This is a genomic window from Candidatus Chloroploca sp. Khr17, assembly GCF_004138165.1.
Classification (GTDB): domain Bacteria; phylum Chloroflexota; class Chloroflexia; order Chloroflexales; family Chloroflexaceae; genus Chloroploca.
Genome location: NZ_RYFF01000007.1, coordinates 115,344 through 169,185, shown reverse-complemented (window position 1 = coordinate 169,185; position 53,842 = coordinate 115,344). Strand labels below are relative to the sequence as shown.

42 protein-coding genes (1 of these 42 running past the window's edge) are annotated in these 53,842 nt (G+C 59.2%); 15 read left to right on the top strand and 27 right to left on the bottom strand.

Features of this window, described 5'->3' with window-relative positions:
• Positions 1–135 precede the first annotated feature (135 nt).
• Both EKD05_RS06740 and EKD05_RS06735 read left to right on the top strand, forming a co-directional pair.
• The gene (locus EKD05_RS06740; protein ID WP_129671673.1) at positions 136–660 is read left to right on the top strand and encodes a glycine/sarcosine/betaine reductase selenoprotein B family protein; all 525 of its coding nucleotides are present in this window, start codon (positions 136–138) and stop codon (positions 658–660) included.
• An 18-nt stretch (positions 661–678) separates the two neighbouring features.
• Positions 679–960 (top strand): hypothetical protein, encoded by a 282-nt coding sequence (locus EKD05_RS06735; RefSeq protein ID WP_129671672.1) that lies wholly within the window; start codon positions 679–681, stop codon positions 958–960.
• A gap of 62 nt (positions 961–1,022) precedes the next feature.
• On the opposite strand, the gene EKD05_RS06730 is transcribed toward EKD05_RS06735, so the two are convergent.
• Together EKD05_RS06730 and EKD05_RS06725 are read right to left on the bottom strand one after the other, a co-directional pair.
• The gene (locus EKD05_RS06730) at positions 1,023–1,754 is read right to left on the bottom strand and encodes an ABC transporter ATP-binding protein (RefSeq protein ID WP_129671671.1); all 732 of its coding nucleotides are present in this window, start codon (positions 1,752–1,754) and stop codon (positions 1,023–1,025) included.
• Positions 1,755–1,825: 71 nt separating this feature from the next.
• Positions 1,826–2,962, bottom strand: a complete 1,137-nt coding sequence (locus EKD05_RS06725) for a DUF4367 domain-containing protein (RefSeq protein WP_129671670.1) — start codon at positions 2,960–2,962, stop codon at positions 1,826–1,828.
• Positions 2,963–3,088: 126 nt separating this feature from the next.
• Here EKD05_RS06725 and EKD05_RS06720 point away from each other — a divergent pair, with 126 nt between their 5' ends.
• The 6 genes from EKD05_RS06720 (at position 3,089) to EKD05_RS06695 (ending at position 13,369) form a co-directional block, all read left to right on the top strand.
• Positions 3,089–5,188: an NAD(+) synthase gene (locus tag EKD05_RS06720; RefSeq protein WP_129671681.1), complete on the top strand. Its 2,100-nt coding sequence runs from the start codon at positions 3,089–3,091 to the stop codon at positions 5,186–5,188.
• Positions 5,189–5,205: 17 nt separating this feature from the next.
• Complete coding sequence (locus EKD05_RS06715) at positions 5,206–6,273, top strand: homoserine dehydrogenase (RefSeq protein WP_129671669.1); 1,068 nt, start codon at positions 5,206–5,208, stop codon at positions 6,271–6,273.
• Between the two features lie 527 nt (positions 6,274–6,800).
• On the top strand, positions 6,801–8,348 hold the full coding sequence (locus EKD05_RS06710; RefSeq protein WP_129671668.1) for an aldehyde dehydrogenase: 1,548 nt from the start codon (positions 6,801–6,803) through the stop codon (positions 8,346–8,348).
• Positions 8,349–8,537: 189 nt separating this feature from the next.
• Entirely contained in the window at positions 8,538–9,317 is a 780-nt protein-coding gene (locus tag EKD05_RS06705; RefSeq protein ID WP_129671667.1) for a family 16 glycoside hydrolase, read from the top strand.
• 75 nt (positions 9,318–9,392) lie between these two features.
• Positions 9,393–11,639 (top strand): hypothetical protein, encoded by a 2,247-nt coding sequence (locus EKD05_RS06700; RefSeq protein ID WP_129671666.1) that lies wholly within the window; start codon positions 9,393–9,395, stop codon positions 11,637–11,639.
• A gap of 290 nt (positions 11,640–11,929) precedes the next feature.
• Positions 11,930–13,369, top strand: a complete 1,440-nt coding sequence (locus tag EKD05_RS06695; RefSeq protein WP_240695664.1) for a glycosyltransferase family 39 protein — start codon at positions 11,930–11,932, stop codon at positions 13,367–13,369.
• Positions 13,370–13,441: 72 nt separating this feature from the next.
• Here EKD05_RS06695 and EKD05_RS06690 read toward each other — a convergent pair whose 3' ends face one another.
• Positions 13,442–14,083, bottom strand: a complete 642-nt coding sequence (locus EKD05_RS06690; protein ID WP_129671664.1) for a histidine phosphatase family protein — start codon at positions 14,081–14,083, stop codon at positions 13,442–13,444.
• A 104-nt stretch (positions 14,084–14,187) separates the two neighbouring features.
• On the opposite strand from EKD05_RS06690, the gene EKD05_RS06685 reads away from it, so the two are divergent.
• A complete protein-coding gene (locus EKD05_RS06685; RefSeq protein ID WP_240695663.1) occupies positions 14,188–14,604 on the top strand; it encodes a diacylglycerol kinase family protein in 417 nt (138 codons plus the stop codon).
• Positions 14,605–14,619: 15 nt separating this feature from the next.
• Positions 14,620–16,296 (top strand): AarF/ABC1/UbiB kinase family protein, encoded by a 1,677-nt coding sequence (locus EKD05_RS06680; RefSeq protein WP_129671663.1) that lies wholly within the window; start codon positions 14,620–14,622, stop codon positions 16,294–16,296.
• 66 nt (positions 16,297–16,362) lie between these two features.
• Here the strand turns inward: EKD05_RS06680 and EKD05_RS06675 are convergent, their stop codons facing one another.
• On the bottom strand, positions 16,363–17,760 hold the full coding sequence (locus tag EKD05_RS06675) for an MATE family efflux transporter (RefSeq protein ID WP_129671662.1): 1,398 nt from the start codon (positions 17,758–17,760) through the stop codon (positions 16,363–16,365).
• Between the two features lie 19 nt (positions 17,761–17,779).
• Complete coding sequence (locus tag EKD05_RS06670) at positions 17,780–18,499, bottom strand: NUDIX domain-containing protein (protein ID WP_129671661.1); 720 nt, start codon at positions 18,497–18,499, stop codon at positions 17,780–17,782.
• Between the two features lie 102 nt (positions 18,500–18,601).
• On the opposite strand from EKD05_RS06670, the gene EKD05_RS06665 reads away from it, so the two are divergent.
• The 3 genes from EKD05_RS06665 to EKD05_RS06655 all read left to right on the top strand — a co-directional run bounded on the left by EKD05_RS06665 (position 18,602) and on the right by EKD05_RS06655 (position 22,977).
• Positions 18,602–19,240, top strand: a complete 639-nt coding sequence (locus EKD05_RS06665) for a thiamine diphosphokinase (protein WP_129671660.1) — start codon at positions 18,602–18,604, stop codon at positions 19,238–19,240.
• Between the two features lie 505 nt (positions 19,241–19,745).
• Entirely contained in the window at positions 19,746–21,386 is a 1,641-nt protein-coding gene (locus tag EKD05_RS06660) for a S1C family serine protease (RefSeq protein ID WP_129671659.1), read from the top strand.
• A gap of 175 nt (positions 21,387–21,561) precedes the next feature.
• Positions 21,562–22,977 carry an aspartate ammonia-lyase gene (locus EKD05_RS06655; protein WP_165360620.1) on the top strand — a complete coding sequence of 472 codons (1,416 nt, stop codon included), beginning with the start codon at positions 21,562–21,564 and terminating at the stop codon, positions 22,975–22,977.
• 20 nt (positions 22,978–22,997) lie between these two features.
• On the opposite strand, the gene EKD05_RS06650 is transcribed toward EKD05_RS06655, so the two are convergent.
• The 5 genes from EKD05_RS06650 to gltB all read right to left on the bottom strand — a co-directional run bounded on the left by EKD05_RS06650 (position 22,998) and on the right by gltB (position 33,201).
• The gene (locus EKD05_RS06650) at positions 22,998–24,068 is read right to left on the bottom strand and encodes a lysylphosphatidylglycerol synthase transmembrane domain-containing protein (RefSeq protein ID WP_129671657.1); all 1,071 of its coding nucleotides are present in this window, start codon (positions 24,066–24,068) and stop codon (positions 22,998–23,000) included.
• 65 nt (positions 24,069–24,133) lie between these two features.
• Positions 24,134–25,684, bottom strand: a complete 1,551-nt coding sequence (locus EKD05_RS06645; protein ID WP_129671656.1) for an O-antigen ligase — start codon at positions 25,682–25,684, stop codon at positions 24,134–24,136.
• A 27-nt stretch (positions 25,685–25,711) separates the two neighbouring features.
• Positions 25,712–26,662 (bottom strand): UDP-glucuronic acid decarboxylase family protein, encoded by a 951-nt coding sequence (locus EKD05_RS06640; RefSeq protein WP_129671655.1) that lies wholly within the window; start codon positions 26,660–26,662, stop codon positions 25,712–25,714.
• 16 nt (positions 26,663–26,678) lie between these two features.
• Entirely contained in the window at positions 26,679–28,190 is a 1,512-nt protein-coding gene (locus EKD05_RS06635; protein WP_129671654.1) for a sugar transferase, read from the bottom strand.
• A gap of 361 nt (positions 28,191–28,551) precedes the next feature.
• Complete coding sequence (gltB, locus tag EKD05_RS06630) at positions 28,552–33,201, bottom strand: glutamate synthase large subunit (protein WP_129671653.1); 4,650 nt, start codon at positions 33,199–33,201, stop codon at positions 28,552–28,554.
• A 360-nt stretch (positions 33,202–33,561) separates the two neighbouring features.
• On the opposite strand from gltB, the gene EKD05_RS06625 reads away from it, so the two are divergent.
• Positions 33,562–34,977, top strand: coding sequence for a glycosyltransferase family 4 protein (locus tag EKD05_RS06625; protein WP_165360619.1), 1,416 nt, complete (start codon positions 33,562–33,564; stop codon positions 34,975–34,977).
• Positions 34,978–35,124: 147 nt separating this feature from the next.
• A complete protein-coding gene (locus EKD05_RS06620; RefSeq protein WP_129671652.1) occupies positions 35,125–35,613 on the top strand; it encodes a hypothetical protein in 489 nt (162 codons plus the stop codon).
• A gap of 70 nt (positions 35,614–35,683) precedes the next feature.
• Here EKD05_RS06620 and EKD05_RS06615 read toward each other — a convergent pair whose 3' ends face one another.
• From EKD05_RS06615 to nuoI, 17 genes are all read right to left on the bottom strand, one after another.
• Positions 35,684–36,220 carry a 2-oxoacid:acceptor oxidoreductase family protein gene (locus tag EKD05_RS06615; RefSeq protein ID WP_129671651.1) on the bottom strand — a complete coding sequence of 179 codons (537 nt, stop codon included), beginning with the start codon at positions 36,218–36,220 and terminating at the stop codon, positions 35,684–35,686.
• Positions 36,217–37,077: a thiamine pyrophosphate-dependent enzyme gene (locus EKD05_RS06610; RefSeq protein ID WP_129671650.1), complete on the bottom strand. Its 861-nt coding sequence runs from the start codon at positions 37,075–37,077 to the stop codon at positions 36,217–36,219. The genes EKD05_RS06615 and EKD05_RS06610 overlap by 4 nt, the downstream gene beginning before the upstream one ends.
• The gene (locus EKD05_RS06605) at positions 37,062–38,240 is read right to left on the bottom strand and encodes a 2-oxoacid:acceptor oxidoreductase subunit alpha (protein ID WP_205703868.1); all 1,179 of its coding nucleotides are present in this window, start codon (positions 38,238–38,240) and stop codon (positions 37,062–37,064) included. Before EKD05_RS06605 ends, EKD05_RS06610 begins: the two co-directional genes overlap by 16 nt.
• Positions 38,227–38,442, bottom strand: coding sequence for a 4Fe-4S binding protein (locus EKD05_RS06600; RefSeq protein ID WP_165360618.1), 216 nt, complete (start codon positions 38,440–38,442; stop codon positions 38,227–38,229). Before EKD05_RS06600 ends, EKD05_RS06605 begins: the two co-directional genes overlap by 14 nt.
• 245 nt (positions 38,443–38,687) lie before the next feature.
• The gene (locus EKD05_RS06595; protein WP_129671648.1) at positions 38,688–40,337 is read right to left on the bottom strand and encodes an FAD-binding protein; all 1,650 of its coding nucleotides are present in this window, start codon (positions 40,335–40,337) and stop codon (positions 38,688–38,690) included.
• Positions 40,338–40,497: 160 nt separating this feature from the next.
• Positions 40,498–41,274, bottom strand: a complete 777-nt coding sequence (locus EKD05_RS06590; RefSeq protein WP_129671647.1) for a 4Fe-4S dicluster domain-containing protein — start codon at positions 41,272–41,274, stop codon at positions 40,498–40,500.
• Complete coding sequence (locus EKD05_RS06585; RefSeq protein ID WP_129671646.1) at positions 41,274–42,164, bottom strand: CoB--CoM heterodisulfide reductase iron-sulfur subunit B family protein; 891 nt, start codon at positions 42,162–42,164, stop codon at positions 41,274–41,276. Before EKD05_RS06585 ends, EKD05_RS06590 begins: the two co-directional genes overlap by 1 nt.
• A gap of 242 nt (positions 42,165–42,406) precedes the next feature.
• Positions 42,407–42,811: a 4Fe-4S dicluster domain-containing protein gene (locus tag EKD05_RS06580; protein WP_129671645.1), complete on the bottom strand. Its 405-nt coding sequence runs from the start codon at positions 42,809–42,811 to the stop codon at positions 42,407–42,409.
• On the bottom strand, positions 42,808–43,683 hold the full coding sequence (locus tag EKD05_RS06575) for a 4Fe-4S dicluster domain-containing protein (RefSeq protein WP_129671644.1): 876 nt from the start codon (positions 43,681–43,683) through the stop codon (positions 42,808–42,810). Before EKD05_RS06575 ends, EKD05_RS06580 begins: the two co-directional genes overlap by 4 nt.
• Complete coding sequence (locus EKD05_RS06570; protein WP_129671643.1) at positions 43,683–44,099, bottom strand: hydrogenase iron-sulfur subunit; 417 nt, start codon at positions 44,097–44,099, stop codon at positions 43,683–43,685. Before EKD05_RS06570 ends, EKD05_RS06575 begins: the two co-directional genes overlap by 1 nt.
• A complete protein-coding gene (locus tag EKD05_RS06565; protein WP_129671642.1) occupies positions 44,096–47,125 on the bottom strand; it encodes an FAD-dependent oxidoreductase in 3,030 nt (1,009 codons plus the stop codon). Before EKD05_RS06565 ends, EKD05_RS06570 begins: the two co-directional genes overlap by 4 nt.
• A gap of 271 nt (positions 47,126–47,396) precedes the next feature.
• Positions 47,397–48,860 carry an NADH-quinone oxidoreductase subunit N gene (locus EKD05_RS06560; RefSeq protein WP_129671641.1) on the bottom strand — a complete coding sequence of 488 codons (1,464 nt, stop codon included), beginning with the start codon at positions 48,858–48,860 and terminating at the stop codon, positions 47,397–47,399.
• A gap of 67 nt (positions 48,861–48,927) precedes the next feature.
• Positions 48,928–50,484, bottom strand: a complete 1,557-nt coding sequence (locus tag EKD05_RS06555; RefSeq protein WP_129671640.1) for a NuoM family protein — start codon at positions 50,482–50,484, stop codon at positions 48,928–48,930.
• 16 nt (positions 50,485–50,500) lie between these two features.
• Positions 50,501–52,459 (bottom strand): NADH-quinone oxidoreductase subunit L, encoded by a 1,959-nt coding sequence (nuoL, locus tag EKD05_RS06550; RefSeq protein ID WP_240695662.1) that lies wholly within the window; start codon positions 52,457–52,459, stop codon positions 50,501–50,503.
• Positions 52,460–52,507: 48 nt separating this feature from the next.
• Positions 52,508–52,810, bottom strand: coding sequence for an NADH-quinone oxidoreductase subunit NuoK (nuoK, locus tag EKD05_RS06545; protein WP_129671639.1), 303 nt, complete (start codon positions 52,808–52,810; stop codon positions 52,508–52,510).
• Positions 52,811–52,840: 30 nt separating this feature from the next.
• A complete protein-coding gene (locus EKD05_RS06540) occupies positions 52,841–53,398 on the bottom strand; it encodes an NADH-quinone oxidoreductase subunit J (RefSeq protein ID WP_129671638.1) in 558 nt (185 codons plus the stop codon).
• 9 nt (positions 53,399–53,407) lie between these two features.
• On the bottom strand, positions 53,408–53,842 hold the 3' portion of the coding sequence (gene nuoI, locus EKD05_RS06535) for an NADH-quinone oxidoreductase subunit NuoI (protein ID WP_129671637.1). It continues 63 nt past the right edge of the window; only the last 435 of its 498 coding nucleotides appear in the window; its start codon lies off the right edge, out of view — the gene reads right to left on this strand; its stop codon occupies positions 53,408–53,410.

The window sequence follows — 53,842 nt, the reverse complement described above, 5'->3', positions numbered from 1 at the left end:
ACCGCCCTCGGGGACGGTGGCCGATAGGTTGCCGGATGAACCGAGAAGCCCAATTCTTTAGAATTGGGAGTTGTCACAATAAGAACAGGTTGAAGGGCGGTAGCCCTATGCTTGCGCCATAAAGGAAAAAACGATATGTCAGATTTCGATGGGTTGCGCCAGAATTTGTCGCGGATGTTTGGGCAGGTTTTGTCGCATGTGCCCGCTCTGGCCCAGACGTGGGGCCGGACGTTTGAGTCGGTGATCAGTGAAGAGGTGCCGTTTGCTCGGTTGCAGAAGCCGTTGCGTGAGGTGCGCCTCGCCCTGGCGACGACGGGCGGGGTTCATCTCTACAACCAGGAACCGTTTAATATGACCGACTCGCGCGGCGATGCGACCTTTCGCCCAATACCAGCCGCGACCCCGCGTGAGGATTTGATGATCACGCATGACTATTACGATCATACCAATGCCATCCGTGATCTCAATATTCTCTTTCCAATGGAACATCTGCGTGATCTGGTTGCTGCCGGCCATATCGGTAGCCTGGGTACATGCTATGGCTTTATGGGCCATATCGAGCCACCCCACCTCGAGTCCTTGATCAATGCGACGGCCCCCGAGGCGGCGCGTTTGATGCGCGAGGAAGGCGTCGATGCGCTGCTGCTTACCCCTGGCTGAGGACTCTGCAATCAGTCCGTGGGACTGATCGCACGCGCCGCTGAGTCCGCTGGTATCGCAACGGTGAGCATTGTTGGGCTGCGTGAAATCGCCGAGCGAGTGCGCCCACCGCGTACGGTGCATCTCAAGTGGCCGTTTGGGCATCCGCTCGGTGAACCAGGCAATGCCGCGCAGCAGTTAAGCGTGATCCACTACGCACTCGAAAAGCTCTATACCGCCGAAGAGCCGGGCCTCATTTTTGAGCCGGACTGGCGCTGGCGACGCGAGCGGTATGCTTTGCCTGAGGGGTGGGATTTTTAAACGCACACCGCGACCGGCCATTGGCCGGTCGCGGTTAAAGGCAGGTCGCGGTGTGCGTTACCTTATGCGTAGCCTGCCCCTGCGGGTTGCGCTTCTTGCTCGTTCGTCACCAGTTCAATCGTCTGCACTCCCCCGTCGCGTAGGTGTACAATGCGGTCGGCGTAGCGCGCTACGCCCATGTCGTGGGTGACCAGCAACAGTGTACGACCTTCGTCGCGGACAAGTTGGCGCAACAGGTGCATAATGTCGGTGCCGGTTTTGCTGTCGAGGTTGCCGGTCGGCTCGTCGGCCAGGATGAGCCGGGGATTATTGGCGAGGGCGCGGGCAATGGCAACCCGCTGTTGCTCGCCACCACTCAATTCAGACGGACGATGGTCGCCACGACGGCCCAACCCGAGTTGTTCAAGTAAGCCGAGGGCACGTGTCTTGCGCTGTGATGTGGGCATGCCCGCGAGCATCAAGGGCACGGCCACGTTTTCCCAGGCAGTCTTGATCGGCAAGAGGTTGAAGCTCTGAAAAATAAACCCGAGCGTGTCGCGCCGGTAGGCCACGAGTTGCTCGTCGCTGCTGCGACCCAGTTCTAGCCCTGCCACCCAGACCTCGCCGCCGGTGGGGCGCACCAAACCACCGATCAGGTGCAGTAGCGTCGATTTGCCACTGCCACTTGGGCCGACAAGCGCGACAAATTCGCCGGGCGCAATCGTTAGGTCAACCCCACGGAGCGCGTCTACCGACGTTTTGCCCATCTGATAACGCCGTGCCAGCGCAATTGTCTTGATCAACGGTTCCTGCATAGTGATCCTCGAAGGTTTTTTGCTGACCCGCGCTGCCAACTTAGTTGGCAGCGCGGGTCAGCAAGACCCTTCTACTCTAGCCCTTCGCCTACCGCGATGGCCTCATCCCCACTCAGTGTCCCGGCAATGACATAACGAATCCCGTCTACCTCCCAGCGCAACAGGCTCCCCTGGCCGTTGTCGCCGCTGATCAACGTAGCTGGCACGCCATCAACGGTGACCTCTTCGACCAGACTGCCCGCAGGTGGCTCGCGGTCGCGCCCGACATCTTCATTGCTCTGCACCACGCTCATGCTGCCGGTATCGCCGCTATAGTTCAGAATGACGGTTGAAGTGCCAACTACGCGTACTTCGATCAGCGTCATCCCGGCGGGAATGTAGGTCGGCTCACGCAGGACAAAACTAACGGATGTACGGGCCTCTTCGATCGTTGCTGCCGTAGGTGCCCGCTCGCTCATCTGCGCAATCAGTTCCTCGGCCTGAATGATCGTCGTGCCAGCGGGTGGGGTAAAGGCAAAGATATCCGCACTCAACCCACTATTGGTCTCGATGCTCTGCACTTCCATCGTTCCCTGACCAAAGTCACGGGCATCCACGGCGAGCTTGAGCGGCAGGGCGAGCTCGGTATCAACCCACATTGTCCCCTCAATGATACCATCAAGTTGCAACTGGGCGGTCGTTTCGCTCTTTGGCGTAACCAGGACCTTCCAGGTCTCGTTGCCAGCAACCTGTTCGGTGCCAAGCACTTCCAGGTTCACGGCATCAAGGCCCTGCGCGATGATGTCAGTCAACATCGTGGCCGCGCCAGCCGGGGTGGCCTGCATGGCATCCTTCATCTGGTCGGCTTCACCCGTAATCGCGGTATTCTCGGCGGGATTGTAGAGCCAGAACGTCGTCCCGTCGCTCACGGCGATGGTGCCAACCATGGCCGCCTCGCTCGCCTCAAGCACCTCGACGCGCATCCGGCCAATTGGCTTGCCGGCGGCATCGGTCTCCCCGGTCTTCTGCATCCAACCTTCCATCACAATCCGACCTGACTGATCGGGCGAGGTAAAATCAATTGCCACGGTCGCGTGGGCATCATTCATCCCCGCACGGGCCGTCTCCATCCGTTCGACAATCTCTTCGGCAGTGGGCAGCGCCTCGGTACAGGCAGCAAGGCTCAGCACACTGATCAACAAGACAAGCAACAAGCTTATGCGTCGCATGGGTATCCTCCAATGATCATATCGTCTCTTTCTGTTGTACCACCAGACGCGATCGCAAGCTAGACACAGCCTGTGATCAAATTGTTACCAAGTATGATCCTTGTTTTCGCCTATTCATCCAAACCCATGCTACAATTGAGCCACCAGAGGGTGAAAGACAAGGATCACAGCGTGGGCAAGCCATTTTTCTCGATCTATCGTCATGGGTTCGCCAGGGTTGCCGTTGGCGTGCCGGCGGTGCGTGTGGCCGATCCGCTCTTCCATGCCCAGCAGACGGTTGCGCTGGCGCAGCGCGCCCACGCGGCCGGGGCCGTGGTGGTCATCTTCCCTGAACTTGGGCTCTCGGCCTATAGCAACGAAGATCTCTTTCATCAGGATGCCCTGCTCGATGCGTCCCGTGAAGCTTTGGCCCAGATCGTCGAGGCGAGTCTGGCGTTGCCGCTTTTGATCATCGTTGGCGTGCCGCTGCGTACTGAAGGACGCCTCTTCAATTGTGCCGTCGCCATTCATACGGGACGCATCCTCGGCGTGACCCCCAAGAGCTTTCTGCCCAATTATCGCGAGTTCTATGAGAAGCGTCAGTTTGCCGCCGCCCGCGATGCCCTTGGCACGACTATCGACATTGGTGGTGTGTCGGTTCCTTTTGGTACCGACCTGATCTATGTCGCGCAGGGTTTGCCGGGCTTGTTGGTGCATACCGAGATCTGTGAGGATGTCTGGACCCCCATTCCACCGAGCACCTATGCTGCGCTGGCGGGGGCGACGGTGCTCTGCAATCTGTCGGCGAGCAATATTACGATTGGCAAAGCCGATTATCGGCGGGCGCTCTGTGCCGGTCAGTCGGGCCGCTGTGTGGCGGCGTACCTTTACTCGGCGGCTGGCCCCGGTGAGAGTACGACCGATCTGGCCTGGGACGGCCACGCGTTGATCTATGAAAATGGCGAATTGCTGGCCGAGTCGGCCCGCTTTGCCGATGATGAGCAACTGATCCTGGCGGATGTTGATCTGGAGCGGCTCGCCCAAGATCGTATGCGCCTCGGTAGTTTTACCGACACGGTTCACGATCACCGTGAACGCTTGCGCCAGTTCCGTCAGATCCCCTTTGATCTTGCTGTGCCCACAGGCGAACTTGCCCTGATCCGCACAGTCGAGCGGTTTCCCTTTGTGCCCAACGATCCGGCGACCCGCGACGCTCGTTGTTACGAAGCGTACAATATTCAGGTTCACGGCCTGATCAAGCGGCTCAAAGCCACCGGTATCAAGCATCTGGTCATCGGCGTCTCGGGCGGGCTCGACAGCACCCAGGCGCTGATTGTGGCGGCACGGACAATGGATCGCCTCGGGTTGCCGCGCAGCAATATCCTCGCCTATACGATGCCGGGCTTTGCGACCTCTGAGCATACCCGCTCCAACGCCCATGCCTTGATGGAGGCGCTTGGCGTAACGGCGAACGAAATTGACATTCGCCCGTCAGCCTTGCAGATGCTCCACGATCTTGGACACCCCTATGCAGCGGGAGAACCGGTCTATGATATTACCTTTGAAAATGTTCAGGCCGGCGAACGCACCTCGCACCTCTTTCGGCTTGCCAACTTTCACAACGGGTTGGTGCTCGGCACGGGCGACCTGAGCGAGCTGGCCCTGGGTTGGGCCACCTATGGGGTTGGCGATCAGATGTCGCACTACAATGTCAACGCCTCGGTGCCCAAAACGCTGATTCAACACTTGATTCGTTGGGTGATCAGGTCAGGCGACTTTGACCCGGCGGCAGGCGTTATCCTGCAATCGATCCTCGATACCGAAATCTCGCCCGAGCTTGTGCCGGCGAGCGATGGCTCGACGAGTGAACCAGCGCAGAGCACCGAGGCGAAGATCGGGCCATACGCGCTACAAGATTTCAACCTCTATTACCTCACGCGCTATGGCTTTCGCCCAAGCAAAGTTGCCTTTCTCTGCTACCACGCCTGGTCAGATGCCAGGCGGGGCGCGTGGCCGGACGGCTTGCCCACTGCCCAGCAGATCGCCTATGATCTGCCAAGCATCAAACAGTGGCTCGGCGTCTTTTTGTACCGTTTTTTCCAGATCAGCCAGTTCAAACGCTCGGCCATGCCGAATGGCCCCAAAGTCGGCTCGGGCGGCTCACTTTCACCGCGTGGCGACTGGCGTGCCCCCAGCGACTCTGAGTCACGGGTCTGGTTAGATGAATTACGTGCCAACGTACCATAAGGAGCGACAATACGCCTATGCGAAGCATACCCATTGTACAGATTGGACTCGGCGGCGTTGGCCGCGAGCTTGTTCGTCAGGTGCTGGCCACCCGTGAGGCGCTGGCCAAGCACTATCGGTTGAGCCTGGTCTACCTTGCCCTGGCTGATAGTGGCGGTGTGCGTGCTACCGGCGCGGCGCTCACCAGGGATGAGATCGAGGCGGCGCTGGCGGCCAAAGCCGAAGGGCGCTCGGTTGCCACGGTCGCAGGCAAAAGCTCAGGGATGCCCTGGTCTTCGTTGGCGCTGCGCGAGGCGGCGATCTTTGTTGATGTCTCGGCGGCCCCTGGTCACGAGATGATGCTGGCTGATCGCGTTGCCGCAGGGAGCCGGGTGGTGCTGGCGAATAAGTTGCCGCTCAGCGCCGGGCTTGCGCAGTTTCAGGCTCTGATGGCTGATGCTGCGACCCGCTATGAGGCCACGGTTGGCGCTGGCTTGCCGATCATTGCGACCCTGCAAGCCCTGCTTGACAGCGGTGATACCGTGACGCGCATCGAGGCCGCGATGAGTGGCACGCTCGGGTATCTGTGCAGCCAACTCGAAGCGGGCGAGGCGCTCTCGACCGCGCTGCGGGCCGCCCATGCTCTTGGCTATACCGAGCCTGATCCCCGCGATGATCTGAGCGGGGCCGACGTTGCCCGCAAAGCGCTTATTCTCGCCCGTACCTGTGGCCTGCCGTGGAGCATCAACGACATCCCCGCCGAGCCGTGGTTCCCCCCGGCGATGGCCGGGCTCAGTCGCGATGAATTCCTCGCACGCGCTGAGGAACTCGATGCACCCTTTGCCGCCCGGGTCGCCGAGGCCCGGTCCGTCGGTGGGGCACTGCGTTATGTGGCGACCGTGACACCCCAGGGGGCAAGTGTTGGCCTGCGTATCGTCCCCGCCGAGCACCCGCTTGCCAGCCTGCGTGGGGCTGATAATCTCTTTAGCTTCATCACGGCCCGCTACGCCGAACGCCCGCTCGTGGTGCGTGGTCCCGGGGCAGGGCAGGCGTTGACCGCTGCCGGCGTCCTGGCGGATATTGTTGCCACCGCCCGGGAAATGTAAGCAGTTTTACGTAGCTTTGCGCCTTTCTAATCATCTGTGTAGGGCGATTGCATCATACGAAACCGGAGACAACACGACGCGCTATGGCATGCCCGCGGCATCCCCATGGCATGCCCGCGCACGCGGGCATCCAGCGGGCCATGGTGGTGAAACCCTTTGACGGGGGCACCCGCAAGGGGGGGGCACCCCGCAAGGGGGGGCACCCGCAAGGGGTGCCCTGGCGGGGTGGATACACGGAAGATGCAATCGCCCTGATTATCTGTCAGGGCTGAGGCAAAGTCAACTCTCCGGGGTCACCGTCGCCGTAAACGGCTCGGCTACGCAGGGCAAAGCCGGCTTGCGCCGGCTGGATGAGGCCACGCAGGTGGCCTTCGCGACCCGTCGCCGAGGGCTTCAGCCCGACGGTGCTCCGGTCAGGTGGACTTTGCAACAGCCCTAGATTATCTGTGCCAGGGCTTGTGATTGATAACGCATTGTGTTATCATGACGCATAGCGGCATACAAGAAAAATCGTAAGGAGTAAAGCAATGACGCTTGAGCCAGCAGAAGGTGATGTGCCCTATCATCAGTTGTATATCAATGGTGAATGGTGTGATGCCCAAGAGGGACGCAGGTTCACGGTGACTGAGCCTGCCACAGGGGATCCGCTGGCTCGTGTTGCGCATGCGAGCCATGCTGATGTTGATCGGGCGGTTGCAGCTGCGCGTCACGCGTTTGATAAAGGACCCTGGCCGCATACCCCCCATTACGAGCGTGCGCATATTATTCATCAGTTGGCTCAGTTAGTTCAAGAGCGTAGCTCAGAACTGGCCGAGTTGGAAACGCGCGACGGTGGCGTGCCCATCCGCAAGACGACCTTCAACGACATCCCGCTTGGCCTTCATATGATTCACGTCTTTGGCGAACTCGCCCGTCGTTCGCCCTACGAGCCCTTGCCGTGGAATGATTTCCCAACCGTCTCATGGAACTTTGTCTGGCGCGATCCGTTCGGGGTGTGCGCCCAGATTATTCCGTGGAACTATGCCTTCTGTATGGCCGTCTGGAAGATCTTCCCGGCCCTGGCAACCGGCAATACGGTGGTTTTCAAACCGTCGTCGCTGGCCCCCCTGACCGCGATCGAACTCGTGCGCGTTATTGATGAGTCGGGCCTCTTGCCACGCGGCACGGTCAACCTGATCACCGGGCCTGGCGGTGACGTTGGTGAATACCTGGTCGGCCACCCCAAGATTGACAAGGTTGCTTTTACCGGCTCGACCGAGGTCGGGCGCAAGATTATGGGCATTGCCGCCCCCCATATCAAGAAGGTGACACTCGAACTTGGGGGCAAGTCACCAAGCATTATTTTGCCTGATGCCGATCTCGAAAAAGCAATCGATGGCGTGCTCTTTGGTATGTTTTATCACGCCGGCCAGCTCTGTGAAGCCGGAACACGCTGCCTTGTGCCGAGCTCAATGTATGACGAGGTTGTCGAGCGCCTCGTGCATCGGACGCGGCAACTGCGCGTTGGTGATCCACTTGATCTTGCGACTGATATTGGCCCTTTGATTAGCTTCAAACAGCGTGATACGGTTGAGCGTTATATTGCGCTTGGTCGTGAAGAGGGCGCAAATGTTGTGATTGGCGGTGGGCGCCCCATCGGTGAAGAGTATGAGCGCGGGCCGTTCATTGAGCCGACGATCTTTGCCAATGTCAAAAACCGTTCACGCCTGGCCCAGGAAGAGATCTTTGGCCCGGTCTTTGCGGTCATTCGCTATGACGAGATCGGTGATGCCATTGAAATGGCAAATGACTCGATCTACGGTCTCGCCGCCTCGGTCTGGTCGGAAGATATTCAACAGGCGATCGAAGTTGCGAAACGCCTGCGCACTGGTACGGTTGGCATCAATGAGCACCACGTGCTTAATCCCTATGCCCCGTTTGGCGGCCATAAAGAGAGTGGCATTGGCCGCGAAATGGGTATCGCTGGTATGCTTGAATATACCGAGCCAAAGCATATCCACGTTGATTTCCAACGGCACCGCTCGGGCAAAATCTGGTGGGATGCGTTGCTTCCACCACTCGATGAAGAAGCGTAACCCTTTTTGGTTGACATAACAAAACGGCCAGCTTTGCTGGCCGTTTTGTTATGCCAGGCGAACCCCTGGCCGAGAAGATGTGACCAGATTCCTACTCACAACGCACCTGCCAACATAGTACAATGAAATGTGAACGAATCTACGTTTTAAGTCTGTGAAGACTTTAATACAAGAAGGCCAGGTCTCACCATGAAACAATGGCGTATTCCTACGGTGATCGGGGCGTTTGTCATCGCAATTCTGGGCTCCGCGCTTGCATTTGTGCTTTGGCAGGTGCCTCAGGGGGTTGCCCAAGAGCAGCAACCGATGTTGATCTATCCTCCCCAGGATCCAACGCCAACCGTTGGACCGAATCCAACCACTGTGCCCGCCTTGGCAAGCGTTACGCTTGCCGAAGCAACGTTTGATACTCCTGAGGCGCTCGATGCCTGGGAGGTTGTTGATCTCGAATTTGTGCTCTCGGATAATCGGGCCAACTGGCAGGTGAGTGATGGCCGCCTGGTGCAGAATCGCGCTGGCCCGGCCTTCAGCCCGTCGATCCACCAGACGGCTGCGTTGATCGGCGATGATGCCTGGCGCGATTATACCGTGCAGGTCAGTTTCTATGACCAACTCAATGGGACGGTTGGCCTGATTGCTCGCTACCAGGGTGAGGATCCACTTACCGCGACCTACTATCGCTATCGCATCATCAAAAATAGTTTCCGCGATACGCCGCGTCAGGTGCTCGAACGGGTCGAACGGGGGGTTGCCGTGCCACTGGCTGAAGTGCAGCAGGTTGGTTTTGAGGAGCGCATGTGGCATGTCTTGAGTATGCAGGTCGAGGGCAATGCCATTGAAGTTCGTATGAATGGCGAGGTGATGCTCCAGGCTGTTGATACCAATCCGTTGCCAGCAGGCAAAGCCGGGATCGCGACCAGGGCGGTCGGGACGATCCTCTTTGATGATGTTGTGGTGGTGACGCCATAGCGTAGGCCTAGTTGCTGCGATAACCACCGTTCTTGCGTAACTTGGCTTACGCGTACCTTGTTGGAGGATACCACCATGCGTCGTTTTTATCTCGCCTTAAGCGGCTTGTTCATGATCAGCTTGCTGGCCGTGAGTGGCCCTGTTTTTGCGCAGAATCCACCCGTGCCAAACGTTGCCTTTCAGTTCGAAATACCCGGTATCTCAGACCCGAAGTTTCCGAGTGTAGCCGGGTTTGACCGCCAGATCCATGTTGTGACGAATTCAAGTCGCCAGCATGCCGTCTATTTGACCAAACAGGATACCGCTCAGGCCTTTTCGCCGATCCAGGTGCTTGGTCGTGCTGAAGGTACTCCTGACTTCTCGCCAGTTGCTACTGCAACAGGCGTGGATGGAACCGTCCACGTTGCGTGGATCAATGGGCCTGAACGGACGGTTTACTATACCCAGAAACCCTTGGGAGGGGTGTTTGGCCCAACTCGGGTTGCCTATGTTTCAAGCATTTTTCCAGCCAATTTGCACATGAATGTCGCTAGTGACGGGGGCATCTTTATTGGCTGGCGTGAAGTTGATGCTCCGATCCATGTTGTCCGCTCAGGGGATAATGGTGTGAACTGGACTTCACCCTATCGCCTTGGTGCTTCTACCGCCCTTGGTGCCCCCACGATCGCGAGGGGTTTGCAGGGCCAGATCGCAGTTGCCTATGCCGCCGGCTTTGCTGATGGTCTGCGCATCTTTGTTGCGTTTTGGAATGGCAATGGCTTCGATGCGCAGCTCGTGAGTCCACTTGATGGCGATTATGCCGATCCCGGGGCAACCTTTGCGCCTGATGGTCAGTTGTATCTGCTCTGGCGGGGCATCGAAAATTCACCAAACTCGGGGATCTGGCTCGGTACGTACCAGGGCGGCACGCAGTGGCAAGTTAATCGCTTGACCGATCGCGTCAATTCGATCAGTGTCTCGAATATTTTTGCTGACGCACGCGGGAATCTGCATGCTGTCTGGATTACCGGACAAGTCTTCTATTCCATTCGCCCTCGCGGCGGTGTCTTTGGCAATCCTCTTCCGGTGCCGCATCCCGGCGGCAGCATCTTTAATGGCCGTATTGCGACGACCCTTGGTGATGGTCAGGCCTTTACCCATACGGTTCACGAGATCTTTGGCGGCAGTAGCCTCACAGCCAATTATGTGCTTGTGTCGGCGAATATCGCCCAGGATGTCAATGCCTCGCCCGTGATTGAGGGTGGTGCTCCTATCGCTCGTTTTGATACGACCTCAAAGCTTGTGCAGGTTCGCTTCGATAATATTCAGGGTACCCCGGTTCAGATGCGCTGGCGCTGGGGTGCGCCACTTGATCCCACCAATGATGACTCGGGTGGTTGGCAATCCTTTGCGAATCCTGCCTCGATCGAGGTGCCTGAGCGCATTATTAGTGCTCTTGCCTGCGCCCCTGTTACCCTCTATACCCAGGTGCGTGGCGACGATGGCTCAGTGAGTCCAGTGCAGAGCGATGAGATTGTCCTTGATGGTGATATTGATGCCAGTGTCTATGTGGGCAATCCCTATGGTAGTAACAAAGCACCGATCTTTACCGCGCTGAGTGACCTTGCGCCCCTGGCTGATGATGGACGAGAAGGTGCCAGCAAGGGTCATCCGGCCTATACCCGTGCGCCGTTGGTTTATCTTGAGTTGCGTAGTCTCAATGATTGCAGTCAGTTGCATTCGGTTGCCCTTGGCCGCGATGCGAATAGCCTTGGTGACCCAACTGAACTGACCAATGAACGCTTTGCCAATGTGGTCGCCTATCCGGGGACGATGTCTCAGGGTGCAAACGCGCTGGTTGTACGTGTCACCGATAAGGTTGGCAATCTCCTCGACTATCCAGCGACGATGATCTATGATACCGTCAAACCAGTGCTGGGTTCGAGTACCGCCGAGTCGCTGACGGCGACCGTCGATCTTTCTGCTACAATTGTGACCCGTCTCACTGTGCGTGATGTCGCGGTGACAGATAATCTCTATCCGGGTCGCGGCTTCTGGGGCGTGTGGGCTGCCAATAGCCGTACGCCTGTTGCCTCACCTGCAACGTCGTCGGCCCTGAACTGGATTCCGGTTGAGGTGCCGGGTGGTGCAAGTAGCTTTGATGTACCAGGGTGGAGCCTTGCCAACGGTCTTGAGGCGAGTGCTGTGTCGCCTGGTGATTACTATATCTATCTGCGATTCCTTGATGGTGCTGGCAATGCGACTGATGGGGTGATCTCCACGATGATCACCGTTGAAACGATTACGCAGCCAAAGGTGCATCTGCCGTTGATCCGTCGTTAAGTAGTGTGTCAATGAAGTTTTCTGGCGTCCTCAGCCGTCCACGAATGGGGGCACGAAGAAACGAATACCGCACCGCAACGCCCATCTTCGTTTCTTCGTGATCAGTATTCGTGGACGGCGGCGCTACCAGAAAACTTTGTTGACAGACTATTAAGTAGTCTGGGAAAGAAGTTTTCCGACATTCCTGGGTACGCGGGCGTCCCGCCCGCATGCGGGCCAGAGGCCCGCGTACCCAGGGTGCAGAAACGCCCGAAAACGTCGTTGACAGACATTTGTTGGGGATAAGATCTGTGTTGCGTCGTGAAGCTTTGCTGGTGCGCCTGAAAGATCGAGCGTATGGCCCCTGGATCATTCTGGCGGTTTGTCTGTTGCTGCTCCCAATCAGTTTGCCCCGCGTCGCGTTGAGTGATGAGGTGCAATATTATGCGTATCTGCGCTCGGTCTATTTTGACCGCGATCTCGATTTTCAGAATGAGTATCGCTATTTTGCCGAGCAGGGGCGGCAGTTTGGTGATGAAGCCGTCGCGAATGCGTTGCTCCGTGAGGATGCCGTCAATCCCAATCCAACCACTGGTCTCCTCCGCAATGTGGCCCCGATTGGGTCGGCCATCATGTGGGCACCGGGCTTTGTGCTCGCTGATCTTGCGGTTGTCCTGGCTAATGCCTTGGGCGCATCTATTCCCCGTGATGGCTTTTCGCGCCCGTATATCGTGGCGGTTTCCCTGATGACCGTCCTCTATACCTGCCTTGGACTGCAACTGACGTATCGGTTGGCGCGACGGTATAGCGATGATCTTGTGGCAACGATCGCGACGCTGACGGTGTTCCTGGCGTCGCCGCTCGTCTTCTATACCTATATTGCGATGGTCTGGTCGCACGGGCCGGGCTTTTTTCTCTGGGCGCTCTTTCTCTATCTCTGGATTGATGATTGGGGCAAGGGCGAGCAGCGCAGCCTGGGGCGCTGGTTGCTCCTTGGGGTGATCGGTGGGTTGATGGTGATCACCCGCGAGCAACTCGGTTTGTTGATGCTTGTCCCTGCCCTTGAAGCCCTCGGACTCTACTGGCGCTTGGTGCGTGAACGTCGTTTCGCCGCTGTGCCAGGGCTCCTGGGCCGTCACATTGCGTTTCTGCTCATGCTGGTACTGACCGTGACGCCACAACTCGTTGCCTATCAGATCCTCAACGGGCACCCTGGCCCGTCGGCAACGGTGGCAGGGAAACTCGACTGGACAAGTCCCAATTTCTTCAATACCCTCTTTGATCCGGGGCGGGGGGCGTTTCTTTGGGCACCTGTGCTCGCCCTTGGTCTGCTGGGGTTGATCTGGTTGGCTCGTCGTGACCGGTGGTTGGCGTTGCTGCTGCTGGCCGGTTTTCTCGCGCAGACCTATATCAACGGGGCGTTTGGGACGACCTGGCATTTGCGGGGGGCGTTTGGCTTTCGCCGACTGATCGAGGCGACGCCCATCTTTGTGATGGGGTTGGCTGCGTTGCTGATGTGGCTTCGCCCACGGATCGGGCTTGGGCCGATCTTGCTTGGTGCGGCGTTGTTGATCTATTGGAATGTCGGCCTGATTGCCCAGTGGACAATTATCCGCCCCGCGCTGCGGCGCGAGTTGATCTGGTCTGAGATGCTCTATTACCAGTTTGTCGAGGTGCCTCGCCAGATCGTTGACCGGCTTGGTGCCTTGCTCTTTGATCGGTGCCGCTTGACCACCAATCAAACCTGTTGAGGGTGAGGCCTTCTGGCGATTGCGCGTAAGCTTAGCGTACGAGGCCAGCGAAGCTGGCCTCGTACGCTAAGCTCACAACGCCTTCTGGCCTTCGCGGGTGCTGGCGAGCGTGCCAAGATGACAGGCTTCGCTGAGGCTGACCAGGTAGGGCAGGTCGCTGCCGTATTCGATCACCGAGATGCTGGCGTTGGTGACCCAGATCCGGTTGATGCGATCCATGTTCATCCCCAACGCATCGGCCACGAGAATTTTGACCACAACATCGTGCGTGCTGATCAAAACCGTCTGATCCATATGACTCGCCGTGATCTGCTCACGGAAATCGAGGGTACGCTTCAGTACATTCGAGAAACTCTCGCCCCCGGGCATCTGCGAGCGGGTGGGATGTTCACGCCATTCACGGAGACCGTCAGCGTATTTGCTGGTGATTTCGTCGGCGTATTTGCCCTCCCATTCTCCATGATTGATCTCAAGCAGGGCTTCAGAATAGGCAAAGGGGGTGTTGGGATGGAAGACGGCAATAGCTTCGGCCGTACGCCCAGCGCGTTGCAGGCGGCTACTGTAGATCTGATCGATCTGCTCAGACTTGAGGCGTTCGGCGAGCGCGGCGGCCTGGCGCATACCCAGTTCTGAGAGGGCTGCATCAAGTTGGCCCTGATACCGATGAATCCGATTCCATTCGCTTTCGCCATGACGAACAATGATGAGACGCATATCAAGCTTACCTTTATGTTACATAGAGATCACCAAACCTCCAGGTGCCCATTATAAAGCAATCGCGCATCTCTGTAGCTACCTGGTGTATAATTTAGCACGTTATGCAAACGCCACGTAATCAGCATGAGCAGTCGATGCCGCCCCGAGGGAATGCCTATCGTCTGAGTAGACTGATAGCGTCGTTCAAGTATGCCTTTCAGGGGCTTGGGTATCTGGTACGCACGCAGCGCAATGCGCAGATCCATTGTTTTGCTGCGCTCGTGGCGACGCTGCTTGGTGCGTTGCTGCGCATCGAGCGCTGGGAATGGCTGATCCTGGTGTTGACGATGACCCTGGTGCTGGCTGCCGAAGGGGTCAATACGGCCGTTGAGGCCACCGTTGATCTCGCCACAACGAGCTATCATCCCCTGGCGAAAATTGCCAAGGATGTCGCGGCAGGAACGGTTTTGCTCTGTGCGGGTGGCAGCATTGTTGTTGGGTGTTTGATCTTTTTGCCCCGGCTGATTGCCTGGTTTTGATAGTAAGTTACGATCATGTGGCCTCTGGTTCGCCAGGCTCGTTATCTTGGGCGCTACCGTGAAATTACCCAGGTCCTTGTTGGGCATGGGTTTGGTGCGCTGGTCGAGCAACTTGGTCTGATCTCGTTGTTGTCGCTGCCCCGCCGTGCGGTGCTGCGCGTGCCGCCGACCCCGCCACTTGGCACGGCTGGCCGCCTGCGTGAGGCGTTGGTGGCGCTGGGGCCAACGTTTGTCAAGTTGGGGCAGGCTTTTAGTACGCGCCCCGATCTCTTGCCCCCCGAGTTTGTCACTGAGCTTGGCAAACTGCAGGATACCGTGCCGTCGTTTCCGGCGGACGTAGCTATTGCGACGATTGAAGAGTGCCTTGGCCGCCCGGTTGATCAGATTTTTGCCAGTTTCGATCCGGTTCCCCTGGCCGCCGCGTCGCTTGGTCAGGTCCATGCCGCGCAGTTGCATAGCGGCGAAAAGGTCGTCGTCAAGGTGCAGCGCCCCGATATTGCCGGGCGCATCAATACCGACCTCGCGATTCTCGCTGATCTTGCGGCCCTCGCGCAGGAACGCTTGCCCCTGGGGCAACAGTATAATTTGATTGAATTGACCTGGGAATTTACCGCGACACTCCGGGCTGAACTTGATTATCGGCGTGAGGGGCGCAATGCCGATCGCTTCCGACGCCTCTTTGCTGAGCATGACTCGATCTATATTCCGCAGATTTATTGGGAGTATAGCGGCAGCAAGGTTCTGACGAGTGAGCGACTCTATGGGGTCAAGGTGACGGATCATGTCGGCCTGGAAGCCGCTGGCATTGATCGGGTCGAGTTGGCGCGCAATTGTCTTGCCTTGATTCTGCGCGAGATCTTTACCTTTGGCTTTTTCCATAGCGATCCGCATCCTGGCAATTTTTTCGCCATGCCCGGTGAAGTACTTGGCGTCGTTGATTATGGGCAAATGGGGAGCCTTGATGCCCACACGACCCACGCGCTCCTTTTGCTCTTGACGTCGATGGTTGACCAGGATACCGACGGTACGATTCGCTCACTCGAGCGCCTGGGCCTGATTACGCGGCGTGATATTACCCCTCAATTGCAGCGTGATCTTGAACGCTTTACCCAGGGTTTTGTTGATCGTCCACTCTGTGAAATTTCTGCTCAAGAGACGATCAATGAATTGCTGAGCCTGCTGCGCCGTCATCACATCCGCCTTCCCGGGCCACTGGCCCTCTTGATGAAGGCGCTGGTGATGATGGAAGGCGTCGGTTTGCAGCTCGATCCGCAACTCGATGTCTTTGGCATTGCGCGACCGTATGTCGAGCAGGCTATTCTGGAAGACCTCGCCCCGGCGAATTTGGGCAATCAAGCGCTGCACGGGGTGCGTGATCTGGGCCAAGTGGCGGTCGAATTGCCCTACCAGGCGAGCGATCTGATGCATCGGTTGAATAGCGGCGAATTGCGCATTCAGACTGAAGAACGCGAATTACGCCGGGTGTCTAGTGCGCTCGTTGGGGCCGCCAATCGGCTGGCGGTGGCGGTGGTGCTGGCGGCCCTGATCCTCGGTATTGGCATGCTTGCGGTCGCCATTGGCATTGGTGGGTGGACGGGGGTGTTGCCCAACCTGTTGCTTGGCTTTAGTGTCGCGGCGTTCCTTTTGACCGGGGTTGCGCTCGTTTTTGCGCTGCTGCGCCGTTGGGAGTGAGATCCATTCGCCTTAACTTTAGGGCTGGCACCCTAAAGTTAAGGCTTGTGCTGGCGAAAATAGCTATTAGACCTGAATCTTTTGCCATGTGCCTGCGTTGAAGCGCCACAGCACCAGGATGGCTTGCAACGTGAAATCACTGCACATCGCGAGCCAGATGCCAGCCAGCCCAAGGTTTAACCCGCCAACCAGCAGGAAGGTCAAGGGCAAGCGGACGAGCCAGGTCGTCACAAGGCGGCTGTAGAGCGGCCAGCGTGTATCGCCGGCTCCTCGCAATGCCCCAAGCAGGATAAAGCTGACGGCCAGCGCCGGCTGCACCAGTCCAGCGGCACGGAGCACAGGAATTGCTGCTTTGATCACATTCGGATCGTTGGTAAAGAAGGCCAGCAGTTGCTGCGGAAAGAGGATCATCAGCCCACCGACGGTACTCATCATCAAGCCACCTTGGAGCAGCGCTTCGTAGGCAAAACGTTGCGCTTGCTGTGGCTGGCGTGCGCCCAGCGCCTGCCCAACGAGGGCACTGGTCGCGGCTGCATAGCCCATGCCGGGGAGAAACGAGAGTGACTCGATCGTGATCGAGATCGTATGCGCAGCATAGGCGGCAGTGCCCAGGCCCGTCACAAAACGAACAAAGATCAACAGGGCGGCTTGAAAGACAAACTGCTCGCCCGCCGTGGGTAGCCCGACGTTGACGAGTCGCCGCATCGTTTCAGGGTCAGGCCGGTGGTCAAAGACAAAGCGCAGACCGGCATGCCCACGGAAGAGCAGGCCCAGCAGCACGAGACCCCCTAGCCCGCGGGCCAGGGCGGTGCCAACGGCGGCCCCATGGACCCCGAGGGCAGGCGCACCGAGTTGTCCATTGACCAGCAACCACGAGACCCCGATGTTCAACGCATTGACGCCGAGCATCACGAGCAACGGCGTGCGTGTATCGCCCGCCCCACGCAAACAGGCCGTGCCAACCAGGAGCAAGGTTGCTGGCAAAAAGGTGGCAGCATTGATATGAATGTAACTCGCGCCGAGACTCTGTACCTCTTCTGGTGCCCCGACCAGCCGCAGGAAAGGCTCGGCAACGAAAAAGCCCAGCAGGGTCGCTGTCAGTCCCACAAGTGAAGCGAGAAAGATCGTCTGGCGGATGATCCGCACCAGACTGGCCTCGTCGTTGGCCCCGATGGCGCGCGAAACCAGCGCTGTTGCCCCGATGCCAACCGCCATAAACAGCACCATCATCAGCCAAGTGAATTGATTGCCGAGCCCGGCTGCCGTCAACGCGGTCGCACTGCCATACCCAAGCTGGGCCGTTGCTTCGGCACTTAGGTTACCGACAAGATAGATATCAACCAGACCGACCAGCGTATTGAGGAGTTGTTCGCCAACGGCTGGTAGGGCCAGGAGCAAGACGCGTTTGCGGATCTTGATGGTAGGAATGCGAACTTCGCTTTGAGCGGTGGTTGTTGCATGCATAAAACGATCTGACCATCTCTTATCTACTCAGGCGATCTTCGCGCCAGCGGAAGACAAACTGCTTTTCACCGGCCCGCTCGCGGCGGAAGCGCCAGAGCCGCGTTGGGCGTCCGCGCCCTTCGCGGGTCAACTGGGTCTCTTCGAGCAGGCCTGACTCTTTGATTTTGCGGTAAAAATTGCCTTTATCAAGCTCTTCCCCGAGAATCTGCTCATAGATATGTTTCAATTCAAGGATGGAAAAGAGCTCGGGCAATAATTGAAACGCGAGCGTTGTATACTCAAGTTTCGAGCGCAGCCGTGAGATGGCATAGGCCAGGATCTGGTCGTGGTCAAACGCAAGCTGTTCGGGTAACGCGCTGACCGGGAACCAGCGCACGTCGGTGCTCTCGTCACTTGCACGGATCTTCTGGGCATCGGCGCTGATCAAGGCAATATAGGCGACACTGATCACCCGCGAACGCGGATCGCGGCCTACTTCGCCAAAAGTGTAGAGTTGCTCGAGGTAAACATCGCGTACCCCGGTCTCTTCGGCTAGCTCGCGGCGCGCTGACTCGACGAGTGACTCGTCCATATTGATAAAGCCACCAGGGATGGCCCAGTAGCCCTCAAAAGGCCAGTGGCGCCGCTGGACAAGCAAAACGTGCAGCTCCTGGTTGATCAGGGTAAAGATTACCACATCAACGGTCACCGAGGGGCGCTGGTAGCGGGTCGGGTCATATGTGGCAGCAGACTCCTCCATAATGTGCTCCTCATGATAGTGTTACTTCTACACTATGATAGGGCACTCTGCGATGAGTGTCAAGCCGGGACAGAGTGCGTGCCGCGTGTTACAATGATGCGCATGTATGCTGTCATTGTTGCCAATGCCCCTGCTTTTACGGTAGAGCCATTTTATGGCCTGTTGAGTCATGCTGATCTTTTGATTGCTGCAGATGGTGGTGGCAATAGCTTGCATCGCGCCGGTTTGACCCCTGATCTGTTGGTGGGCGACCTCGACTCCCTTAAGCCACAGGCGTTACATGCGTTTCGCCAGGCCGGGGTTGTGATCCGTCAATATCCAACTGCCAAAGACGAGACTGATCTGGAACTGGCCTTGCTCCAGGCCGTTGACGCTAATGCAACTCGCATTGATATTCTGGGTGCGCTCGGCGGGCGTTTCGATCAGAGCCTGGCGAATGTCGCGCTGCTCGCCCTGCCCGAGCTCGCCTCGTGTCGGGTGCGTCTGCTTGATGCCGAGCAAGAGGTGTATCTGGCGCATCGGTCGGTGGTGATCAATGGCGCTATCGGCGATGTTGTTTCGCTCTTGCCGCTGGGAGGGCCTGCCCATGGCATTACGACCCGGGGGCTTGAGTATAGCCTGTATGAAGCCGACCTCTACTTCCAACACTCCCGTGGCATCAGCAATACCATCATCACAACGCCTGCGCACGTTAGTGTGCGCGAGGGTTTGTTGGTGGTTGTGCATCGTTTTACCCGTTAGAAACAAAACTCGCCTGAGACCTCATCGGTCTTCACGCTCTGTGTGGTCTGACGATTCTTGGAGCCGCAGGACCCTAGGGCGATTGTATCTACTTGCCGTGGCCGTCAACGGCGCGGCTCCTCGACAGCGAAGGCCACCTGCGTGGCCTCATCCAGCCGACAGGCCGGCTTTGCCCAGCGTAGCTGAGGCGTTGACGCCAACGGTGGGGGCGGATAGAGGCGATCCGCGCGTAGGGCGATACGCACCAACGGAAGATGCCATCGCCCTACGCAAGCCCCGTTGTATGCAATACAAGTCGCCAAAAGCGTTGTATACTTAGGCTGAAGATGTCCAGGTCGTCCTGCTTCCTGTAGGCACAAAGGTCTGGCGTTGATGGGATCTCCCCGGTGCTCCCCTCACCCTCTCCTCAACCGCTCACATGTTACTTGGTCGACCAGAAGACAGCCAGAGTTAGAGATGTTGTAGGCCGCTTTTCATTTCTACAAGGCCCTGATAGGAGGTTGTGATGAAGTCGAACAGATGGTATGTTGGGCGAAAGGCAGGGACATTCGGCTGGCTGATGCTTGTGATCGCAATGGTGGCGCTGAGTGGGTGTGGGGCTGCTATCCCTGGTGCTACCGGGGCAACCGCTGTGCCCACCGAGGCTGCAACAAGCGAACCCCCAACAAGCGAACCCCCAATAGCTGAGCCGACCCCCGAGCCTGCCCGTGGTCTTGGTTCGCTGTCCGATGCACAGCAAGCAGTCATTCAGATTGAAGCCCAGGGAACGTTTGTCTCACCCGATGAAGGGATGCTCTTCAATGTTGCCGGACGCGGTTCGGGCTTCATTATTGATGAGAGTGGCATTGCGGTCACGAATAACCACGTGGTCACGGGTGCGGCGTTGCTCAAGATCTTTGTCAATGGTGAGAGTCGTCCGCGCAATGCCCGTGTCCTTGGCGTTTCGGAATGCTCTGATCTGGCCGTGATCGATATTGAAGGCGATGGATTCGCCTATCTCGATTGGTATGATAACGATTTGCAGGTCGGCCTCGATGTCTTTGCCGCTGGTTATCCGCTCGGCGATCCCGAGTTCACCTTGACCCGTGGCATTATCTCGAAGGCCCGTACCGATGGCGAAACAAGCTGGGCCTCGGTTGATAATGTGCTCGAACACGATGCGACGATCAACCCCGGTAATTCTGGTGGACCCTTGTTGAGCAATGAGGGGGCGGTCGTTGGCGTCAACTATGCCGGTCGCTCGGATACGAACCAGTACTATGCGGTTTCGCGTGATGAGGCGCTGCCGCTGATCGAGAAGCTGCGCGAGGGTGAGGATGTCACCTCGATCGGGATTAACGGTGAAGCCTTTAGCAATGGCGTAGACTCGGGTATCTGGGTCTGGTCGGTCAAGTCGGGTTCACCGGCCGATAATGCCGGGGTCAAACCAGGTGATATCATTACCAAGCTCGAACGTCTCTTGTTGGCGACCGATGGCACGATGACCGACTACTGCGATATTCTGCGCAGCCGTAACCCGAGCGATACCCTGGCGATCGAAATTCTTCGCAGTGATACCCAGCAGGTGCTTGAGGGTCAGATCAATGGGCGCGAACTCGAAGAGACCTTCTCGTTTGCGCGTGATGAGAATATTCCTGATATTCAGGATGGTGGCTCGGCCACTTATGATGGCTACGAGCAGATCACCGATGCCAACGAGCTTTTGATCGTTGAAGTGCCTACCTCGTGGAGCGATGTTTCGTCGGGCACCTGGAACTTTGCTGGCCGTGAATTGGAGCGCAGTGTTGGTATGACGGCTGCTCCTGATATTGATGCCTTCATCAATACCTGGGATAGCCCTGGTGTCTTTATTGGGGCCTCGCAGCAACTCGCGCAAGAGATGAGTGTCACCGATCTGCTTGATCAGAACTCCTTCAGTCAGAGTTGTGCCTATGAAGGGCGTGAAGACTATAGCGATGGCCTCTACACCGGGTTCTTCGATACCTGGACAAACTGTGGTGGCACCGATACCGTCTTGATCGTCGTCGCCTTTGAACCAGAAGATGGCTCGTTCCTCGGTCTGGTGCAGGTACAGGTAGTGACGGAAGCGGATCTTGAGGCACTTGATCGCATTCTTGATACGTTCATCGTGGTTGGTGAACTGTAAATTTTACTGCTTATTTCACAAAAGCGGGAACCAACGGCCAGCATCAGCTGACCGTTGGTTCCCGCTTTTGCATGAGACTTTCAGCGCCTTACCACAGTTGCCTGGACGTGTGCTACAATCTAGCCGTGGCGATGCGCTCTGTGGCGTAATGAAATGGACAAAGGAGCCCGACAGTATGAATGGTTTCCGCATTGAGAAGGATTCGCTCGGTGAGATGCAAGTTCCGGCTGATGCGCTCTATGGGGCGCAGACGCAACGCGCTGTGCTCAATTTTCCGGTAAGTGGGCAGCGCCCCTATCCAGCGTTTGTCTGGTCGCAGGCCATGCTCAAGCGGGCGGCGGCTGAAGTCAACCGTGATCTCGGCTTGCTCGAGCCGGAATTGGCCGAGGCGATTATCCAGGCTGCCGATGAGGTGCTTGCCGGTACATGGCAGAATCAGTTTGTCGTTGATCCTTTCCAGGCTGGGGCCGGTACGTCCCACAATATGAATGTGAACGAGGTGATTGCCAATCGGGCCAATCAGATCCTCGGGTTTGCGCTCGATGACCCCAAGAAGCCGGTCAATCCGAATGACCATGTCAATATGGCGCAGTCAACCAACGATACGATCCCGAGCGCGATCCGCCTCGGATGCCTCTGGCGCTTGCCCGAGTTGCTCGCCGCCATTGATGATCTGGCCGATGCACTCGAAGCCAAGGCCGTCGAGTTTGACGATGTGGTCAAGTCGGGCCGTACCCACCTGCAGGATGCCGTGCCGGTGCGCCTTGGGCAAGAGTTTGGTGCCTATGCACTGGCGGTGCGCAATGATATGGAGCGGATTGTGACTGCGGCTGAGCGGATGCGCCGTCTGGGCATTGGCGGTACCGCAACCGGTACCGGGCTGAATGCCCATGACGAGTACCATCAGCGCATGGTTGACAAGTTGACCGAGCTGACCGGCCATGGCCTGCGTTCTTCGGGCAACCTCTTTGAGTCGATGCAGAGCATGGCTGATCCGGCCGATTTCTCGGCCAGTATGCGTACGCTCTGCGGGACGCTCGTGCGGATCGCCAACGATTTCCGGATGCTTAGCTCGGGTCCGGCGACGGGCTTTGACGAGATCCGCCTGCCTGCGGTGCAGCCTGGCTCAAGCATCATGCCTGGCAAGGTCAATCCTGTGCTGGCCGAGATGCTCAATATGGCCTGTTTCCACGTGCAGGGCTGTGACCTGACGGTCAATCTTGCTGCGCAGGCCGGGCAACTCGAACTCAACGTGATGATGCCGATTATTGCCCACAACCTCTTTGAGATGATGCACGTCTTGATTGGTGCGATCAATGCCTTTACGACCAAGTGCGTGGTCGGCATCACCGCCAACCGCGAAAAGGCCGAAGGTTGGCTGGCCAAGAATGCCATCCTGGTGACGGCGCTGAATCCGGTGATTGGCTACAACAACGGTGCAGCGGTCGCCAAGGAGGCGATGGCCTCGGGCAAGACGATCAAAGAAGTTGTCGTCGAGAAGGGCTTGCTTTCGGGCGAAGAGGTTGACAAGCTGATCGATGCGCGTAAACTGACCGAAGGTGGCATCCAGGGCATTGCTGCCGCTGGGTAACGGCGGGTGCTTCGGCTCTACTAGCGTCGCTTGCTAAACAGATAGACGAAAAACCCCCCGACGACAATGCTCCAGAAGTTGATCAGGCGGTCAAGCAGCGTAATCGCGATCCCCAGGCTCTGTTCAATGCCAAAGAAGAGCAACACGACCGTGATCGCCCCCTCTACAACCCCGAGCCCGGCAGGTGTAATCGGCAGGGCCGTCAGCAGCGATGAAGCGAGCGCCACAAAGATGATCGCCGAGAGCGAGAGCCCCGAGACGGCTGGGCCAAAGGCTTCGATCACAAAAAAGAGCCGAAAACCTTCGAGCATCCAGATCATCCCAGTAAAGAGGATCAGGCGCGGCAGGACGGTTGGCTTGAATGAACTGAGCGCTGCGTGCTCGAAACGGTCATAAAACTGGTGCATGCGCTGCGGGATGATCTTGCGCACCACTGGCCCGAGCCAGCGCATCCCGGCTAGCCCAGCCAGAATTGCGACCACCAGGATCGCCCCGAAGCCAAAGATGAGTTGCGTTCCTTCGGGCATGTGGACGCCAAAGGTAAACCAGGCCGAAATAAGGAGGAGCAAGAACAGGCCCAGCATATCGAGCAACCGCTCGGCAAAGATGGTGCCAAAGGCCGACGAGAACGAGACGCGCCCGTTATGCTTGAGGAGATACCCTCGATACGCATCGCCGAGCTTGGCCGGCACGATGCAGTTGGCAAACCACGAGAGATAGATATATTCCATCAACGCAGGAAGTGAGGCCCAGTCATGCCGTCCTTCGTGGACAGGAACCCCCGCATTGCCCAGCAAGAGTCGCCAGCGCAAGGCACGCATAGGGAAGGTCAGATAGAAGATCAGAAAGCCGAGCACGAGCATCCATGGATTGACTTGCTGGATGTATTGCCAGGTCTGGCGAACATCAATATTGAGCCCCGAAAAGACAAAGACCACGATAGCAATCGCGAGACCAAATGAAATCAGGGTGCGGGGACTGCGCAGCCGATCCCAGAGGACAAAGCCCTTCTGCTCGACTTCTGCTTCGTCGGGCAGCGCATCTGATGTAAAATCAGACTCTTCCTCATTGGTGTTGCTCTTATCAATCATCAACTCAATCTACCCCTTTTGCTGTCGCGCTTCGCTGCCACTTCGCCACCTTCATCTTGCGCATCTCAACGCTCATACAACCAGTTTCCGCCCGCTGGTACGCGATCTGGCGCTGGTTGTGATGTGCCGAGGCCATGCCATTCTACCAGGACAAGCAACGCCCAGATGGTGCCGAGCTGCAGGCCCATATTCAGGACATGCAGATGTTCAAACAGATTATGGGCCGCCACGGCCCCCACGACCCCGACGCTTCCCGCTGCAATCCCCTGCCAAAACCAGCCCTCGGCCGCTTGCACGGCACGCACCGCCTGGACGATGACCGTCCCAATAAGAATCAAGTAGGCTGTCAGACCAATAATACCCGCCTCGGCGGCAATATGTAAATAGTAATTATGGGCATGACCTCGTGACTGATACCAGGGCCGAATACTGATCGGACGTTCCCCCAGACGCGGCGGCTCTTCATAGGCAATGCTATAGTTACCTGGCCCAACCCCGGTCAGTGGGTAGCGTTCGAGCATATGCCATGCTGCTTGAAGATGCGCCATGCGTTCGACCACCGCAAAATTTGCCGGAGTAATGGCCACCCCGCGGGCATCAAAGAGGCGCAGGTTATTGGTCAGACTCGCAATCCGCTGGGTGAAGGTCGCAGGCAGCAAGCCTCCCCCGCCGAGGAGGGCCAACCCGATCAGCCCAGCGGCCGCAACCAGGGCAAGTCGTCGCACCAGGCGCCGGAGTTGGGCAGGCAGCATGATCACGGTCGCAACCCCCAGGGCCAGCGTACCCCCGACGGCCCCGATCCAGCCCCCCCGCGAGAAGCTTGCCACCAATCCAGCTAGCAGCAAACCACCGGCAAGCCCAGATCCTGCCAGGGCCACCACGGCTGGCAGACGCCTTGCCCCACGGATCAACCCGACCATGGCAAAGAGGGCGATGCCTACGGCCAGCGGCCAGGCCTGGTTCAGATAGCCCGCAAATGAATTGGGTTGACCTATCGTACCATACGCACGCACTCTTCCGCCACCAATCGCAAAACTTGGTGGCCCGAGGCCATACCAGTATTGAACGAGGCCCACGAGGGCAGTGACTGCAGGGGCGATCAAGAGGGCGGCCACCAGGCCCCAGATGCGCCAGTTCACGCCGGCCCAGCCCCGGTCTTCGCGCAGCAGCACCGGATCGAGGATTCGCAGGGCAAAAAGATAGATCAAGGGTACCGTGGCCCAGCGCACGACCTCACGCACCGCCTCGCTACGGTTGTAGGGTGTTCCGACCGCCGATAGCGCGAGTGTCCAGACAAAAAGCGCCAGCGGGGGCAAGAGCCGCCCGAAGCGCTGAGGATCATCAGGCCGGATCAGCGTATGTAGGGCAAACGACCCGATCATCAGCACGAGGGCTGTCTGGGTCAACGAAAGCCCGCCTGGCAACACCAGTAATTCTTGCACGGGTACCGAGAGGATCGCCAGGTAGATGATCCAGACCGGATTGACCACCGCCAGGGCGACGGCAACCAGAGCAAAGAGCAACAATGCTGCGGTCGTCAAAGGCAGCAGGGCAAGCGCGAGCGCACTGCTGCCGACCAACAACCAGACTACAACCTTGAACCACGGATGCGTCATACCATCAAAGCCATTGTCCCGCGTGCGCTAGATCTCATTGCGGCGGTGCAGTTCCTCCCGAAACCAGGGGATGGTCAAAGTCAGGCCCTCGCTCAACGTTACCTGCGGTTCCCACCCGAGAATCCGTCGCGCCTTGCTAATATCGGGCTGGCGCACCTGGGGATCATCCAGTGTGCGCAGATCTTTTGTCACGGTTCCTGCCTCATTGCCGGTCAGTTCATTGACAATCCCAGCAAACTCCTTGATGGTAAATTCGCCCGGATTGCCAATATTGACGGGTTCGGCCTCATCAGAAAGAAGCAACCGATAGATGCCCTCGACCAGATCGCTCACATATTGAAACGACCGGGTCTGCATCCCATCACCATAGAGGGTCAGGGGTTGGCGTTTGAGGGCCTGGGCAATGAAATTGGGCACGACTCGTCCATCACGCAGACGCATCCGGGGGCCATAGGTATTAAAGATGCGCACAATGCGCGTCTCGAGGCCGTGGTAGGTATGATAGGCCATCGTGATCGCCTCGGCGAAGCGTTTGGCCTCATCATAGACCCCACGAGGCCCGACCGGATTCACATGACCGTAATAGGTTTCGGGTTGCGGATGCACCTGTGGATCGCCATAGACCTCAGAGGTTGACGCGAGCAGGAAACGGGCCCCCTTATCGCGGGCGAGGCCGAGGGCTTTATGGGTGCCGAGGGCGCCGACCTTCAGCGTCTGGATCGGCAATTCCAGATAATCAATCGGTGACGCAGGCGAGGCAAAGTGCAGAATCGCATCAAGCGGGCCGGCGACATAGATATAGTTGGTAACGTCGTGTTTAATAAAGCTGAAACGAGCATGATTGGCGAGATGGGCAATATTATCCGTTGTTCCGGTGATCAGATTATCCATCCCGATCACCTCATGGCCCTCGCCCAAAAACCGGTCGCATAGATGGGAACCGAGAAAGCCTGCCGCACCGGTAATTAACACACGCATCAGACCCGCTCCTCTCTTAGTAGGCACCACGCCCCCCGATCACGGCCGGGATGACCATCAACAGAATGCGGATATCCATACTGACCGACCAGTTTTCGGCGTAATAGATATCGAGCCGCACCTGTTCATCAAACGACATATCGCTGCGCCCGAGGGCCTGCACAATGCCAGCGCAGCCAGGCATCACCTCTAGGCGGCGGCGATGCCACGGCTCATAGCGTGCGACCTCGTCTGGCAGGGCCGGGCGAGGCCCGATCAGGCTCATCTCGCCACGGAGCACATTCCAGAGCTGGGGCAGTTCATCGAGGCTGCTACGGCGCAAGATGTGTCCGATCCGGGTAATGCGGGGATCGTCGCGCATTTTGAAGAGCGGACCATCGGCATCATTGTGGTGGGCCAGTTCAGCTTTGCGCGCCTCGGCATCAGGCACCATCGTACGAAACTTATAGCAATTGAAGATCGCGCCCCCTCGTCCGACGCGTTGCTGGCGAAAGATCACTGGCCCGTGCGAGTCAAGCCGCACGAGCAGGGCCACAAGCGCCCCAATCAGCAGGATCACAGGGGCAAGGGCAAGCACAAGGGCGACATCCATCACCCGTTTAATCGTCAGATTAATCCCCTGCAACCGGATCTCTTTGGGCCGCAAGAGCGGCACGCCACTGAGTTGATGCAGATCAACCCGATCAAAACTGAGTTGATAAAAATCGGGCGCAAGCAGATACTCGACCCCGAGGCGCTCACAGATCATGACGAACTCGGGCAGTCGCCCCTGTTCCCAGAAGGGCAGCGCAAGAATGACCTGTTGCGAGTTGCTTGCGCGGATCGCTTGCTCGAGGTCATTAAAATCACCCAGGTGCCGATAGACGCGGGTCGCCCGTCCATTTTCCACGACCGGACGATCATTGAGATAGCCAGCGAGCGCATAGCCAAGGCCCGGCGAACTCACAATCCCATTCATCACATCCTGGCCGAGCCCGCTTCCGCCGACCACAAGCACCCGTTCCTGCCCAATCCCGCGTGACCATTGCCAGTGCTGCACGCCGGTACGGATGACCCGCCACACCGAGAGCAGCAGGATGATCGTTGCCCCGGTAAAGGCAAAGATCAGCCGTGAATAGTAAAAAGGCTTGTAGAGAAAGACGACCACAATCAGGAAGGCGATCACCGTGAGGGTACTGCTCACAATAATGCCTATTTGATCGAGCAAACTGAGGCGAGGAGATAACTGATAGAGCCCACGCCGACCAAACTGGAAGGCAAGCAATACCATCATGGGCAAAAAAATCGGCAAAAAAGCCTCAAATTCGACCTGATTCTGGGTTGCTACTTCCGAAACAATGCGGTCAAAAGGTTCAGGCCAGCTCGCCGTATAACGTAACCAGTAGGCAAAAACCACACTCGCGAGAATGAGGGCCAGATCCCAGAGCAACATCCCGAGTGCAGTGAAATGTCGGCTGCGACGGATACTCTTTTGTTCAGTCTCCACAACCAGTGTCGGCCCGGTAGGGTGACGGATGCTTTGATCCATCCAGGCCTCCTGTCTTCGGGTTTAGACCCGCTCACGCAACATCTTCGCTGGAAAAAAGCCAGCATAGCTGGTTTTTTCCAGCGAAGGCAAGATTATTGTACCATAGCTTCTCTGGCGCACCAGAGAAGCTATGAAGCGTCGCCTTCGGGTAGATCAGATGCTTGATTGGAACGGATTGACTCGAGGTAAACGGAAATCCCAGGGAGTGCAGCAATGCACACCATCAAAACAAGCAAACCAAGCCAGGCCATAGGTCTCCTTACGCTGTTTCGCCCTAGCGCAAAAGTCACGCTGTTATCTGCATCAGACCTCACAGGCCTAGCAGCAATACCTTTTATACCACACAATCAGTCGAGCGTGATCAGGCTGCGCGGGCCGAAGCTGATTTGATCTCTTCGGTGCCTTCGCTCGCATTCTCGATCTTTGCCACCGCGTCGCGTGGCACGGCAACGCGGAAGAGGCTACGATAGACCTCCCAGCGGGCGAGGACTTCCGCGCCCCGCGAGCTTCCGGTCAACTCGACGTGGCGGCGGATCAAGGTCTGCACCTGGGCTTCGTCACGGGTGCTCATCGAGCGCAACTCGATCAACTGGGGATTATAGCGCTGGGCAAAATGGCCGGCTTCATCGAGCACATACGCAAGGCCACCGGTCATACCGGCCCCGAAGTTGCGTCCGGTACCACCGAGGATGACCACAAGGCCACCCGTCATATACTCACACCCGTGATCGCCAACACCTTCGACAACCGCAACCGCCCCTGAATTGCGTACAGCAAACCGTTCGCCCACCTGACCAGCAGCGTAGAGTTCGCCCCCGGTCGCGCCATAGAGCAGCGTATTGCCTGCAATCACATTTTCGTGTGATGCAAAGCGAGCTTTGGGGTCAGGGGCAATGACGATGCTTCCTCCCGCCATGCCTTTGCCAACATAATCGTTGGCATCGCCAGTCAAGAGCAGGTCAACCCCGGGGGCATTGAAAGCCCCAAAACTCTGCCCGGCACTCCCACGGAGGTTGATCCTGATGGTGGAGGGAGGCAGCCCCTTGTCGCCGTAGATCTGCCCAATCGCCCCGGCCAAGCGCGTGCCCACCGAGCGGTCGCGGCTATGAACCTCGTAGGTGAGTGTCACTGGCCCACGTGCAGCGAGGGCCGCACGGGTATCGTGCATAATGCGATCATTGAGGCTCTCCATCGCTGGCAGGGGGTTGCGCCCGCCTGCATGCTTGAGCTCGGCCCCAGGGACAATGTGGGCTGCGCCAATCACCGGCGTCAGATCAAGCGAGTCAGGGCCAGCGTACCCGACCTGGCGCTGGCGGAGCAGGTTGCTGCGCCCGATGGCCTCATCAAGCGAGCGCAACCCCAGGCTTGCGAGCCACTCACGCACTTCCTGGGCGAGATAGCGGAAGAAGGCCATGACCATCTCGGGTTTGCCTGGGAACTTGGAGCGCAGTTCAGCGCGCTGGGTTGCAATGCCCACGGGACACGTATTATTGTGGCAGGCGCGGGCCATAATGCAGCCCTCGGCGACCAGGGCGGCTGTCCCAAACGAATATTCGTCGGCCCCGAGCATCGCGGCGATCACCACATCGCGCCCGGTCTTGAGGCCCCCATCTGCCCGGAGGCGCACGCGGCCACGCAACCCGTTGAGCACCAGGGTCTGCTGGGTTTCGGCGAGGCCCAGTTCCCAGGGCAACCCGGCATTTTTGATGCTGCTGAGTGGCGAAGCACCGGTACCACCCGAGTGACCACTAATCAGGATCGTATCGGCATAGCCTTTGGCGACACCGGCGGCAATGGTGCCCACGCCCGACGTTGCCACCAACTTGACCGAGACGCGCGCGTCCGGATTCACTTGCTTGAGATCATAGATCAACTGGGCCAGGTCTTCGATGCTGTAGATGTCGTGGTGGGGTGGGGGCGAAATCAAGGCCACGCCGGGCACCGTATGGCGAATCCGGGCGATCTCCTCATTGACCTTATGGCCGGGGAGTTGACCACCCTCACCGGGTTTTGAACCCTGCGCCATCTTGATCTGCAGCTCACTGGCACTTGCGAGGTAGCCAGGGGTGACGCCGAAACGTCCCGAGGCAACCTGCTTGATCTTGGAATTGCGTTCGTCCTTGAGGCGTTCGGCATCCTCGCCACCTTCACCAGAATTGCTTGCCCCACCGAGGCGATTCATTGCAATCGCCAGTGTTTCGTGGGCCTCGCTGCTAGTTGACCCGTGACTCATCGCCGCCGTACTGAAGCGTTGCACAATCGCCTCGATTGACTCGACCTCATCAAGTGGCACCGGCGCACCAGCGGGCACAAACTCGAGCAGATCGCGCGGATCGGTGGCCGGGCGGCCATTGACCAGATCGGCATAGGTACGATAGATTGCATAGCCTTCGGCGCTCACCCCCGGCCCGTGGCTATCGCCGTTCAGGGCATAGGGGTTCTTGGCGGCCTTCTGCAGCGCGTGTACCACGGGCGGGCTAAAGGCGTGGTACTCGCCATCCTTCTTGTACTTGTAAAAGCCCGGATGGGGCAAGATCGCCACGCCGTCACGCTCTTCAGACGCAAAGGCCTTGCGATGACGGGCACGTACATCTTGCTCAAGGCGGGCGAAGCCAATGCCCCCGATGCGCGTTGGTGTCCCGGTAAAACAGCGATCAACCAGGGCTTGTTCAATGCCGAGCGCCTCGAAGATCTGGGCACCGCAGTAGCTATCGAGGGTTGAAATGCCCATCTTGGACATAATTTTGAGCAGGCCTTTTTCGAGGGCCTTGATCACATTGCGTTCGGCTTCGAGGCTCAGCGAATGGGCTCGCGGCGCGGCAATCAGCGGATCATCGGCCCCGATGGGGGCACTGGCGCGCTGCTTGACCGCATCGCGCTCGAGGGCGAGTTGGCGCACACTCGCCAGGGCGAGATACGGATTGACCGCCTCGGCCCCATACCCAACGAGACAAGCCAGATGATGCACCTCGCGCATCTCACCGGTCTCCGCCAGCAAACTACAGAGCGTACGCAGCCCCGTCCGGATCAGGTGATGATGAACGGCACTCACGGCGAGCAGGGCCGGAATCGGCGCATGCGCGGCATCGACGCCCTGATCGCTAACAATCACGACGGCGGCCCCGTTGCGCACCGCTTGCTCGGCGCTGGCACAGAGGTGCTCGACGGCCTGTTGCAACGATGCCCCAAGGGGCATCAAGGCAGACACGGTAGCCACGGGCAGCAGCGGATCGCCATTTGCCCGCAGCGCGGCGAGCTCGCGATCGGTCAAGATCGGCGAATTGAGTTCGAGCAGATGAGCGTGTTCAGGAGTGGCTTTGAGCAGATTGCGCCGACGACCAACCGCGACACTCAGCGACATCACGAGTTCTTCGCGGAGCGAGTCGATCGGTGGGTTGGTCACTTCCGCAAAACGCTGCTTGAAATACTGGAAGAGCGGGCGGCCCAGTTCAAACGCTGATAGCACCGCCGCAGGGGTGTCATCACCCATCGAACCAACCGGCTCTTGCCCGGTGATGCCCATCGGCTTCAGCACTACATTCAATTCTTCGCTCGTATAGCCAAAGGCCTGTTGCAATGGCTGAAGGATTGCCGCCGAGGGGTAGGGCAGGGCAGGCGTATCGCCTCCGGCATTGCGGACCTCTTCGGCCACCTGGGCCATCCGGCGCAAATGTTGCCCGACCCAGGCCTCATACGGTTGCTGCTGGGCCAGATAGTCTTTTACCTCCTCATCGGTAAAGAAGCGCCCGGTGGCTGTATCGACGGCAATCATCTGCCCAGGGCCAAGCTTGCCCTTATGGACAACGCGCGCCCCATCAATGGCAACCGCACCTACCTCAGACCCCGAGATCACCAGGCCATCATCGGTGATGATATAGCGGGCCGGGCGCAGACCATTGCGGTCGAGGGAGGTTCCCACAATGCGCCCATCTGAGAAAGTCAGCGCCGCCGGACCGTCCCACGGTTCAACAAGACAGGCGTGGTACTGATAAAACGCACGGAGGGCCGGGCTCATATCAGGAATCTTCTCCCATGCCTCGGGCACAAGCATTGCCAGCGCGTGGCGAACATCGCGTCCGGCGAGCACCAGCAACTCGAGCGTATTATCGAGCATCCCCGAGTCTGAGCCAGTATCATCAAGCACGGGATTGAGGGCAGACGGCCCATCGACGGCTACTTCAAGAAAATCGGCCGGCAGGTGCAGCACCGCCTGGCGGGCGTGCATCCAATTGGCATTGCCCTGCACCGTATTGATCTCGCCGTTGTGCGAAAGCATGCGGAAGGGCTGAGCGCGTTCCCAGGTCGGGAAGGTATTGGTCGAATAGCGTTGATGATAGACGGCCAGGGCCGTCTTCACGCTTGGGTCGCTCAGATCGGGATAAAACTGCTTTAGCGTCGTTCCCAGTAGCAGACCCTTATAGACCACCGTACGACACGAGAGGGAAGGGACATAGGCTGCGAGCCCCTCGCGGGCAAAATCCTGCTCCATCGCCTTGCGGGCAATAAAGAGTGTCCGCTCAAAAGCCAGTTCATCGAGCCCATTGGTCGGGGCGATCAACGCCTGATCAATGGCAGGCATCGCCTCGCGGGCGCGTTCACCAAGTGCCTCGGGGTCAACGGGTACCTCTCGCCACCCAAGCAAACGGAGGCTATGGGCCTCGAGCTCGCGGGCAACCACCGCTCGTGCTGCTGCGTGGGCCTCAGCTTCAGCCGGGAAAAAAAACATCCCCAGGGCAACTGTGGATGGATCAGCCCCGATATTCAGGCGTCGCAACTCACGTTGCACAAATTCCCGTGGAATCTGAATCAATACCCCTGCACCATCACCTGTCTTGGCATCATCGGCGACTGCCCCGCGATGCTCAAGATTACCCAACGCCTCAAGAGCCATCGCTAGAATCTCGTGACCAGGATGCCCATTAATTTGGGCAACAAAGCCGATCCCACAGGCATCACGCTCAAAGCGTGGGTCATACAGACTCTCAGTCACTCGCGCAGGGAGATTGTTCACGCTTATTCACCTTACTAGTAGAGTGTCGAACCGTTGAAACGTTGGACCGAGGAAAAACCTACAAACAGGCGCTCGCCAAACTCAGATCACTGAGCAATTGACGAGCGCCATTGTCGCACTAGGATGTGGTAGTTTTGCCGGATAGTATTGTTGGCTACTATACAATGCATGCCAAAAGTTGTCAAGTCGTTTTGTACCTTTTGCACAACCCGCGTACAGGGGTTGTGCAAAAGGGGGATGGCTCCAAAAATCTTGCTTGTGCTGGCGAAAACGGCCAGCGAAGCTGGCCGTTTTCGCCAGCACAAGCCTGGGTTTTGAGGGCGACCGCCCTTAAAAACCGTATGGTACAATAGCAATGCCATGAATATCCCACGAATTGCCTATTGCTCACCAGTCAACCCCGCTCCTTCGGGGATTTCTGATTATAGTGAAGAGTTGCTGCCCTATCTTGGGCAGTATGCTGATGTCACCCTTTTTGTGGAAGATGGTCTCAAGCCAACTAATCCAGCCTTGCACAGCCATCTCGACGTTCTCCCGATCCGCCGGCTTGAACGTGAGGCGCGCCGCCGCCCGTTTGATGCGCTGGTCTATCATATGGGCAACAGTCCGGCTCACGCCGCGATCTGGCGCCAGGCGCGCCGCTTGCCGGGGGTGATTGTGCTCCATGATCTCGTGTTGCACCATTTTATGCTCTGGTACGCGGCGAATGTGGGCCGTGATATTCAGCAGTATGTGCGGGCGATGGAGGCACGCTATGGCGATGCGGGCGCACACATGGCGCAACTGATGATTCGCTCGCGTTTTACCGATGCGGCTTTTGACTTTCCTTTGTGTGAGCCTGTCCTCGCTGCGGCCCGAGGCTTGCTTGTGCATAGTCGCTATGTCCAGCAGCATGTTGTCGCGTTGCGCCCCGATCTTCCGGTGGCGATTGTGCCAATGGGGGTGCCGTTGCCGCCACCGGTAGAGCGTGCTGCGGCCCGTGCCTTCCTTGGCTTGCCACCGGATGCGCTCTTGCTGGCGAGTTTTGGGCATATCAATGCCTGGAAGCGGGTCGAGCCGACGTTGCGCGTGCTCGGTGATCTGCGTGCCCAGGGGCTTGATGTGCGCTATCTTCTGGTGGGCAGTGTGTCGCCAAACTACGATCTGATGAGCCTGATCGAGCGTTTGCGCCTTGGCGATGCGGTCATTGTGACCGGCCATGTGCCACGTGAAGAGTTTGAGGCCTATGTGGCTGCGGCTGATCTCTGTGTGAATCTGCGCTACCCAACTGGCGGTGAGACGAGTGCAAGCCTCTTGCGCCTGCTTGGTGCAGGTCGTCCTACCCTCGTGAGTGCCGTGGGTTCGTTTGCTGAACTACCGGCGGGTGTGGCTGCGCAAGTCGACCCGGGGCCTGCCGAGCGCGACCAGATCCTCGCCTATTGCCAACTCTTGTTGGGCCAGGCAGATCTGGCGCAGGCGCTTGGTGCCCGGGCCCGTGCGTATGTTGCGACTGAACATACGTTAGCAGGGGCGGCGCTCGCCTATATGCGCACACTGGCCTATTGGTATGGCTGGCCCGTTGTGCAACGCTATCGCAACGCCCCGCTCTGGGATGTGACCCCAGCGTCGCTTGATCTTTCTGTCCACCTCGCCCCTGCCGTCCCGCGCCACCCTCACCCTCCTGCCGAGGACGACGTTAATCCGTTGATCAAACGGGTTGCCACGGCCATGGCCGAGCTTGGTTTGACCGAAGATGATCAGGTGGTACTGGCAAGTATCGCCCAACGGATCGGGTAGGGCACGGCAGCGCCGTGCCTGGTGGGAGGGTACGGCGGTGGGGGCACGGCGCTGCCGTGGCCGGTGGGTGGGCACGGCGGTGGGGGCACGGCAGTGCCGTGCCTGGTGGGAGGGCACGGCGCTGCCGTGCCCCTACAGGAAAACGTGATGCACATAAACCTTTCGTTGCTTGGTGTCCCTGTCACGATGCGGCCCACGTCTCTCGGGGCCGGTCTCTTGTCCGCACTTGTCGTTGCCCTTGTGGCCCGCGAACGCCGCGCTGTGCTGGGCATTGCCGCCGGTGGACTCTGGTATACTGCCGATTTTGCCCACGTCGTCGGGCATATCGTCTCGTCCAAGGCGGTGGGCGCACCGATGGATGCGGTCGATTTTGGCTTGTATCCAATGAGTGTGTATGTCAACCATGATGTTTCGCCGCAGCAGCATATTGGTCGTGCTGGTGGTGGTGTTGCGGCCTCTCTGCTTGCCACGTTGGTGTTGATGCTGCTACGCAGCCGTGTCACCAATTCCCTGGCGAGGCAGTTGCTTGCCATTGCTGCTACTCAGCACGGTTTGCTGTTTGTCCTGAGCATGCTGCCGGTGCAACTCGTTGATGGTGGCGTGATCTATGCCAACCTGCTCAAGCTCAGACGTTGAGATGCTGTCGCTTGTGCTCGCGAAAACGGCCAGCGAAGCTGGCCGTTTTCGCGAGCACAAGCATGGGTTTTTAGGGCAACTGCCCCGCGACTACCGTCATGCCTGCCTCAAGCGCTTGTTGATTGAGCGCTTTGAACTTGCTCGGGACGCTTGCGAGGGTCGAGGCGAGCATCGCTTCACGTGAGACGACGCCGGTCAAGGCGGTCACTGCGCCGAGCATGACGATGTTGGCGACGACGACGTTGCCTAGTTCTTCGGCGATCCTGGTTGAGGGCACCAGGTGCGCATAGGGTGCTGCCTCGTAGTTGATCACCATGTCGGGGTCAATAATGATCGTTGCCCCTGGCCTGATGTCATTGATGTAGCGGTTGAACGCTTCTTGCGACATGGCGACGAGGATGTCGGCGGCGTGAATGCCTGGATAGCCGATTGCTTCGTTGGCAATGATGACCTCGGCGCGCGCTGCGCCGCCGCGTGCTTCGGGGCCGTACGATTGCACCTGGCAGGCGATCAGGCCATCATAGACGGCGGCGGCCTTGCCGAGGATCACCGCTGCGGTGATGACCCCTTGCCCGCCAAACCCACAGATGCGGATCTCTTGTTTCATAGTTTCACCTGTTCAACCAGTGCGGCCCAGCGTGCCTCGAAGCTTTCACGCTCGCAGTCCTGGAAGATGCCGATCTTGATCTTGTCGTGCAGTGCGGCTCGTTCGTCGGGTGAGCCAAAGTGCATGATGTGTTCGTAGTCGTCAATCAGGATCGTATGGTCGCGGTACCATTGCCAGATCGTTTCGAGTTGCTTGAGCCCGTTGCGTCGGCCATAGGCGGTTGGGCAGGGCACGAGCATTTCGATCAGCGCAAAGCCGCGTTTCTGGATGCCCTGGGCAATTGATTTGATCGGTGGGTAGGGCTGGTTGATCATCCAGCGTGCTACGTAGGGTGCCCCAAGCGTCTGGGCTAGGGCGCAGATGTCGAGCGGGTATTCGATGTTGCCGTACGGCGTTGTGGTGCTGAAACTGTCGATGGGGGTTGTCGGCGCGGCCTGCCCACCGGTCATGCCGTAGGTGAAGTTGTTGACCAGGATGACCGTCAGATCCATATTGCGCCGGATCGTGTGCAACAGGTGGTTGCCGCCAATGCCCGAGCCGTCGCCGTCGCCAGTAAAGACGATGACGTTCAAGTCGGGCTGGGCAGCTTTGATGCCCGACGCAAATGCCAGCGCCCGGCCATGCGTGGTGTGCATCCCGTCTGCGTTGACATACCCCGAGAGACGCGATGAGCAGCCGATGCCCGAGACAAAGACAGTGCGGTCAAGGTCGAGCTGCAGTTCGTCGAGCGCCCAGAGGGTGTAGTTGAGCACGTTGCCGAGGCCGCACCCATCGCAAAAGATGGTCGGGAACATCTCGTGGCGCAGATAGATTTGGCGCAACTCGGCGGCGGTTTTGAGCTTTAGCAGACCTGACATCGCAGTTCCTCCAGCGCGTCGATCACTTCGGTTGGTGTATGCAACTCGCCGCCGATTTTGCTCTGCAACATGACCGGGCAGCGCCCGGCGACCGCTTCGCGGATTGGATGCACGATCTGGCCGAGGTTCATTTCGGGTACCAGGATGGCCTGCACGCGTGTTGCCCACTTGGCGACGACTTCGTCGGGGAAGGGCCAGATGGTGATCAGGCGCAACAGGCCGACCTTGAGGCCGCGTTGGCGACCTTCTTCGACAACATCGCGGCAAGCGCGGGCGGTAATGCCATAGGCAATGATCGCGATCTCGCACTGCTCGGCCCCAAACTCTTCATAACGAATGATCTGGTCAGTGTTGCGTAGAATCTTATCGGCCAGACGGCGCACCAGTTGGTCGTGGATCGGCGCACTCGCCGAGCGAGGCAAGCCCGCTTCGTTGTGGGTCAAGCCGGTGACATAGGTGCGGAACCCAGCCCCGAAGGGGGCAAAGGGCGGCACAAGGTCTTCGCCCGCCGCAAAAGGACGGTAGCCCTCGCGTGAAGTGGCACACGTGCGTTCGACCAGTTCAAATTCGTCATCCTCGGGAATGACGAGCCGTTCCCGCATATGGCCCAGTTCGCCGTCAATAAAGACCAGCACCGGCGTCCGGTAGGCTTCGGCCAGGTTAAACGCAACTATCGTCAACTCCATCGCCTCTTGCACCGACGCCGGACAGAGCATAATGATCTCGTGGTCGCCGTGCGTGCCCCAACGCGCCTGCATCATATCGCCGTAGGCACCGAGCGTTGGCTGACCGGTCGACGGCCCCGAGCGCTGGACATTGACGATCACGCAGGGTGTCTCGGTCATGATCGCGTAGCCGAGGTTCTCTTGCATCAAGGAAAAACCGGGGCCAGACGTGGCGGTCATCGTTTTGACACCGGTCCAACTTGCCCCGACGATGGCCCCCATGCTGGCGATCTCGTCTTCCATCTGGATATAGCACCCGCCGATTTTGGGCAACAACTCGGCCATGCGCTCGGCGACTTCGGTCGCCGGGGTAATGGGATAGCCGGCAAAAAAGGTGCAGCCGGCCAGAATCGCCCCGTAGGCACAGGCATCGTCGCCCTGGACAAACTGAACCTTGTCGCCCATCGCTTGCCGAAGACGGTCTCTATGCGTTGACACTGACAGCCTCCATGACGGTAATCGCGAAATCTGGGCAGAGCAATTCGCAGAGGCGGCACCCATTGCAGCGTTCTGCCTCGACCAGTTCAGGTGGATGAATGCCCCGCATAGTAAACCGTGACGCGATACGCAGGCTCTTGGTCGGACAGTGAAAGACACACACCCGACACCCTTTGCACCAGTGTTCATTTAGCTCGATCACATGCATCGTTCCCTGCCTACTCTAGACGCTAGTTTGCTCGTTGAACGTAGTAGTCTGTAACAGAAGTTTCTTGATCCCAGCGGGAGCTTCGACAGGCTGAGCCTGCGTTCGACAGGCTCAGCCTCCGTCCGTTCGCAATGCCCATATTCGTTTATTCGTGGCCCCCATTCGTGGACGGCTGAGGACGCCAGAAAACTTCATTCACAAACCTCTTAGACCAACGAACGATGGTCTTCATCCTTTGCCTATAACGGAATATCAAGGTACCGATCCAGCGCCTCTTTGCCGCGATAGTCGGGCAAGATGCGCGGGGCCGTCCGCGTCGTTGCGATGCCGGCGTCGTGCAACATGGCCTCGTAGGCGGCAACGTGGGCAAGACTGAGCTTTCCGGCGGGATGCTCGCGGGCATACGTGGCGGCGGCCATGCCCGCCCGTCGCCCGAAGACATTGAAGTCGAGTAGCGAATTGCCCATCAGCCGGTTCTTCCCATGAACCCCACCCATCACCTCGCCCGCTGCATAGAGCCCGGGCACACTGGTTGCGCCGTGCTCGTCAGTCGCAATGCCGCCATTTTGGTAGTGCAGTGTGGGAAAGACCAGGATCGGGTCACGGGTCATATCAATGCCAAAGCGGGCATACATGCGGAACATTGCGGGCAAGGCTTCGCGGATCGTACCTGGCCCGTGGATCAGGTCAACCATCGGTGCATCAAGCCAGACGCCACACATGTCTTGTGGCGTCTTGATGCCTTTGCCGCGTTCGGCACACTCGCGAATAAAGGCCGAGGCTTCGACATCGCGTGGTTCGAGCGGAAAGACAAACTGTTCGCCGTCGCAGTTGAGCGGTTGCGCCCCCAGGCCACGCACCTTCTCGGTAATGAGCAGGCCGGCCATTTGCGCCGGGAAAGCCGCCCCGGTCGGATGGTATTGCACAGCATCCAGGTCAACGAGCTTGGCCCCGACACGATAGGCGAGCACGAGCCCATCGGCGGTTGCGCCATAGTGATTGGTGGTCGGATACTGCTGCATATGCAAGCGCCCAAGGCCGCCCGTCGTAATAATCGTCGCCCTAGCGCGCACAATATGGTAATGCCTGGTCTCGAGGTTGATCAGCACCGCTCCGCTCACGCGCCCCTCGTCATCGCAGAGCAACTCGATCACCGGGGAAAACTCGATCACCGGAATGCCAAGGTTGCGGGCTTCGTCGCGCAAGACGCGCATCATTTCGAGCCCGGTATAGTCGCGGGCCGAGTGCATTCGGTTGCGCGACGTGCCGCCGCCGGGATGTTCGATGAAGTGACCATTGGCATCTTTGTCGTACATCATCCCGAGGTGCTCGTGCCACTGGATGATCAACGGTGCATCCTGCACCAGCGCACGTACCAGTTCGGGCTGATTGGTAAAGTGGCCGCCCCCCATCACATCAAGAAAGTGTTGCGCTGGCGAATCTTCGGGGCGATCGGCGGCCTGAATGCCGCCCTGGGCCATCGTTGAGTTCGAGTCGCCGTGGCGCAATTTTGTCGTTACCAGCACCTTCCGTGGGTCGAGACCGGCTTTCACCGCCCAGATCGCCGCGACCGTACCGGCGCCGCCCCCGCCGATCACCAGCAGGTCAACGTCGTGGTCAATCTTGCTCAGATCGAGACTCGCACGCACCAGCGGTCGCGCCTCGAAGAGATCGGTCAGTTCGTGGTTGAGCGACATCCCTTTGCCGGAACCAAAAAGCAGCGGGCGTTTGGCGCCGGCTTTGTAGTCGGGGTGGTGGCTGAGCAACAACGCTTTGCGCTCGTCCAGGCTCATCGCAGGGAAGGTGCGCCCCAACCGCGCCGAGCGCGTTGCTTCAACCCTGGCGATGCTTTGCCGCATAGCGGCGGGGTATCCATCGCTTATTTCCATAGGAGCGTCTCCTTTTGCATCCCGTCAGAGCATTGCAGATTGCAGATTGCCGCGCATGATGTTCCAATGCGCTCTGGCAGCAATACTGATGCGGATTGCTCAATTCCAATTGCTGTCAGCGCATGGCATCGTCAGCGGGTGCAACCCGCTGACGATGCCGTCACCGACTCACTTCGAGCTCGTCCTGGTAGTCAACGGGATCCATGGCTGAGTTGTACGAGCGGGTTGCGCTGTACGGGTCTTCTTGTTCAGCCGCGACCTCAAAGGTGCGCTGCTCGTAGCGGCTGCGCAGTTCAGCGGCAGACAAGGCCATCAAGGCATCAAGTTCGGCGGTAAAATCTCCGGTTTCAATGGCACCAACGCGCTCAGCAAGATCGGGGGCGTTCGGCGTGATATATTTGCCATAGAGTCGCCGGGCGAGCAGGCCGACCGCATAGTGTTTGATGTCGGCAGGACAACGGCTCGAACAGATGCCGCACGAGATGCAATCGAACGAGAGCAGCGCGGCGCGTTCGATGTCGCCGCGCAGACTCGCCTGGATATAGTCCATCACGGGCAACCCCTGCGGGCATGAACGCGTGCAGGTATTACATGCGACGCAGCCTGCAATTTCGGGGAAGTGCTGCAACAGGGTGTTGGCCTGCGGCTTGATGGTATACAGATCGTAGGGCCTGGTGATCAGGGGGACAAACGGCATCTGGACGAGGCACATCCCGTCTTCAACCAGGGTCTGACAGGCGAGGGCGGTGAAGATGCGGTGGTTGCCTTCGCGACGATAGAGCGTTGGGCACGAGCCACAGAAGCCGCCGCGACAACCGGCCCCGCGTACCAGTTTGTAACCGGCATACTCGATGGCGGCCATGATCGTCAGGCCAGCGGGAACACGGTAATTCTTGCCCATCAATTGCATCGTGATCAGGGGGGCTTGTTCGCTCATCACCGTTCTCCTTTCGTGCAAATAGGCACGGCTTGCGCGTGGTGCGCGGTGGACAACGCTTCCGGAAAGAGCGCGGTCGCGTCTGGCAACCCGAGCGTTGCGGGGGGCAACCCAAAGGCGAGGCCCATCAACTGCGTGTAGTAGAGCACGGGTAGCACATGGTCGGGGTCGCTCTGGCGGGTCGCAAGGTTGAAGTGGCAGAGTGGGCACGAGAGCACGATCGCGTTGGCTCCATTGGCCCGGGCCTGCGCCGTCGTTGCCGCGACACGTTCGGCCACCAGGCTTTCGCGGTTGACCACGTGATACGCCCCGCAGCAGCGCGTCTGCAGGTTGCCTTCGACGACGGTGGCCCCCAGCGCTGCCATCAAATCACCGAGCACCGTGGGAACTTCGGCGTCGTCAAGGCCCACGTCGGTCGGGCGCAAGAGCTTGCACCCATAGTAGGGGTAGACCCGCAGGTTGTGCAGTGGTTGGCGCACCCGCGCCTTGATGACCGCCATGCCCACGCGGTCACGCAGGATCTGTAGCAGATGCAACACCTCGGCGCTGCCGTCGTAGTTGAGTTCGTCGCCGCTGGTCGCCTTGAGCGCGTCCATCTGCTCGGGTTGCCGCCGGGCAACCTGGTTGGCCCGTGCCAGCGTATTGAAGCACATATCGCAGAGCGTGACGACCTCGCGTTCGCCTTGTTGTTGCAGGCGGGCAAAGACCCGGACGGGGGCCATATGGCGGATCAGGTTATCGGTGGCGAGCGAATGAACCACGCCACAGCAATTCCACTCGCGCATCTCGTGCAAGTCGAGGCCAAGCGCATGCATCACCGCGAGCGCAGCAATTTCATGCTCGGGGGCCGAGACTTTTATCGTACATCCAGGATAGTAGGCGATCGGCATGCCACGGTTCTTTCTTCGACAATGCTTTAGTAGTCTGGGAACGAAGTTTTCTGGCGTCCTCAGCTGACCACGAAGAACACTCACGAATAAACGAATATGGGCGTTGCGGTGCGATATTCGTTTATTCGTGCCCCCATTCGTGGTCGGCGGCGCTACCGAGACATGTCGTTCCCAGACTCTCTAACCCTTCCGAGTTGGGCATTCAATCCTGCTGCCCTCGTCCGCTTTCCGCTTTCCCTCTCCTAGCCTGAATTTCGCCGCATACTCGCAACCAGCGCAATCGGCGGCAACGCACCGAGGTCGGCTCGCTCCAACTGGGTCAGTGCGGGATGATCGCCGCCTTCACGGAGGCAGATCTGGCGCAGGGCTTCCATGATCCGCGCGATATCCAGCCCCCGTGGGCAGCGGTCACTGCACGTATCGCAACCAGCACAGATCCAGAAGGTTTGTCGCTCAAGGATGCCTGGCAAGCCGAGGCGCAGGTGCTGGATCAGGGCATCAGGCAGCAGATCCATCGCCTGGTGAAACGGACAACCTGCGGCGCAGGTGCCACACTGGTAGCAGTTGGCGAGGTGTTGACCACTCAAGGCCTCGACTTTTTGCAACAGTTCGTTGCGCCCACCGCCGATACGGATGCTTGTGGTCATACCTGGCTCCGATCTTGTTCGAGCTTGCGGCAGATCAGGTTGAGCGGGATATCCTCGGGGCAGACCCGGCTACACTCATCGCAGCCGGTGCAACGGTCGGCCAGGTGATAGGCGCGCATCAGATGGTAGGCAAAGATCGTCATTGGCTCACGCGCCTGCCGCCGGGGATGGTCGCGTTCGAGCGTCAGGGCGCACTCTTTGCAAAAGCAGAGCGGGCAGACTGTCTGACAGGCATAACAGAGCGTGCAGCGGCTCAGGTGTTCACTCCAGAAAGCGAGGCGTTCGGGGGGCGCAAGCGTGGCGAGTGCCTGCACCGCCGCGAAGCGTTCGGCGGGAATGGCAGGCGGCGTGGGCGGTACTTCGCCGAGCCACTCGTCACAGAAATCGGTTGGCATCCCGATACACGTTGCGCATTTTGTCAGCAGCAGCGTACCCCGTTCACGGCGGACAACGTCGTCCGCCGTGGTGATCACCAAGTCGGGGCCATCTTCAGCGAGACCAGTGACCCGCCCTGGGGCGGCTTTGGTGATCGCTTCGGGGTCAGCCATGCCTGCGCAGCCGATGCCAATGAGATAGAGGCGGCTGCGTTCAAGCTGGTTCAACTTCAGCAACTCGCGGACTGACTGCGCATCACACGCTTTCAGCGCCACCCCGATCCGCTGGCCGGCATGCTTCGCCAGCGTACCGGCCAGATTCGGCACACAGACCGCATTCCAGACGAGTTTGGCCGTTTCGAGCGGCGTGCGGGCGACAAAAGGGGCAACCCGCAGCGGGTTGGAACCCTGGCGGTAGCCGAGAAAGAGCTCAACAACGCCCTCGGCCAGCAGGTCGTGGGCACGCCTCTGGAGTTGGGTTTCAAGCGAGGTTGTCATCACTGCACCTTCAACTCGAGTGGCCCGAGGGCACGCAATTCCTCGGTCATCTCGGCCACAAGCGCGGCAAAACGCGCACCTTCTGATCCCGAGACCCAGGCCAGTTTGAAGCGACGCTGGTCAAGGCCAAAGAAGTCGAGCAACTGGGCAAATTTGGCAAAGCGCTCTTCGGCGTAGTTGTTGCCCGAAAGATAGTGGCAGTCACCGGGATGGCACCCCGCGACCAGCACCCCATCGGCACCATGTTCAAACGCACGCGCCACAAAGAGCGGATCAACGCGCCCGCTGCACATCACGCGCACAATGCGGAGGTTGGGCGGGTACTGGACGCGACTGACGCCTGCGGTGTCGGCCCCCGCATACGCGCACCAGCTACAGAGCAACCCCACGATTTTTGGTTCGAACGGCTCACTCATACCAGCGCCCCCTCCCAGGCGGTCTCGATCATGGCCAGCACTTGTGCATCGGCGAAGCCACGTTGCTGCAGCGCCCCCGATGGGCAGGCCGCAACGCACGTGCCGCAACCCTTGCACAAGACCTCTTCGATCACCAGCACGCCCCGTTCAGCATCGAGCCTCATGGCGCCATACGGGCAGTGCGGCACGCAGAGACCGCAGCCCGAACAGCGTGCTGCCTCAACCTCGGCGACGATTGGCTCAACCTTGACCCGCCCGCGCAACAGCGGGATCGCCGCACGTGACGCAGCACCGGCGGCCTGCGCCAGCGTATCAGGAATGCTGCGGGGGTAATGGTCGCCCCCGCAGAGATAGATGCCCTCGGTGGTAAAGTCGAGTGGCCGGATCTTTGCATGGGCTTCGTGATAAAAATCCTGGGCATTCGCCCCAACCTTGAGCATCTGCTTGAGGCGCGGTGTTTCGCCATCGCCGCGCAAGGCAGCCGTCAGCACCACCAGATCCGCCTCGACCTCAAGCTCGTCGCGCAGCAGGGTGTCGTAGACCGTCACCATGATGCGCCCGTGCTCGAGGCTCACCCGGGGCGGACGCTCGGCATCGTACCTGATGCGCTGTGGTGCGACCTCAGCGAGCATCTGAGTAAAAGCCTCTTCCTGGCCTTTGCCATAGACGCGCAGATCCTGGTAGAGCAGAAAGACCTGCGAGCCGGGGGCGGCCTGATGCACCAGGCGCGCATTTTTGACGGCGACGCTGCACCCGATGCGGCAGCACGACGGATTTTCGGCGTCGAGCGAGCCAGCGCAGTTGATCATCACCACCGAACGGGGCTTGCCGAGCGTGCCGTCGCGCAGGCGGCGCTCGAGTTCAAGCTGCGTGATAATGCGCGGGTCATCACCATAGCCATAGCGCCCGCGCAGATCAACCTCACGAAAGCCTGTTGCCACAATGATTGTGCCAACCTGCACCTGCGTCACTGTTTCACCCAACCCGCCGTCGAGCGTCACCTCGAAATTGCCGACATGACCGGCAAGCGCACCCACCTCGGTGCCCGTAAAGACCTTGATCAGTGGGCGGCGTTGTACCTCGTGAACCAGTTGTTCGCGAAACGCCCTGGCCGGCAGATCATTGGGGGCCAGCTTGCCAAGCAGATTCAGCTTGCCCCCCAGTACCGTCTCGCGTTCAACCAGATAGGTCGCGATGCCCATCTCGGCCAGGGTGATCGCCGCCGTCATGCCAGCCGTGCCACCGCCAATCACCAGGCATCCCGGGGTTACCTCGATCGTCTGGACAGGTAATGACTTGACGTAACTAGCACGCGCAACTGCCATGCGCACCAGATCGGCGGCCTTGGTGGTCGCGGGGCCGGGTTCAGACGAATGCACCCACGAGCACTGATTGCGGATATTTGCCATCTCAAAGAGTCCGGCATTGAGCCCAACTTCGGCGCAGGTCTGTTGGAAGACCGGGCCGTGGGTAATGGGCGAGCAGGCCGCCACGACAACCCGATTGAGCCCGTTGGCCTCGATGGCCCCCCTGATCTTGCGCTGGGCATCCTCCGAGCAGGCGAACATACAGGCCTCGGCGAAGGCTACCTCGGGCAACGCACGCGCCGAGGCGGTCACGGCCTCGACATCAACAAACCCGCCGATATTCTTGCCGCAGCTACAGACAAAGACGCCAGTACGCGGGGCTTCAGCGGCGACATCGCGCTCGGCGGGCGGCACCGGTTCGGCGGTGCGCTGGCGCTGACTCAGCGGAAGCGCCGCGAGCCCGGCGGCCCCGCTGGCCTGCGCCACGCAATCGGGGATGTCATTGGGTCCCTGGGCACCCCCGGCGAGGAAGATGCCTTCGCGGGTCGCGTGCAGCGGGGCGCGCAATGCATCGCGGGCGACAAAAAAGCCATGTTCATCAACCGCAATGCCGAGCGCCTGCGCCAGGCGCCGATTCTCGGGCGGGGGCACCACGGCAGTCGAGAGCACCAGCAGATCAAAGGTCGCGCTCGCTACTTCTCCCGTCAACGTATCCTCATACTCAAGCAGCAGACTCTGATCGGCATTTTCACTCACGCTCGCGGGCCGACTTCGCACATACCGCACGCCGTGGCTGGCGGCACGCTGGTAGTACTGCTGAAAATCTTTGCCATAGGCCCGCAGATCCATATAAAAGATCGTTGTGGCGGTGTCAGGAGCATGTTCGCGGGTAATGAGCGCTTCTTTGGTCGCATACATGCAACAGATCTTCGAGCAGTAGGGATGGCCGCCCTGGGTACTGCGCGAGCCGACGCACTGGATCCAGGCGATGCTGCGTGGTGCCTGCCCATCGGAAGGCCTGGTCACATGCCCATCGGTTGGCCCGGAAGCAGCCATCAACCGCTCGTACTGCAGCGCCGTCAGCACATTCGCAAAGCGCCCGTAGCCATACTCGCGCCGCAACTCAGTCGGCTCGAGCACCTCGAAACCCGTGGCGACCACAATGCTGCCGACCGTGACCGTCAGCGGTTGCGAGCGTCGCAGAAACGAGATGGCCCCGGGGCCACAGGCGCGGTCGCAGGCCCCACAGCCCGTACACTGGGCATAGTCAATCGTATAGACCGCCGGCACCGCCTGGGGAAACTGGAGATAGATCGCCTTGCGTTGCGACAGTCGTCCGTTGAATGTATCGGCCACCTCAACGGGACATGCGCGGGCGCAATCGCCGCAGCCCGTACACTTCTCGGGGTCAACATAGGTCGTCTGCCGCCAGATCGTCACCTCGAAATGCCCAACCGACCCCGCGACCCGCTCGACTTGCGCCGAGGTGAGCAGCGTAATGTTGGGATGGCGCGCCAACTCGACCATCTTTGGCGCGGTGATGCAGATCGCGCAATCATTGGTGGGGAAGGTCTTGTCCAGCTTCGCCATCGTGCCGCCAATGCTTGCCTGGCGTTCTACGACGAGCACTTGATAGCCCTTCTCGGCAAGATCCAGGGCCGCCTGCATCCCGCTAATCCCGGCCCCAATCACCAAGGCATCGTAGGCGTGCGCTTCCATAGAGTTGCAACCCTTCGCGGTGTCATCACGAGCATGGCAACGCGGGCGACGATTCTACACGGAACACAAAAAGACGCAGGGGCATGCCGTGCGTCTTTGCCTCGTGCCCCTGCGTCTTTGCAAGCAGTATGAAGTTACCGCAAATTGATGGTTGAGGAGTTCTTTGCGGGCTATTCTAGCATTGCCGTGTCCGTTTGCGGGTAGCAAAATCGCCACTTTGGGTGCAAACAGGCGAAAAATTCACAACTTTTAACCGGCGGAAGGAGCTGCGTTAGCCTCCCGCCGCGACTAGCGAACGCTCGACCAGGAAGATGATCGGTGCCGGTACGATGCCAAAGAGCAAGGTTAGCCCGCCGGCAATTGCGATGTCGGTCGAGAGCCCTCGGTTCAGCGCGGGTTCGAGGTCGCCTTGCGGTTCGTGCATAAACATGCGGATGACGACGCGCAGGTAGAAGAAGACGGCCAGCGCACTCGTCAGCACGCCAATCAAGACGAGCCAGCCCAGGCCACCTTCGTAGGCGGTGGTGAAGACATAGAACTTCGCCATAAAGCCGGCGGTTGGCGGCACCCCGGCCAGCGAGAACATAAAGACGGCCATTGCCAGCGCGAGCAACGGCTGCCGTTTGTACAACCCCGTGAAATCGTCGAGGCTCCAGGTTGCGTTGCTGCGCTGCTCCAGCGCAATGACGACCGCAAACGCCCCCAGGTTGGTCAGCGCATACGCGAGCATGTAGAAGAGAAACGCTTGCGCCCCGCGCTCCGAGGCGACCATGATGCTCAGCAGAATGTAGCCTGCGTGCCCGATACTCGAATAGGCGAGCATGCGTTTGACGTTGGTCTGGCTCAAGGCACCGAGGTTGCCGATGAGCATTGTCAGCGCCGCGAGCACGCCGAGGACTGGCAGCCAGAAGGGTTGGAGCGCGGGCAGGGCGGTCACCAGGATGCGCAACAGGCCGGCAAACGCCGCGCCTTTGGTGCCGACACTCATAAACGCCGCCACCGGGGTTGGCGAGCCTTCGTAGACATCGGGCGTCCACATGTGGAAGGGTACCAGCGCAACCTTGAAGGCAAAGGCGATCAGAATGAGCGACGCCCCGGCGAGTAGCAGCAACTGATTGGTCTCGGCCGCCGGGTCAGCCAGGCGCTCGGCAATCAGGGCGAGATTCGTTGTCCCCACGGCTCCATAGGTCAGTGCGATGCCATAAATGAAAAAGCCTGCCGCAAACGCCCCGAGCACCAGATACTTCATCGCCGCCTCTTCCGAGGTGAGGCGTGGATAGGCAAAGCCGGTCAAAATATAGAGCGTGATCGAGAGCAACTCGACGCCGAGGAAGAGCACGATCAGATCGGTGCCCTGGGCCATCACGATCATGCCGGCGACGGCAAACATGATCAGCGGGTAGAACTCGCCCTGTTCGATGCCGTGCCGCGGTAGATAGTCGAGCGCCATCGTGATGCTCAGCGCCCCGATGATCAGGAAGATCCAGGTCAGGATCAGGCTATAGCGGTCGAGCACAAGCATATTGCTAAAGGTGCTGCCACTCACATCCCAGAGCGGAATGGCAACCAGGCCCGCGACCACCAACCCGGCAATGGCAAGATAGCCCGTCAGCTTTTTGCGGTTGGCTGGAATGGCAAAGACATCAACAAGCAGCAAGACCATTGCCCAGCCAGTCACCACGAGCAATGGTGCTATCAGTCTGAAATCAACTGGTGGAATCTGAATTGAGTCCATTACGCCTCCCGGCGAGGGTCACGGGCCACTGGCCCATCGCGGCTCACACATAGCGCCTGGCAGCGCCTCAACGTCCTGCAATCACAGGGGCCAGACCATTGACCACCTCGGCGACACTGCTCTGCATCGGGCCAAAGAGAAAGCCGGGATAGAGGCCGATGATCACAATCGGGATGCACAGAGCCACCAGCGTGACTAGTTCGCGCTGGTTGAGATCGGGCAGGCCCGCGCTCGCTTCGTTCACTTCGCCCATAAAGACTTCCCGGTAGAGCTTCAGCAGGTAGATCGCCGCCAACACAACGCCGAGCACGGCAAACGCCAGAAAGGGCCAGCCAAGCTCAGGCGAGAGAAACGCCCCCTGCATAATCACAAATTCACCAATGAAACCATTCAGCCCGGGCAAGCCTGCCGACGAGAGCGCCACCAGCAAGGTGATGCCCGCATAGATTGGCATCACCGTCCAGATGCCGCTGTACGCCGCCATTTCGCGGGTATGCCGTCGCTCGTAGAGCACGCCGACAATCAAGAAGAGCGCGCCGGTCGAGAGGCCGTGGTTGATCATCTGGATGATGGCACCGCTGATGCCCTCGCTGTTGAGCGCGAAGATGCCAAGCACAATGAAGCCCATATGGCTCACCGACGAATAGGCGACCAGTTTCTTCATATCGGTCTGGGCAAAAGCGACAATCGCGCCATAGATGATGCCAATCACCGCCAGCACCCCGATCGCCGGGGCCGCCCAGCGCGACGCCTCGGGAAAGAGCGTCAGGCAGTAGCGGATCATGCCGTAGCCACCAAGTTTCAGCAGCACACCCGCCAACACCACCGAGCCAGCCGTAGGCGCTTCGACGTGCGCATCGGGCAACCAGGTGTGGAACGGCCAGAGCGGCACCTTGATCGCGAAGGCGAGGAAGAACGCCCCAAAGAGCAACCGCTCGGTCGCTGTCTCCAGCACGAACGCCCCGCTCCGCAGATCGGCCACAATCGCGCCAAAGTTGAGCGTGCCCTGATAGCCGGGCTGACTCACCGCGATGCTCTCGCGGTGCAAGACATAGAGCCCGATCACGGCCAGCAGCATCAGCACCGATCCGGCAAACGTATAGAGGAAAAACTTGCGCGCCGCATAGACCCGGTTGCTGCCACCCCAGATCCCGATCAAAAAGGTCATCGGAATCAGCGTGAATTCCCAGAAGATATAGAAGAGCAAGAGATCCTGGGCCATAAAGACCCCGAGCATCGCCGTGGTCAAGAGCAAGAGCAGGATCTGGAAATTGCGAACTTCCTTGTGTACCGAGTCCCAGGTCGAGAGCACCACAATTGGCGTCAGAAACGTCGTCAACATCACCAGCCAGAGACTGACGCCATCAATTGCAAGGCTATAGCTGATGCCCCACGAGGGCAACCAGGGCAGCGTCTCGGCAAACTGCATCGTCACCGGCCCCGCACCGAGCGCACTTTCGGGCACAAACCGGAGCGGCAGGGTCAACGAAACGAGAAAGGTGACCACAGCAACGACCAGGGCAATCCGGCGCGCCAGTTCATCGCTCTTCCGTGGCACCGTGAGTAACAGCAGGGCTCCGAGTGCGGGCAGCCAGAGCACAAATGACAGGATCGGAACTTGCATGCGGCTTCCTTTTATCCTACCAGGCGATCATCAGCATAAAGCTGAGCACCAGCACAACACCGATGGTAAAGACGAGGGCATACATCCGGACATAGCCACTCTGGAGTTGGCGTACTCCCGTTGCGACCCAGCCAAAGAAGCGACCAGTGCCGACGACGAGGCCGTCGATGCCCTGCGGATCAAAGACTTGCGCCAGGAAATTGCCGATAGTGCGGAATGGCCCGACGACGGCGCGCTGATAGAGGGTATCAACATACCAGGCCGCTTCGAGCGTATCCCAGATATCACCGGTGTAGTAGTACGCCGGATCTTGCCCGCCGACCTTGACTTTCGCGGCATTCCGGGTATAGACCGACCAGCCCAGATAGCCCATCCCCACGGCCCCAATGGTCGCAAAGAGGGCGAGCAGCGGATTGAACTTGCCCGCCTCTTCGTGCAAGACCGGCTTGAGCCAGTCGGTCAATAGGTGTGCGGCAGGCATCCCGCTAAAGAGGGTCGGCAGGTTCATCAGCCCAGCGATGGCGGCCCCGACGGCCAGGATCACCAGCGGCACCGTCATCGCCCGGCCACTCTCGTGCGCGTGGTAGTGCGGGTCGCGCTGGGTGCCAAAAAAGATCAGTGAGACCTGGCGGCCCATATAGAATGCGGTCAGCAGCGAAGCAATGAAGAGCCCGATCAGTTGCGGCCAGTACCCCGCACTGACCGCGTGGGCTAGGATCTCATCTTTGCTCCAGAACCCCGCGAGCGGCACGATCCCGGCCAGCGCCCCCGCCCCGACTAGATAGGTCCAGTAGGTTGTTGGCATCGCCGTGCGCAGACCGCCCATCTTGCGCATATCTTGGGTATCGTGGGTTCCGTGGATGACCGACCCCGAACCGAGGAAGAGCAGGGCTTTGAAGATGCCGTGGGTGAGCAGGTGAAAGATCGCGGCGGCATACGCCCCCATGCCACAGGCGGCGACCATAAAACCAAGTTGCGACACGGTCGAATAGGCGAGCACGCGCTTGATATCCCACTGCGCCAGCGCCGCCGTGCCTGCAATCAGTGCCGTCAGCACCCCGATCCAGGCCACCCAGCTCTGCGTGGCTGGCGACGCCACAAAGATCGGCTCGGTGCGGGCCATCATATAGACGCCAGCGGTGACCATCGTGGCCGCGTGGATCAGGGCCGACACCGGCGTCGGGCCAGCCATCGCATCAGGCAGCCAGACAAAGAGCGGGAACTGGGCCGATTTGCCGGTTGCGCCAATCAGCAAAAGAAACGAGATGCCTGTTGCCACCGCAATCGTCTGCCACTCGGGGCCAAAGGTCTGCCCCAGGAGGTTGGGCACCTGTTCCAGAAAGCCCGGAATGATCTGCCCATTTACCTCGACATCATAGAAGGTCAGCGTCCCAAAATGCGAAAAGATCGCCAGCATCGCCAGAAGAAAGGCCGCGTCACCGATCCGGTTGACCACAAATGCCTTGACCGCCGCCGCCGCCGCCACCTTGCGCTCGAACCAGAAGCCGATCAGCAAAAACGAACAGAGCCCCACGCCCTCCCAGCCAAGAAAGAGCAGCAGCATATTGTTCGCCATCACCAGCATCAGCATCATGGTCACAAAGAGATTCAGGTAGGCAAAATAGCGGACGACCCGCGGATCGCCGTGCATATAGCCAAGCGAGTAGACATGGATCAGGCCGCCGACCCCGGTGACGAGCAGCACCATCACGGACGTCAACGGATCAAAGAGCAACCCGAACGGAATGCTCATCGTCCCCGTGCCGATCCACTCCCAGGCGATGGCTTGCACGCGGCGCTCTTCTTCGGGCATACCGCCCAGCATGACCGTCGCGACCACGGCCAGCAGAAACGAGCCACCCACCAGTGCGCTCGCCACCAGACCAGCCTGGCGCTCCTGGCGAATGACAAACACATTGAGCAGAAAGCCGAGCAGCGGCAACAGCGGGATGAGCCAGATAAGCCAGTTCAGCATCACACAACCTCAATGGGCAAAGCCAAAGGAAGGGCCACTGCGCCTCCCTTATCCTCGGAGCATACTGACCTCGTCGATATCGGCGGTTCGTTTCGATTTGAAGATCGCCACCAGCAGCGCAAGGCCGACGGCTACCTCAGCCGCTGCTACCGTAATCACAAAAAAGACGAGTACCTGACCATCAACCGCGAGCCGTTCGCGTGCATAGGCGACCAGGGCCAGGTTGGCCGCATTGAGCATCAACTCAACCGACATAAAGACCACAATCGCGTTGCGACGAATCAAGACCCCCAGCACGCCAATCGTGAATAAGACGGCACTCAACAGAACATAAAAGGTCGTGGGAACCATGCAAGATCCTTATACGATTGCATCAGACGACTACGGTTGCACGCTCGAACTCGGTCGCTCGCCCGGCGTCTCCTCGGTTTGCGCCTGGTTGCGCTGCTGGTTAAGCACCACGACGCCGATGACCGCGACCAGCAGGATGATCCCGGTAATCTGAAAGGGCAACAGATACTTGGTAAAGAGCAGTTCGCCCAGGCTCGCCGGGTCACCAAAGGCTTCGGCAGCTTCACCCCCCGGCGGCGCATCGTTCGAACCACCGCGTACCGCCGTGATCATCGCAATCACCAGCAAGCCCGCCCCCATCACCAACGCCAGCGGCTGTTGCCACGGCAACTTGTCCTGTGCCGCCTCTACCTGTTCTGCCCCGAGCAGCATCACCACAAAGAGAAAGAGCACCATGATCGCGCCGGCATAGATTGAGAGCTGGATTGTAAAGAGAAATGGTGATTGCAAGAGCAAAAAGAGAACGGCAATTGCCCCGAAATTCAACAACAAAAAGAGGGCGCTATGGACAGCGTTCCGTGCAACGATCATGGCAATGGCCCCTGCGAGGGCGATGGCTGCCGTAAGGAAAAAGAGCACAAAATCCATGGTCACTCCCTACAGGTCGATCTGCGCTGGTGGGCTTGGGCGGCGCTCGAGCTGACTCAGAATGGGCGGCGGATCGCCGTGGCCCTGATCTTCGCGTACCAGCAGCATCTCTTTGGTATAGATCGAGTCGCGCCGATCATAGAACGAAAGCTCGTACTGATGCTCAAGCACAATCGCATTGGTCGGGCAGGCATCTTCGCAATAGCCACAGAAGATGCAGCGCAGCATATTGATCTCGTACGTCGCCGCATACCGTTCACCATACGAGACCTGATGATCGGGCGTATTCTCGGCGGGTACGACCAGGATCGCATCGGCAGGGCACGCCGCCGCGCAGAGCGAACAGCCAATGCAGCGCTCTTTGCCATCGGCAAACCGTTTGAGCTCGTGCCGTCCACGAAACCGCTCACGCACCGGGCGCTTGACTTCGGGGTACTGCACCGT

Excerpts from the sequence above, each read along its gene's own strand:
- EKD05_RS06740 (WP_129671673.1), top strand. The coding sequence starts at position 136 with ATGTCAGATTTCGATGGGTTGCGCCAGAATTTGTCGCGGATGTTTGGG.
- EKD05_RS06730 (WP_129671671.1), bottom strand. The coding sequence starts at position 1,754 with ATGCAGGAACCGTTGATCAAGACAATTGCGCTGGCACGGCGTTATCAG.
- EKD05_RS06725 (WP_129671670.1), bottom strand. The coding sequence starts at position 2,962 with ATGCGACGCATAAGCTTGTTGCTTGTCTTGTTGATCAGTGTGCTGAGC.
- EKD05_RS06720 (WP_129671681.1), top strand. The coding sequence starts at position 3,089 with ATGCTACAATTGAGCCACCAGAGGGTGAAAGACAAGGATCACAGCGTG.
- EKD05_RS06715 (WP_129671669.1), top strand. The coding sequence starts at position 5,206 with ATGCGAAGCATACCCATTGTACAGATTGGACTCGGCGGCGTTGGCCGC.
- EKD05_RS06710 (WP_129671668.1), top strand. The coding sequence starts at position 6,801 with ATGACGCTTGAGCCAGCAGAAGGTGATGTGCCCTATCATCAGTTGTAT.
- EKD05_RS06705 (WP_129671667.1), top strand. The coding sequence starts at position 8,538 with ATGAAACAATGGCGTATTCCTACGGTGATCGGGGCGTTTGTCATCGCA.
- EKD05_RS06700 (WP_129671666.1), top strand. The coding sequence starts at position 9,393 with ATGCGTCGTTTTTATCTCGCCTTAAGCGGCTTGTTCATGATCAGCTTG.
- EKD05_RS06690 (WP_129671664.1), bottom strand. The coding sequence starts at position 14,083 with ATGCGTCTCATCATTGTTCGTCATGGCGAAAGCGAATGGAATCGGATT.
- EKD05_RS06685 (WP_240695663.1), top strand. The coding sequence starts at position 14,188 with ATGCAAACGCCACGTAATCAGCATGAGCAGTCGATGCCGCCCCGAGGG.
- EKD05_RS06680 (WP_129671663.1), top strand. The coding sequence starts at position 14,620 with ATGTGGCCTCTGGTTCGCCAGGCTCGTTATCTTGGGCGCTACCGTGAA.
- EKD05_RS06675 (WP_129671662.1), bottom strand. The coding sequence starts at position 17,760 with ATGCATGCAACAACCACCGCTCAAAGCGAAGTTCGCATTCCTACCATC.
- EKD05_RS06670 (WP_129671661.1), bottom strand. The coding sequence starts at position 18,499 with ATGGAGGAGTCTGCTGCCACATATGACCCGACCCGCTACCAGCGCCCC.
- EKD05_RS06665 (WP_129671660.1), top strand. The coding sequence starts at position 18,602 with ATGTATGCTGTCATTGTTGCCAATGCCCCTGCTTTTACGGTAGAGCCA.
- EKD05_RS06660 (WP_129671659.1), top strand. The coding sequence starts at position 19,746 with ATGAAGTCGAACAGATGGTATGTTGGGCGAAAGGCAGGGACATTCGGC.
- EKD05_RS06655 (WP_165360620.1), top strand. The coding sequence starts at position 21,562 with ATGAATGGTTTCCGCATTGAGAAGGATTCGCTCGGTGAGATGCAAGTT.
- EKD05_RS06650 (WP_129671657.1), bottom strand. The coding sequence starts at position 24,068 with ATGATTGATAAGAGCAACACCAATGAGGAAGAGTCTGATTTTACATCA.
- EKD05_RS06645 (WP_129671656.1), bottom strand. The coding sequence starts at position 25,684 with ATGACGCATCCGTGGTTCAAGGTTGTAGTCTGGTTGTTGGTCGGCAGC.
- EKD05_RS06640 (WP_129671655.1), bottom strand. The coding sequence starts at position 26,662 with ATGCGTGTGTTAATTACCGGTGCGGCAGGCTTTCTCGGTTCCCATCTA.
- EKD05_RS06635 (WP_129671654.1), bottom strand. The coding sequence starts at position 28,190 with ATGGATCAAAGCATCCGTCACCCTACCGGGCCGACACTGGTTGTGGAG.
- EKD05_RS06625 (WP_165360619.1), top strand. The coding sequence starts at position 33,562 with ATGAATATCCCACGAATTGCCTATTGCTCACCAGTCAACCCCGCTCCT.
- EKD05_RS06620 (WP_129671652.1), top strand. The coding sequence starts at position 35,125 with ATGCACATAAACCTTTCGTTGCTTGGTGTCCCTGTCACGATGCGGCCC.
- EKD05_RS06615 (WP_129671651.1), bottom strand. The coding sequence starts at position 36,220 with ATGAAACAAGAGATCCGCATCTGTGGGTTTGGCGGGCAAGGGGTCATC.
- EKD05_RS06610 (WP_129671650.1), bottom strand. The coding sequence starts at position 37,077 with ATGTCAGGTCTGCTAAAGCTCAAAACCGCCGCCGAGTTGCGCCAAATC.
- EKD05_RS06595 (WP_129671648.1), bottom strand. The coding sequence starts at position 40,337 with ATGGAAATAAGCGATGGATACCCCGCCGCTATGCGGCAAAGCATCGCC.
- EKD05_RS06590 (WP_129671647.1), bottom strand. The coding sequence starts at position 41,274 with ATGAGCGAACAAGCCCCCCTGATCACGATGCAATTGATGGGCAAGAAT.
- EKD05_RS06585 (WP_129671646.1), bottom strand. The coding sequence starts at position 42,164 with ATGCCGATCGCCTACTATCCTGGATGTACGATAAAAGTCTCGGCCCCC.
- EKD05_RS06580 (WP_129671645.1), bottom strand. The coding sequence starts at position 42,811 with ATGACCACAAGCATCCGTATCGGCGGTGGGCGCAACGAACTGTTGCAA.
- EKD05_RS06575 (WP_129671644.1), bottom strand. The coding sequence starts at position 43,683 with ATGACAACCTCGCTTGAAACCCAACTCCAGAGGCGTGCCCACGACCTG.
- EKD05_RS06570 (WP_129671643.1), bottom strand. The coding sequence starts at position 44,099 with ATGAGTGAGCCGTTCGAACCAAAAATCGTGGGGTTGCTCTGTAGCTGG.
- EKD05_RS06565 (WP_129671642.1), bottom strand. The coding sequence starts at position 47,125 with ATGGAAGCGCACGCCTACGATGCCTTGGTGATTGGGGCCGGGATTAGC.
- EKD05_RS06560 (WP_129671641.1), bottom strand. The coding sequence starts at position 48,860 with ATGGACTCAATTCAGATTCCACCAGTTGATTTCAGACTGATAGCACCA.
- EKD05_RS06555 (WP_129671640.1), bottom strand. The coding sequence starts at position 50,484 with ATGCAAGTTCCGATCCTGTCATTTGTGCTCTGGCTGCCCGCACTCGGA.
- nuoL (WP_240695662.1), bottom strand. The coding sequence starts at position 52,459 with ATGCTGAACTGGCTTATCTGGCTCATCCCGCTGTTGCCGCTGCTCGGC.
- nuoK (WP_129671639.1), bottom strand. The coding sequence starts at position 52,810 with ATGGTTCCCACGACCTTTTATGTTCTGTTGAGTGCCGTCTTATTCACG.
- EKD05_RS06540 (WP_129671638.1), bottom strand. The coding sequence starts at position 53,398 with ATGGATTTTGTGCTCTTTTTCCTTACGGCAGCCATCGCCCTCGCAGGG.